The 54,710-nt window shown below is 65.3% G+C and carries 59 protein-coding genes, 1 other RNA gene, 1 pseudogene and 1 riboswitch (2 of these 62 cut by a window edge); of the genes and pseudogenes, 17 read left to right on the forward strand and 44 right to left on the reverse strand.

Annotated elements, in window-relative coordinates; genetic code table 11:
* From VI08_RS10400 to VI08_RS10450, 11 genes are all read right to left on the reverse strand, one after another.
* Nucleotides 1–1,873 carry the 5' end (the start) of a filamentous haemagglutinin family protein gene (locus VI08_RS10400; protein ID WP_045829512.1) on the reverse strand. The gene continues 10,952 nt to the left of window position 1, outside the view, so the window shows 1,873 of its 12,825 coding nt (coding positions 1–1,873); its start codon is at nt 1,871–1,873; its stop codon lies beyond the left edge, outside the window.
* Nucleotides 1,870–2,259, reverse strand: coding sequence for a hypothetical protein (locus tag VI08_RS10405; RefSeq protein ID WP_157006622.1), 390 nt, complete (start codon nt 2,257–2,259; stop codon nt 1,870–1,872). The genes VI08_RS10400 and VI08_RS10405 overlap by 4 nt, the downstream gene beginning before the upstream one ends.
* Before the next feature lie 86 nt (nt 2,260–2,345).
* Nucleotides 2,346–2,975, reverse strand: a complete 630-nt coding sequence (locus VI08_RS10410; protein WP_052697825.1) for a hypothetical protein — start codon at nt 2,973–2,975, stop codon at nt 2,346–2,348.
* Nucleotides 2,976–2,984: 9 nt separating this feature from the next.
* Nucleotides 2,985–4,691, reverse strand: a complete 1,707-nt coding sequence (locus VI08_RS10415; RefSeq protein ID WP_045829514.1) for a putative porin — start codon at nt 4,689–4,691, stop codon at nt 2,985–2,987.
* Nucleotides 4,692–4,735: 44 nt separating this feature from the next.
* Nucleotides 4,736–5,416 (reverse strand): TonB C-terminal domain-containing protein, encoded by a 681-nt coding sequence (locus tag VI08_RS10420; RefSeq protein WP_045829515.1) that lies wholly within the window; start codon nt 5,414–5,416, stop codon nt 4,736–4,738.
* Nucleotides 5,417–5,419: 3 nt separating this feature from the next.
* Nucleotides 5,420–5,827 carry an ExbD/TolR family protein gene (locus tag VI08_RS10425; protein ID WP_045829516.1) on the reverse strand — a complete coding sequence of 136 codons (408 nt, stop codon included), beginning with the start codon at nt 5,825–5,827 and terminating at the stop codon, nt 5,420–5,422.
* Nucleotides 5,828–5,837: 10 nt separating this feature from the next.
* Nucleotides 5,838–7,619 (reverse strand): DUF2341 domain-containing protein, encoded by a 1,782-nt coding sequence (locus VI08_RS10430; RefSeq protein ID WP_045829517.1) that lies wholly within the window; start codon nt 7,617–7,619, stop codon nt 5,838–5,840.
* Nucleotides 7,620–7,632: 13 nt separating this feature from the next.
* Entirely contained in the window at nt 7,633–9,216 is a 1,584-nt protein-coding gene (locus VI08_RS10435) for a ShlB/FhaC/HecB family hemolysin secretion/activation protein (protein ID WP_045829518.1), read from the reverse strand.
* 112 nt (nt 9,217–9,328) lie between these two features.
* Nucleotides 9,329–10,297, reverse strand: coding sequence for a FecR family protein (locus tag VI08_RS10440; protein ID WP_045829519.1), 969 nt, complete (start codon nt 10,295–10,297; stop codon nt 9,329–9,331).
* Between the two features lie 5 nt (nt 10,298–10,302).
* Nucleotides 10,303–10,845: an RNA polymerase sigma factor gene (locus VI08_RS10445; RefSeq protein WP_232309518.1), complete on the reverse strand. Its 543-nt coding sequence runs from the start codon at nt 10,843–10,845 to the stop codon at nt 10,303–10,305.
* On the reverse strand, nt 10,842–11,510 hold the full coding sequence (locus VI08_RS10450) for an STN domain-containing protein (RefSeq protein ID WP_052697826.1): 669 nt from the start codon (nt 11,508–11,510) through the stop codon (nt 10,842–10,844). The genes VI08_RS10445 and VI08_RS10450 overlap by 4 nt, the downstream gene beginning before the upstream one ends.
* Before the next feature lie 204 nt (nt 11,511–11,714).
* On the opposite strand from VI08_RS10450, the gene VI08_RS10455 reads away from it, so the two are divergent.
* The gene (locus VI08_RS10455; protein WP_052697827.1) at nt 11,715–12,041 is read left to right on the forward strand and encodes a hypothetical protein; all 327 of its coding nucleotides are present in this window, start codon (nt 11,715–11,717) and stop codon (nt 12,039–12,041) included.
* Nucleotides 12,042–12,045: 4 nt separating this feature from the next.
* On the opposite strand, the gene gspD is transcribed toward VI08_RS10455, so the two are convergent.
* A complete protein-coding gene (gspD, locus tag VI08_RS10460; protein WP_045829520.1) occupies nt 12,046–14,397 on the reverse strand; it encodes a type II secretion system secretin GspD in 2,352 nt (783 codons plus the stop codon).
* Between the two features lie 118 nt (nt 14,398–14,515).
* Nucleotides 14,516–15,931, reverse strand: a complete 1,416-nt coding sequence (gene gndA, locus VI08_RS10465; protein ID WP_045829521.1) for an NADP-dependent phosphogluconate dehydrogenase — start codon at nt 15,929–15,931, stop codon at nt 14,516–14,518.
* Between the two features lie 205 nt (nt 15,932–16,136).
* Here gndA and VI08_RS10470 point away from each other — a divergent pair, with 205 nt between their 5' ends.
* The 4 genes from VI08_RS10470 to ykgO all read left to right on the forward strand — a co-directional run bounded on the left by VI08_RS10470 (nt 16,137) and on the right by ykgO (nt 18,968).
* Nucleotides 16,137–16,856 carry a CoA transferase subunit A gene (locus tag VI08_RS10470; RefSeq protein WP_045829522.1) on the forward strand — a complete coding sequence of 240 codons (720 nt, stop codon included), beginning with the start codon at nt 16,137–16,139 and terminating at the stop codon, nt 16,854–16,856.
* Between the two features lie 11 nt (nt 16,857–16,867).
* The gene (locus tag VI08_RS10475; protein ID WP_045829523.1) at nt 16,868–17,503 is read left to right on the forward strand and encodes a CoA transferase subunit B; all 636 of its coding nucleotides are present in this window, start codon (nt 16,868–16,870) and stop codon (nt 17,501–17,503) included.
* A gap of 335 nt (nt 17,504–17,838) precedes the next feature.
* Complete coding sequence (locus tag VI08_RS10480; protein ID WP_045829524.1) at nt 17,839–18,753, forward strand: LysR substrate-binding domain-containing protein; 915 nt, start codon at nt 17,839–17,841, stop codon at nt 18,751–18,753.
* Nucleotides 18,754–18,842: 89 nt separating this feature from the next.
* A complete protein-coding gene (ykgO, locus tag VI08_RS21315; protein WP_029213509.1) occupies nt 18,843–18,968 on the forward strand; it encodes a type B 50S ribosomal protein L36 in 126 nt (41 codons plus the stop codon).
* A gap of 97 nt (nt 18,969–19,065) precedes the next feature.
* On the opposite strand, the gene VI08_RS10485 is transcribed toward ykgO, so the two are convergent.
* The gene (locus VI08_RS10485; protein WP_045829525.1) at nt 19,066–20,856 is read right to left on the reverse strand and encodes a GGDEF domain-containing protein; all 1,791 of its coding nucleotides are present in this window, start codon (nt 20,854–20,856) and stop codon (nt 19,066–19,068) included.
* A gap of 5 nt (nt 20,857–20,861) precedes the next feature.
* The gene (locus tag VI08_RS10490; RefSeq protein WP_157006625.1) at nt 20,862–21,182 is read right to left on the reverse strand and encodes a hypothetical protein; all 321 of its coding nucleotides are present in this window, start codon (nt 21,180–21,182) and stop codon (nt 20,862–20,864) included.
* A 168-nt stretch (nt 21,183–21,350) separates the two neighbouring features.
* Here VI08_RS10490 and VI08_RS10495 point away from each other — a divergent pair, with 168 nt between their 5' ends.
* The 3 genes from VI08_RS10495 to VI08_RS10505 are packed head-to-tail and all read left to right on the forward strand — an operon-like array spanning nt 21,351 to nt 23,136.
* A complete protein-coding gene (locus tag VI08_RS10495; protein ID WP_045829527.1) occupies nt 21,351–21,833 on the forward strand; it encodes a carboxymuconolactone decarboxylase family protein in 483 nt (160 codons plus the stop codon).
* Between the two features lie 5 nt (nt 21,834–21,838).
* Nucleotides 21,839–22,255, forward strand: a complete 417-nt coding sequence (locus VI08_RS10500) for a cupin domain-containing protein (protein ID WP_045829614.1) — start codon at nt 21,839–21,841, stop codon at nt 22,253–22,255.
* Nucleotides 22,252–23,136, forward strand: coding sequence for an RNA polymerase sigma-70 factor (locus VI08_RS10505; protein WP_045829528.1), 885 nt, complete (start codon nt 22,252–22,254; stop codon nt 23,134–23,136). The genes VI08_RS10500 and VI08_RS10505 overlap by 4 nt, the downstream gene beginning before the upstream one ends.
* Before the next feature lie 154 nt (nt 23,137–23,290).
* Here VI08_RS10505 and greA read toward each other — a convergent pair whose 3' ends face one another.
* From greA to carA, 3 genes are read right to left on the reverse strand one after another with little or no spacing between them, the layout of a single operon-like run.
* Nucleotides 23,291–23,773, reverse strand: coding sequence for a transcription elongation factor GreA (gene greA, locus VI08_RS10510; RefSeq protein ID WP_045829529.1), 483 nt, complete (start codon nt 23,771–23,773; stop codon nt 23,291–23,293).
* Nucleotides 23,770–26,997 (reverse strand): carbamoyl-phosphate synthase large subunit, encoded by a 3,228-nt coding sequence (carB, locus tag VI08_RS10515; protein ID WP_045829530.1) that lies wholly within the window; start codon nt 26,995–26,997, stop codon nt 23,770–23,772. The genes greA and carB overlap by 4 nt, the downstream gene beginning before the upstream one ends.
* A 50-nt stretch (nt 26,998–27,047) precedes the next feature.
* Complete coding sequence (gene carA / locus VI08_RS10520; protein ID WP_045829531.1) at nt 27,048–28,187, reverse strand: glutamine-hydrolyzing carbamoyl-phosphate synthase small subunit; 1,140 nt, start codon at nt 28,185–28,187, stop codon at nt 27,048–27,050.
* 218 nt (nt 28,188–28,405) lie between these two features.
* Between carA and VI08_RS10525 the strand changes: the two genes are divergently transcribed.
* Complete coding sequence (locus tag VI08_RS10525) at nt 28,406–29,089, forward strand: 2OG-Fe(II) oxygenase (RefSeq protein WP_045829532.1); 684 nt, start codon at nt 28,406–28,408, stop codon at nt 29,087–29,089.
* A 102-nt stretch (nt 29,090–29,191) separates the two neighbouring features.
* On the opposite strand, the gene VI08_RS10530 is transcribed toward VI08_RS10525, so the two are convergent.
* The 6 genes from VI08_RS10530 to hrcA all read right to left on the reverse strand — a co-directional run bounded on the left by VI08_RS10530 (nt 29,192) and on the right by hrcA (nt 36,395).
* Nucleotides 29,192–30,202: a sodium:calcium antiporter gene (locus VI08_RS10530; protein WP_045829533.1), complete on the reverse strand. Its 1,011-nt coding sequence runs from the start codon at nt 30,200–30,202 to the stop codon at nt 29,192–29,194.
* A 29-nt stretch (nt 30,203–30,231) separates the two neighbouring features.
* Nucleotides 30,232–30,429: riboswitch (yybP-ykoY riboswitch) on the reverse strand.
* A gap of 116 nt (nt 30,430–30,545) precedes the next feature.
* Nucleotides 30,546–31,334, reverse strand: a complete 789-nt coding sequence (gene dapB, locus VI08_RS10535; protein ID WP_045829534.1) for a 4-hydroxy-tetrahydrodipicolinate reductase — start codon at nt 31,332–31,334, stop codon at nt 30,546–30,548.
* A 149-nt stretch (nt 31,335–31,483) separates the two neighbouring features.
* Nucleotides 31,484–32,614: a molecular chaperone DnaJ gene (gene dnaJ, locus VI08_RS10540; protein ID WP_045829535.1), complete on the reverse strand. Its 1,131-nt coding sequence runs from the start codon at nt 32,612–32,614 to the stop codon at nt 31,484–31,486.
* Nucleotides 32,615–32,705: 91 nt separating this feature from the next.
* Complete coding sequence (dnaK, locus tag VI08_RS10545) at nt 32,706–34,631, reverse strand: molecular chaperone DnaK (RefSeq protein ID WP_045829536.1); 1,926 nt, start codon at nt 34,629–34,631, stop codon at nt 32,706–32,708.
* 96 nt (nt 34,632–34,727) lie between these two features.
* A complete protein-coding gene (gene grpE / locus VI08_RS10550; protein WP_045829537.1) occupies nt 34,728–35,255 on the reverse strand; it encodes a nucleotide exchange factor GrpE in 528 nt (175 codons plus the stop codon).
* An 81-nt stretch (nt 35,256–35,336) separates the two neighbouring features.
* Nucleotides 35,337–36,395: a heat-inducible transcriptional repressor HrcA gene (hrcA, locus tag VI08_RS10555; RefSeq protein ID WP_045829538.1), complete on the reverse strand. Its 1,059-nt coding sequence runs from the start codon at nt 36,393–36,395 to the stop codon at nt 35,337–35,339.
* 128 nt (nt 36,396–36,523) lie between these two features.
* Between hrcA and recN the strand changes: the two genes are divergently transcribed.
* Nucleotides 36,524–38,194: a DNA repair protein RecN gene (gene recN, locus VI08_RS10560; protein ID WP_045829539.1), complete on the forward strand. Its 1,671-nt coding sequence runs from the start codon at nt 36,524–36,526 to the stop codon at nt 38,192–38,194.
* A 104-nt stretch (nt 38,195–38,298) separates the two neighbouring features.
* Here the strand turns inward: recN and VI08_RS10565 are convergent, their stop codons facing one another.
* A complete protein-coding gene (locus VI08_RS10565) occupies nt 38,299–38,928 on the reverse strand; it encodes a response regulator transcription factor (protein ID WP_045829540.1) in 630 nt (209 codons plus the stop codon).
* Nucleotides 38,929–39,019: 91 nt separating this feature from the next.
* Here VI08_RS10565 and VI08_RS10570 point away from each other — a divergent pair, with 91 nt between their 5' ends.
* The gene (locus tag VI08_RS10570) at nt 39,020–40,639 is read left to right on the forward strand and encodes an MASE1 domain-containing sensor histidine kinase (RefSeq protein ID WP_045829541.1); all 1,620 of its coding nucleotides are present in this window, start codon (nt 39,020–39,022) and stop codon (nt 40,637–40,639) included.
* Between the two features lie 300 nt (nt 40,640–40,939).
* Here the strand turns inward: VI08_RS10570 and fur are convergent, their stop codons facing one another.
* On the reverse strand, nt 40,940–41,356 hold the full coding sequence (gene fur / locus VI08_RS10575) for a ferric iron uptake transcriptional regulator (RefSeq protein ID WP_045829542.1): 417 nt from the start codon (nt 41,354–41,356) through the stop codon (nt 40,940–40,942).
* A 75-nt stretch (nt 41,357–41,431) separates the two neighbouring features.
* Here fur and VI08_RS10580 point away from each other — a divergent pair, with 75 nt between their 5' ends.
* Nucleotides 41,432–41,905, forward strand: a complete 474-nt coding sequence (locus tag VI08_RS10580) for an outer membrane protein assembly factor BamE (RefSeq protein ID WP_045829543.1) — start codon at nt 41,432–41,434, stop codon at nt 41,903–41,905.
* Between the two features lie 51 nt (nt 41,906–41,956).
* Here the strand turns inward: VI08_RS10580 and VI08_RS10585 are convergent, their stop codons facing one another.
* Together VI08_RS10585 and VI08_RS10590 are read right to left on the reverse strand one after the other, a co-directional pair.
* The gene (locus VI08_RS10585; RefSeq protein ID WP_045829544.1) at nt 41,957–42,229 is read right to left on the reverse strand and encodes an RnfH family protein; all 273 of its coding nucleotides are present in this window, start codon (nt 42,227–42,229) and stop codon (nt 41,957–41,959) included.
* The gene (locus VI08_RS10590; protein ID WP_045829545.1) at nt 42,222–42,650 is read right to left on the reverse strand and encodes a type II toxin-antitoxin system RatA family toxin; all 429 of its coding nucleotides are present in this window, start codon (nt 42,648–42,650) and stop codon (nt 42,222–42,224) included. Before VI08_RS10590 ends, VI08_RS10585 begins: the two co-directional genes overlap by 8 nt.
* A 44-nt stretch (nt 42,651–42,694) precedes the next feature.
* On the opposite strand from VI08_RS10590, the gene smpB reads away from it, so the two are divergent.
* Nucleotides 42,695–43,195, forward strand: coding sequence for an SsrA-binding protein SmpB (gene smpB, locus VI08_RS10595; RefSeq protein ID WP_045829546.1), 501 nt, complete (start codon nt 42,695–42,697; stop codon nt 43,193–43,195).
* Nucleotides 43,196–43,268: 73 nt separating this feature from the next.
* Nucleotides 43,269–43,661, forward strand: a transfer-messenger RNA (tmRNA) gene (ssrA, locus tag VI08_RS21320).
* 82 nt (nt 43,662–43,743) lie between these two features.
* On the opposite strand, the gene VI08_RS22050 is transcribed toward ssrA, so the two are convergent.
* The 14 genes and pseudogenes from VI08_RS22050 to VI08_RS10650 form a co-directional block, all read right to left on the reverse strand.
* The gene (locus tag VI08_RS22050) at nt 43,744–44,130 is read right to left on the reverse strand and encodes a hypothetical protein (protein WP_045829547.1); all 387 of its coding nucleotides are present in this window, start codon (nt 44,128–44,130) and stop codon (nt 43,744–43,746) included.
* Between the two features lie 432 nt (nt 44,131–44,562).
* A complete protein-coding gene (locus VI08_RS22205) occupies nt 44,563–45,000 on the reverse strand; it encodes a hypothetical protein (RefSeq protein WP_232309520.1) in 438 nt (145 codons plus the stop codon).
* Entirely contained in the window at nt 45,000–45,371 is a 372-nt protein-coding gene (locus VI08_RS22210) for an RHS repeat domain-containing protein (protein ID WP_232309521.1), read from the reverse strand. Before VI08_RS22210 ends, VI08_RS22205 begins: the two co-directional genes overlap by 1 nt.
* A complete protein-coding gene (locus VI08_RS10605) occupies nt 45,263–46,303 on the reverse strand; it encodes a hypothetical protein (RefSeq protein WP_045829548.1) in 1,041 nt (346 codons plus the stop codon). Before VI08_RS10605 ends, VI08_RS22210 begins: the two co-directional genes overlap by 109 nt.
* A 244-nt stretch (nt 46,304–46,547) precedes the next feature.
* The gene (locus VI08_RS10610) at nt 46,548–47,096 is read right to left on the reverse strand and encodes a hypothetical protein (protein WP_045829549.1); all 549 of its coding nucleotides are present in this window, start codon (nt 47,094–47,096) and stop codon (nt 46,548–46,550) included.
* A 188-nt stretch (nt 47,097–47,284) separates the two neighbouring features.
* Nucleotides 47,285–47,563, reverse strand: a complete 279-nt coding sequence (locus VI08_RS21760) for a hypothetical protein (RefSeq protein ID WP_157006628.1) — start codon at nt 47,561–47,563, stop codon at nt 47,285–47,287.
* Nucleotides 47,560–48,741 carry a hypothetical protein gene (locus tag VI08_RS20845; RefSeq protein WP_052697828.1) on the reverse strand — a complete coding sequence of 394 codons (1,182 nt, stop codon included), beginning with the start codon at nt 48,739–48,741 and terminating at the stop codon, nt 47,560–47,562. Before VI08_RS20845 ends, VI08_RS21760 begins: the two co-directional genes overlap by 4 nt.
* Before the next feature lie 25 nt (nt 48,742–48,766).
* A complete protein-coding gene (locus tag VI08_RS10620; RefSeq protein WP_045829550.1) occupies nt 48,767–49,111 on the reverse strand; it encodes a hypothetical protein in 345 nt (114 codons plus the stop codon).
* 215 nt (nt 49,112–49,326) lie between these two features.
* The gene (locus VI08_RS10625) at nt 49,327–50,742 is read right to left on the reverse strand and encodes an HlyD family type I secretion periplasmic adaptor subunit (RefSeq protein WP_232309522.1); all 1,416 of its coding nucleotides are present in this window, start codon (nt 50,740–50,742) and stop codon (nt 49,327–49,329) included.
* A gap of 8 nt (nt 50,743–50,750) precedes the next feature.
* Nucleotides 50,751–51,023, reverse strand: a pseudogene (locus VI08_RS10630) (type I secretion system permease/ATPase); the annotation flags it as partial.
* 145 nt (nt 51,024–51,168) lie between these two features.
* A complete protein-coding gene (locus tag VI08_RS10635; RefSeq protein ID WP_232309523.1) occupies nt 51,169–51,531 on the reverse strand; it encodes a DUF4288 domain-containing protein in 363 nt (120 codons plus the stop codon).
* A 23-nt stretch (nt 51,532–51,554) separates the two neighbouring features.
* The gene (locus VI08_RS10640) at nt 51,555–51,758 is read right to left on the reverse strand and encodes a hypothetical protein (protein WP_045829554.1); all 204 of its coding nucleotides are present in this window, start codon (nt 51,756–51,758) and stop codon (nt 51,555–51,557) included.
* Nucleotides 51,759–51,997: 239 nt separating this feature from the next.
* Nucleotides 51,998–52,360: a DUF4288 domain-containing protein gene (locus VI08_RS10645; protein ID WP_232309524.1), complete on the reverse strand. Its 363-nt coding sequence runs from the start codon at nt 52,358–52,360 to the stop codon at nt 51,998–52,000.
* Nucleotides 52,361–52,374: 14 nt separating this feature from the next.
* On the reverse strand, nt 52,375–52,740 hold the full coding sequence (locus VI08_RS10650) for a DUF4288 domain-containing protein (protein WP_045829556.1): 366 nt from the start codon (nt 52,738–52,740) through the stop codon (nt 52,375–52,377).
* A gap of 129 nt (nt 52,741–52,869) precedes the next feature.
* Here VI08_RS10650 and VI08_RS10655 point away from each other — a divergent pair, with 129 nt between their 5' ends.
* From VI08_RS10655 to VI08_RS21330, 3 genes are read left to right on the forward strand one after another with little or no spacing between them, the layout of a single operon-like run.
* A complete protein-coding gene (locus VI08_RS10655) occupies nt 52,870–53,280 on the forward strand; it encodes a hypothetical protein (RefSeq protein WP_045829557.1) in 411 nt (136 codons plus the stop codon).
* 60 nt (nt 53,281–53,340) lie between these two features.
* The gene (locus tag VI08_RS10660; RefSeq protein ID WP_198148916.1) at nt 53,341–53,598 is read left to right on the forward strand and encodes a hypothetical protein; all 258 of its coding nucleotides are present in this window, start codon (nt 53,341–53,343) and stop codon (nt 53,596–53,598) included.
* 23 nt (nt 53,599–53,621) lie between these two features.
* Nucleotides 53,622–53,798 carry a DUF2256 domain-containing protein gene (locus VI08_RS21330; RefSeq protein WP_084621437.1) on the forward strand — a complete coding sequence of 59 codons (177 nt, stop codon included), beginning with the start codon at nt 53,622–53,624 and terminating at the stop codon, nt 53,796–53,798.
* On the opposite strand, the gene VI08_RS10665 is transcribed toward VI08_RS21330, so the two are convergent.
* Together VI08_RS10665 and VI08_RS10670 are read right to left on the reverse strand one after the other, a co-directional pair.
* A complete protein-coding gene (locus VI08_RS10665) occupies nt 53,785–54,048 on the reverse strand; it encodes a hypothetical protein (RefSeq protein ID WP_045829558.1) in 264 nt (87 codons plus the stop codon). The genes VI08_RS21330 and VI08_RS10665 overlap by 14 nt on opposite strands.
* Before the next feature lie 108 nt (nt 54,049–54,156).
* A protein-coding gene (locus VI08_RS10670; RefSeq protein ID WP_198148917.1) for a YajG family lipoprotein crosses the window boundary here: on the reverse strand, nt 54,157–54,710 show its 3' portion. It continues 82 nt past the right edge of the window; the window shows 554 of its 636 coding nt (coding positions 83–636); the start codon falls outside the window, past its right edge; it ends in the stop codon at nt 54,157–54,159.

Here is a 54,710-nt window from a genome sequence, read left to right on the forward strand (position 1 = left end):
CGCCCAGCAGGTTCGGCGTATTGATCCAGCCCGACTGATACGCCAGATAGCCGCCATCCAGCCCGATGTGCGAGCCGGTGCGCGTGACTACCTCGTAGCCATCGAGTGTCACCGAGCCGCCGCCTGTCAGCATCTGGCTGATATCGCGGGGCATGTTCTCGACATAACCCTTCGCGTTGAGGATGGGGCTGCCAATCCAGTCCAGGCCGTCGGCACGCGTGCCTGATACCGTGCTGTCGATCAGCACGTTTTTCTGGCGATAAAGGAAGCCGTTGCGCAACAGCGGCGCATCGGCCAGCTCGTTCTGGCCGATGCGCGGGATGCTCACCAGCAGGGCCGACATGGGCAGCTCGACATTGGCAAGGCCAGAAACGTCGATCGTGGCGCCCGCGTCGACGTATATCCTGCCCAGGCCAAACGACGGGGACGCCGCCTGGATGGCAGCTACGGTGACCTTGCCGCCCGGGACCTCGACAAGGGCCCCGTTATCGAGCGTCACGTTGAGGCCCGACAAGGCGACCTTGCCCGGCACGAACACCTTGTCGGCGTCCGCCGTCGATGACGTGGTGGCGCCGTCCTTCTCAGGCAGTACCGCCGTCACCGAGCCCTTGCCCAGTTCCAGCGGCCCCGGGAAGCCCGCGCCATCGGCTTGCAGCGCGATGCTGCCCGGGCGCGAGATGCTGGTGGAAGCGACGACCACGCCATCCTGGTTGACGCGCGGGCCAGCGACAGTGATGGTGCCGCGGCGGGCCTGGATGAGGCCGGTGTTGTCGATGCCCTGGTCGGCGGGCACCTGCTCGCCGTAACTGTAGCCGACGAGGTTGAGCTGCCCATCGTTCGAAGCCGTATTGAACACCGGCGCGGAACCCAGGAACACCTGGCCGTCGTCGGCGACGATCGCACCGTGGTTGGCGATTCGCGGTGCGGCCAGGAGGATGAAGCCGTCGCTGCCGCCGGTTAGCGAAGCGCCCTTCTCCACCACGATGTCGCCGCTGCCCTGCGCGGACGTGTTGGCGAGCAACACGGGTTGGCTGATGCGCGCGCTGTCGGACAAGCCCGATGTCAGGAACGTGTTGTTACTCGTCTTCAGGTCGTCGGAAAACAGATTCATCGAACTGGCCAGCAGCGAACGCGTGTTCACTTGCGCGCCCTGCCCGAACACCACGCCGTTGCGGTTGAGCACGTAAACCGTGCCCTCGGCCTTCATGGCGCCGAGGATCTGGCTTGGCTTCGCCGTGGGGTCGTTGACGCGGTTCAGCGCGATCCAGTCGTTGCCGCCGCCGCTGAGGTTGCCTCCCGCCTGGTTGAAGTACAGCGTGGTGTCGCGGCCCACGTTAAAGCTATCCCAGGTGAGGATCGCCTTCTTCGCGGTCTGCTTCACTTCCACTGTGTGCTTGCCGGCCGCCACCGTATCGGTGGGCTTGAGCGCGTTCTGCCATTGCGTGGGGTCGGCGGCAATGCCGGCGGACGGCTTCAGCGCGCCCTCGCCCAGGCCGTTGGGCACCGTGGAGACAAGCTGCACGGCAGCCGCCTGCGCCTCCTTCTGCTGCTGCATCTGCGCGGCCAGCGCGGCGGCGGCGTTGTTGAGGTTGGTGATCGACTGCTGCACGCGTTGTTGCTGCAACGCCGTGCCGGGCGTGTAGCTCACGACGTTGTTGCCGCCACCGGGTGCTTGCGCCGGCGCCGTGGCCGCCTGCTGCTGCTTTGCCGCGAACCAGGCCTGGCTGAACGCCGGTGGCGTCGCCGCGTGCGCCGCCCCGCCGCCGAACAAGGCGACGGCGATCAGCTGGCACATGGCGCGGCGGCGTAGCGTGGGCCGCGGCGCCACGGCGGCGTTGCGGCGCGGGGTGGCAGGCAGGCGGCGAATGATCATGGCAAACCTCGTGTGAAGTCGCTGGTCATGGAGGCGACTTCGTCATGGATCTCGGGCAGGTGGGCGAGCTCGACGAGCTCGACCACGCTGAGTTCGCGCAATACGGCACGGATGGCCGGGCGGCGACCGTCCAGCAACCATCCGTTGAGCACGGCGGCGATGGCACGCATCACCGTCAATGCGTGGTCGTCCGCCGCCGGCTTGCGGTGCCGCAGGGCATCGTCCACGGCGTAGCGGACGCGGTAGCCCAGGAAAGCCGACGATTCATGCAGCAGCTGCTCCAGCGCGGCGCGGGGCACGCGTTCGAGCAAGGCGTCGGCCACCTTGGCCTGGCGTGCCGTATACAGCTGGCGCAGCATCTCCGCCAGGGCATGCAAACTGCTCATGCGTGCCTCTCGAAAGGAACGTCCCTGTCCGGGGCGGTGTCCTGTGTCATCCATGGCGACCCACCGCGGGCCTGTCAGGTCCCAGCTCATGGACTGGCCGAAGCCTGGCCAGCGCGTGGATCGAAGCGCTGCTCGTACAACCTGTCGCCGAACGATTGCGCGGCGTTCTCCAGCTTCGCGCGCGATTTCGCGGCGAAAGGCTGGCGCGAGGCGAGCACGTCGCCCACGCCCAGGTTCTCGTAGGCCGCGATCACTTCCTGGCCCACGCGGTACATCTGCACGTTGCGCGCGGTGCAGGCATCGACTTGCCCGTTGGCGGCGTCGAGCGCCTTGGCCAGGCGCGCGCGTTCGGTTTCGGCGGTGCGCAGCGCGACGGCGGAGGCGTCCGCATCGGCCTTGCCCTTTTGCGCGGCGGCTTCCGCGGCCTCGCGCCGCTGCGTTTCGGCCGCGAGCGCGCGGCTCGCTTCCGGCGACACCGCGCTGCCCTTCTTCGCCTGGGCGCGCGCGGCTTCGGCATCGGCCTTCGCGGCATCACGCTCTTTCTCGAGCTGGGCCTTCTCCGCCGCCCACGCGGCCTGCTGGGCCTGCAGGTCGGCAAGCTGCGTGCGCGTGTCGCGCAACTGGTCGCGGATGCGGCTTTCCAGGCTGGGTTGCTGCTGTGCGAACACCACGGGCGTGGTGGCAAGCAGGGCGAGCGCGACGAGCGAGCGTTTCATATCGCCTCCTTAGAACCGTGCGTTCATTTCAAGCTGGAAGACGTCGATGGACAGCGGCGGCCCGAACACTTCCTTCGCGTTGAAGTAGCGCAGGCTGAGCCACGAATACCTCGATATGCCGTAGCTGCCGCCGAGGATGAAGCCCTTTGCGTTGGTGCCACCGAGGTGGAAATCCGGGTCGTTCAGGCCGTCGAGCGTCGCATCGGGCTGCAGGTACTTGTAGGCGAGGCTCACGTTCCAGTCGCCGGCCGCGTGAGGATCCGGATTACCCAGCGTGGCGCGGAACATCCAGCCCACCGGGCCGCTCTTGTACGTCGCTTCGCTGAAATCGCCCGCGCCGAAATTGTTCACCAGGCGGTTCACGCCCACGTCGCTGCGGAAGGCATCCTTGCGGTGGTAGGCCAGGTTGCGGATGTAGTCGCCTTCCAGGCGCAGCGGCGTATCCGCCACGTTCATGTCCAGGCGCGTGGTGGCGTTGGCCACGTGGTAGTCGTACACCAGGCCCACGAACTGCGGCTGCGCGTAGCTGCTGGGCGAGGCCGGGTCGGGGATGATGTCGCGCAGCAGGAACAGCGAGTTGCCCTTCTGCATGAACGTCGGGCGCGTGGCGTCCGTGCTGCAGTAGGTCACGCCCAGGTAGACGGGGCACGGGTCGGATAGCTGGCCCTGCATGTGGTCGAAGCGGTAGTACGCCAGCGCGAACTTCCACTCCGCGTCGTCGGCGAACTTCCACGACACACCCAGCTGCGCGCCAGTCATCCACTTATCGCGGCTGGCGCTCTTGGTCCCCGCCTGCGAGGGGAAATCATCGGGCTGGTACTCGATCGGGAACATGCCCACCGTGGCGAAGGTGTTCACGTCGTCGCTGGCCGGCACGTCGAGGCGGCCGGCGATGCCGTCGAAGTTCAGGTCGTCGGCGTAGACGAGGTTGGTGCTGAGGAAGGGGTTGGGCATGCGGCCGCCCGTCACCTTCACCCACTCGGCCGGGCGCCACGCGATCCATGCCTCGTCCAGCCACAGGTTCTTCTTCGACAGGCCGCCGCCCAGGTTCTGGGTGGTGCTCACCGGGTTGTTGTCGTTGCCGCTGCCCAGGCGGATGCCGGCCGTGACGCCATCGCCGAGGTTGATGTTGACGCCCAGGCGCGCGCGGATACGCAGCGAATTGGTGCGGTTCTCACGTGTGTTGAGCTGTGGCGGGGGCGTGGCCCCGTTCAGGTCATAGGGCCCCGTGCGGTTCAGCGTGGCGAAATCGACCAGCTGCGTCGCGTTGCCCTTGTCGTAGTAGTGGAACTCGTCACGGACGCGCATGTCGCCCACCCACTCGATGCGATCGAGCCACTCGGGCAGCTTGCCGGGCTCGGCCCAGCGCTCCTGCTTCGCCTGCGCCACCACTTCCTGGCGCAGCTCGTCCTTGATCTGGTTGCGTACCACCTCGGGCACGTACGTGACGCGTACCTGGCCTGGCGCCGCAGGCACGGCGTTGGCCGTGCCGGCCGTCTTCTGCGCAGCGGCGGCATCGGCGTTTGCCTGCGCGATGAGCCCGTCGGCGTCGGCCTGGGTCAGCACGCCGCGCTTCACCAGCAGGCGCACGAGGTTGATGGTGGCGTTCTCCGACGGCGCGGACTGCGCATGCGCGCTCCCGGCGCAGATCGCCAGGCCGATGGCGGCGGCCAGCAGGGCGCGCGCGGGGCGGTGGCGGGCCTTTCCGATGGTCATGCGGGGTCTCCGGGAAACAAGGGCGAGTAAGGCATGTGCGGTGTTCATGCGGGGCGCTTCCCGCGGATGGACACGCGAAGGGGGAAATGCGTGGACGACGGCGGCGCGACGTCGATGCGCGGCATGGCGCGCAGCGCCTCCACCAGTGCGTCGTCGGTCTGCTTGTTGCCGCTGGATTGCGCGAGCTCGGCACGCACCAGGCGGCCGTCGGGATCCAGCCATACGTTGGCCTGCACCTCGAACGCGAGGCGGTTGACCTTGTCGTCGCGCTGGATGGCCTGCTGGATGGCGTAGCCCAGGTACTGGTCGTAGCTGCCGGTGCCCGTGCCGTTGCCACCGCCGGAACCGACCATGCCGCCACCGGCCCCCGCGCCGATGTTGAAGCTGTCGCTGCCGGCCTGGGCGTCGGTGTTCATCGTCACCTGCTTCGCCACGTCAGGGCTGGGCTTGGGCGCGTCCACGGGCTTCTGTGGCTGGTCCTGTGGCTTTTCTTCCACCGGCTTCACTTCTTCCACCTTCTTGGGCTCGGGCGGCTTTTCCTTCGGCGGCGGCGGGGGCGGCGGCAGCGGCGTGATCGTCGCCACGCGCGGCGCCTCGCGGCGCACGCCCACGGTGCTGGACGCGAAATGCCACACCAGGGCCACCACGGCGAGGAGCACGGCCGCACCCACGAGCGGGCCAAGCCAGCGGCGGTGTGGTCGGCGGCGGGGTTCGTACGTAGCCACGCGTCAGCCCTTCGGTGCCTTGCCGGTGACGAGGCCCACCTGCGGCAGGTCCACGCGGCGCAGCAGGTCAAGGATGTCCATCACCTTCTGGTACTGCACCGTGGAATCCCCCTTCACCACCACGGGGAAATCGGGGTTCAGCGCCTTCAGCGAGCGCAGGCGCTGCTCGAGTTCGGGCAGCGTCACCGGGTAGGCGTCGAGGAACACCTGGCCCGTCTCCGAGACGGTGATGGCCTTGGTCTGCGGCTTGGCCATGCTCACCGCGGCCGAGGCCTTGGGCAGGTTCACCTTGATGCCCTGCACCGAGGCGGTGGTCATGATGATGAAGATGACGAGCAGCACGTACGCCAGGTCGAGCATCGGCGTGATGTTGATGTCGTCGTACGGCTTGTCGTCGTCCTGCGCGCGCATGGCGGCGGCCTCAGGCGGCGACAGCGGCGGGGGCCGCGACGCGTTGCTGCTCCGCCAGGCGCGTCACGAACTCATCGACGAACACCTGCATGTTCGCGGTGACATTCTTGTTGCGGATGAGCAGGTAGTTGTAGCCGAACAGCGCGGGGATGGCGACGAACAGGCCCGCCACCGTCGCCAGCAGCGCGGCGGCGATACCCGGCGCGATGGCGTTGACGTTTACGTCGCCCGCCGCGGCGATGGCGGCGAAGGTGATCATGACGCCGACCACGGTGCCGAGCAGGCCAAGGAAGGGGCCGCCGGAGATCGCGATGGTGAGCATCACCATCGATTTGGCCAGGCGCTGGTTCTCGCGCACCATCGTGGAATCCATCGTGGCGCGGATGGCTTCGATCGATTCCGGCGCGATGTGGTCGTGGCCGTCCTCGTCGCGGCGGCTCCACACCTCCGCGGCACCCACCTTGTACAGGCGGTACAGCGAGGAATGCTCCAGCCGCGCGGCGGCGGGGTCGCGCGAGAGCGCGAGGATGTTGCGGCCCTGGTGGCGGAACGCATCGAGGAAATCCTCGTTGGCGCCGCTCACGCGGTTCACGTAAGCGGCGCGCTGCCACATCACCACCCACGAGATGGCGGCCATGATGAGCAGGATGCCGATGACCACCCACGCATCCATCGTCACCGATTTGACGATGATGCCGAAGTAACCGAAGCCGACGCCGGCCTGCTTCTCGTCGGTGCCGTAAGCCACCAGCTTCGATTCCGCGCCCTGCGCCTGTGCATCGACGGCGATGAGCGCCGCGGGGCGGGCGATGCGCGAGAGGCGCACTTCATCCATGAGGCCCGCGAAACCCGCCGCGGCGGTCGCGGCATCAGTGTCGTCGCCGAGTGACGCTTCGGTGTTCATCGCCGGCAGGGCCGCTGCCAGCGTGGCGTAGGGCTTGCCATCGACATAGAGCTGCACGTTGCCATCGGCGGCGGTCACCGCCAGGTGCGCCCAGGTGGCGGCCTTCAGCGGCTCGCCGGGCGTGCTGGCCGGAGCGGCATCGCCCTCGCCCACCTGCACGAACGGCTTGCCATCCTGCAGGCCAATGGTGAGCGCCTGCGTGCCCTGGTGGCGCGCATACAGCGCCACCCGCCCCGGCTGCACGGCATCGGGCTTCACCCAGGCGCTGAAAGTGAACGTACCGGCCTGCGCCACCGCCGTGGAAACGCTGCCCGGCAGCTTCAGGCCATGCGTGCCATCGAACTTCGCGGCCTTGCCGATCACGCCATCCACCGTCCCGACGCTGCCGGCGGCGTTGTTGGCGTACGCCGTGGCGTCGCGCGGCGCGGAACCCGAGGCGTCTTCGAAGTGGTACACGGCGGCGTAATCCGCATCGAACGTCGCGCCACCCTTGTCGGCACCCTGCGCCTTGGGGTTGCCGTAGTACATCCACACCTGCTGCTGCGCATCGGCACCCAGCTGCGGCACGTCGACCCACACCAGCGCCACGCCCAGCACAGGGTCGAAGCTTTCCACCTGGTAGTTCAGTGGCGTCTTGTCGTCAGCGGCGACGAAGCGGATATCGTTACCCTGTTCGTTCACGCCGTCGAAGGTGAAGTTGCCCGAGTGCAGGCGGATCAACATCGGCACACGGCCCACCGCGGTGGTGATGTTGCCGCCCTTGGCCGTCGTATCGATGGTGATGGCCTTGCGGTAGGAGAAATCCTGGTTCCACCACGACGCGTCGGCGGCTTGGGCCACTGGCGCGAGGCCGAGAAGCATGGAGGCGAGGATCAGCAATCGTTTCACGGTGGTACCCCTTTCAGAGCTCGGCCTTGAGTGAGAAGTGGATGCGTGTGTCGTGGGCCTTCGTGGCCTGCCCGTTGTTGAACGGGTAGGCGATCTCGAAGGCACCGGTGGCGATGTTGAAGATCTGGAAGCGCGTACCCACGCCGACGCTGGAGAGGTCGTAGCTCTTCACCGTGCGGCTGCCGGCATCGGGGTTCTGCTGGTCGATGAGTTGTGGCAGCGCGTTCATCAGGCGCAGGTGCGCCCCGTCGGCAAACACGAGGAAACGCCAGTCGTCCACCCAGCCGCCGATGTGCGAGCCGATGGAAGGCGTGCGGAACTCCAGCGAGCCGATGGCACCGTGGTCGGCGGTCTCTTCCGCTTCGAGGTAACCGCGCACGGTGCTCTCGCCGCCCGCGGCGAACTGCTCGCTCGAGACCAGCGACGAGGTGGATACCTGCAGGGCCAGGCGGCCGACGAGGCTCCACCCGCCGTCGAACGTGCGCGTGTGGCCGCCCTCGGCCTTCACGTAGAAAAAGTTCTGCCGCGCCTTGTAGCGCTGGTTGTCGAACTCGGCGGCACTGCTGCCGCCGGCGCGGAAACCCATCACGCCGCCAAGCGACACCGTGCTGAGCGACTTCTCCGCCGCGCGCTGGCCCTGGTACGTGACGCTGACGGGGATATAGGTGATCGGCGCCTTCGAGGTTTCCTCGCCCAGTACCAGGTTCTGGTCGAAGTGCTTGCGCGTGACGCCCATGGAGACCGACTGCGAGTACTCGCCATGCGCCGGCAGGTTGCGCACGAAGGTGAAGCCGAATGCGTTGCCCTTGCCCAGCACCGTGGTGCCGCCCACGGCGTTGGCGTTGCTGTTCGATTTGTAGCCCGACGCCAGCATGCTCCAGTCGCCACCCATCGGTACGAGATACGAGCCGGCCCACACTTCCGAACTGTGCCGGTCCTGCGGCGCGACGATGTAGGTGATTGACGCGGCGTGGCCGGCCTGGAACAGGTTGTCGTCGCGCACGCTGGCCACGGTGCGCAGCTCGGGCGTGTTCACGCTGTGGTCGTTGTTGACTTCCAGGCTCGCCGTGAGCGGCTTGTTGTCGTTCACCTTCAGCGTCACGTCCATGGTGTTGGGCAACTTGCCGGGCGTGAGCACCGGTACCACCTGGGCGCCCGCACTCCGGTTCACGTCGGTGAGCTGCTTCTGCGCGTTGGTGAAGTTCGGCACGCCGCCCTCGGCCAGGGCCGGCACGCCCTCGCGGATATCCTTCGGCGAGCGGTAGGTGGCGCCTTCCACGCGCACCCGGCCGATGGTGTTCTCGGTCACCTGCAGGCGGATCACGCCGTCCTTCACCTGCTGCGGCGGGATATCGACCACCACCGACTGAAACCCATGCGCCTGGTAGGCCTTCTGCAGCGCGTCGCGGGCGCCGGCCACGTCATCCATCGACTTGCCGGGGCCAAGGAAGGGGTACACCGCGGTTTCAATGTCGAGCGCCTGCAGCGTCGTGTTGCCATCGACGACGTACTCGTTCACGTCGAAGGCCTTGGGCGCGTCCTGCGCGGCGGCGTGCGCGGAAAGCCCCAGCGCGATGGCGGCAGCCAGACGCTTCATGCGTTCACCCGGTTCGCTCGTGTAGCCACGCGTACTGTCCCCTGTGCTCCGTTTGTCCCTTAGACGCGTGGCGCGTCGGCGCACTGAACCGGTGTCACGAAAAATTCATGCGCTAGCTCAAAAGCACCCAGCCCCCCGGCAGTTGCGTGGCGTGGGCGCCATAGGCGTCCTGGATCAGCGTGGCCACCTCGCCCATCTGGTCGAGGGTGAAACGGGCGTGCACGCGGCGCGCGGCGAGCGCGCTGTCGGTGATGACGATGCGGCCCGGGCGGTAGCGGTTGATGTCCGCGACGACGTCGCCGAGGGGCTCGTTGTCGTAGATGAGTACGCGGTGACGCCAGGCCAGCGCGGAATCGACGTTGACGGCGGTCGCGTCGCCCATGCCGGTGGCGTCGAACGCCACCTGCTGCGCCGGTTTCACCACGGTGTTGGTGCCGGCGCGGTTGATCACGGCCTGGCCGTCGAGGCAGGTCACGGTGGCCGCGTCGTCCGCGCAGCGCACGGCGAACGCGGCGCCGGGGCCGGAGAACAGGCGGCCGTCGGCCACTTCCACCACGAAGGCATCGGCATGGCCGGCATCGATGCGCACCACGGCCTCGCCACTGCGCAGGTGCATGCCCGTCGGCGCGCCGACCTGCCCACGCAGCGCGATGTCGGTGTCGGTGTTCATCTCCACGGTGACGCCAGGTGCGACGGCGACCGAGCGCTGTTCGCCCACGCGGGTGCGCAGCATGCGCCCGCCCGGCGTGGCAGCCGGGGTGAACAGGCCCGCGCGGCCCAGCAGCACCACGGCCACGGAAGCCGCCAATGCGCCGCCCACGAATGCCCGCCGTGTCATCCGCACGCCGTGGCGGCCGTGGGGGCGTTCGCGGGTGGCACGGGCGTGTTCGCGCAACGCGGCCGCCGAGCCCAGGGCATCCCACAGGGCGCGGACGCGCGCGAAAGCCTCGGCGTTTTCCTCACTTTCGGTGCACCAGCGCCGGAACGCCTCGCCATCCTCGCGGGTGGCGTGGCCCGAGGTGAGGTGCAACAACCAGGCACGGGCCTGGTCGTCGGTATTCTGGATGTCGATAGTCTCCATACCGCTCAAGACGTTTCCCGCGCCCCCGGACCGAACCGCTGGAATGCGCGACGGCCCGTTTTCGTGGCACAGGTCTCAAGTGCCTTCTTCAGTTCCTTGCCCACCATTCGCACCGAGATGCCGTGGCGGGAGGCGATATCGGCCTGCGGCAGCTCCTCGACGCGGGCGGCCAGCAGGATCTCGCGCTGGCGACGGGGCAAGGCGTCGAGCGCGGCGCTGAGCGCCACGATGTCCTGCTGCGACGCCAGCACGGTGGAGGGGTCGACCACCGTATCCACCGAGTGAAGCAGGTCGTCCACTTCTTCACCCGTGAGCAGGCGGCCTTGCGCGCGGTGGTGGTCCGCGGCCATGTTCAGCGCCATGCGGAACAGGTAGCCCGTGGGGTGCGCCGCATGGCCCGTGGGCATGGCCAGCTTCTCCACGCGCAGGTAGGTTTCCTGCATCACGTCGTCGGCGAGGTCGTCCGAGCGAAGCCGGCGGCGCAGGCGTCGACGGAAGTCCTCGTAGTTATCGAGGAACAACCCCATGAGGGTGGTATCGCCGCTCACGCGGGGGCCCTGCCGCCGCAGGCCGGCCGCGACGAGGGCGCCAGCAACACCGTGAACGGGCTGCCCGCCGCGAGGCGGGAAGCCACCTGGGCGCGACGCACCGCGGCCACCACGTGGCTGTCGCGCTCGTCGTCGCCCGACGGCGCCAGCGCCACGGCGTCCGCGATATGCCCGGTGCCATCGACCCACACCTGCATGGCAAGGCGGAACGTACCGGGCCGCGTGTCGGCCCGCACGCACAGCACCTTCTCGATCGCACGCTGCAGTTCCACCGCGTCGTTCTCCGCAACGGCCTGGGTCGACGGCGAGGTCCCGCCACCTTCCGGGGCGGTCGCCGGGATGGCGTTGACGGTGAAGGCGTTCATCGAACTGAAATGCGCGGTGAGGCCGCTGCGCACCAGGAGGATGCGCAGCGCATCGCGCGGGTCGGCATCGCCATGCAAGCCGGGCGAACCCCTGCCCGCCACGACGGCATCGTCGAACAGCACCGCGATGCCCGTGGTTTCGCTGTACGCGCGGAGCGCACTAGCGAGCGGCTGCGCGTCGATGTCGAAACGCGTCGATCCATGCGAAATCCCTTGCGTGGCGGCCCCTGCCCATGACGCGAACGGCGCCGTGCCAAGGCACAGCGCACAGGCCAGCTGCGCGAGGACGCGGCATGTCACGGTCACTCCTCGCGGTTGCCCATGCGTCACGGTTAACAGCCGCCAAGGTAGGGGTGGCGAATGACACATCTGCGCCGGTTCGGTGACAGCACCGGTGACAAGGCCATGACAGGCGTGACGTGCTTCCCAATGCGTTGGCACACGTGGTATCCAACGCGCCGATGCCTCCGGAGAAGGCTTATGCGTATTCGGCAATTTTGTCCTATGGCTGTCGGCTTGGCGGCCCTGGCCGCGCACGCGCAAGCCGTGGTTGACCTGCCGGGGGTGCGGGCCCACGCATCGCCCTCGTGCGTGCAGCCGGCGGGCGCCGCCAGCGCGGCGCTTTCGTACGGCTGCCTGAACGAGAAGCTGAAGGTGGCAAAGCCGCTGCCCTCGCCCCTTGACGACAACGACGTGCGCCACGAGCCCAGCAACCGGCTGGGGCTGTACAACGCGGCGGCCCTGGGGCACCGCATGGGGACGAACCTCGGCCGCGGCGTAGAACCCGCGAGGCCACCGGGGGCGACGTACCCCTCGCTACCGCAACACTAGCGGGTTACTTAAGCGGTACCGTCACGATGGGCTCGTTCTTGTCGATCCGCGCCGTTCCCGGCGCGGTCACCGGCCGGAACGGCCGCAGCGACTCGAACTTCTGCTGGTACTCGTCCGTCACGTCCTTGGCTTCCTGCGTATTGCTGATGACCTTGGGCGTGATCAGCACGATCAGCTCGGTGCGGTTGCGACCACGGTTGGTGGAGCCGAACAGGCGGCCGAAGATGGGGATGCGGTTGAGCCCGGGGATACCGGTGTCGGTGGTGTTGTCCTGCTGCTTGATGAGGCCGCCGAGCAGCACCGTCTGCCCGCTCTGCACGGCCACCTGCGTGGCCACCTCGCGCTGCTGGATCGGGAAGTTCTGCGTCGTCGTATCCTTCTGGCCCGGCGCGCTCACCACCTGGTTGATGTTCATGTACACCAGGCCGCCCGGGTTGACGCGCGGGCGCACGTTGAGGATGACGCCTGTGTCCTTGTATTCCACCTGGCCGATCTGGTTGTCGGTGTTGGAATTGGTGTTGATGTAGGTCTGCTGGATGGGGATCTGGTCGCCCACCGAGATGTGGGCCTTCTGGTTGTTCAGCACGACCAGCGACGGGGCGGAGAGCGTCTTCGTATTACCGTTGGTCTCCATGGCGCGCAGGGCCACCGAGAGGTTGTTGTTCACGAACGAATAGAAGAACGTATCGCTGCCCTGGTGGAAGCTGTTGCCGCCATCGCCAAGGGCCCACTTCTGGTTGTTGCCCGGCTGGCCAATGGAGCCATCGGTGCCACCCACCAGGCCCTCGAGGTACCACTGCACGCCGAACTGGAATTCGCCAGTGAGGTTCACTTCGAGGATGCGGGTTTCGATCTGCACCTGCAGCGGCACCACGTCGAGGCGCTTGATGGCCTGCTCGATCTCGGCCCATTGCGACGGGCGGGCGCGCACCATCAGCTGGTTGTTGTTGTCGACCGAGGTGATGCGCACGCCATCGTCGGTGGTGATGCCACCGCGGTGCTGGCGCTGGCCGGACGAATCGTCGCCGAGGCCGTCGCCGCTGGTGCCATTCGAGTAGCCGCTACCGAACGAGCTGCCCGAGCTGCCAGTCATGCCATTCGAGCCGAAGCCCGTGCTGCCGGTGCCGTTGTTGCTCGTGTTGAGGAGGCTGCTGCCCGACGACGAGCTGTTGCCGAACGCACCGGTGGTGCTGCCGAGGCCGGAGCCACCGCGGTTGCCGAGGTCGCTGTCGCCACCACCCAGCGTGCCGGAGGAAAGGCCCGGGCCCACGCGGCCGCCGCGGTCGCCACCGCCACCGTTGGAGCCACCACCGTAGATGTCGGAAAGGTAATCGGCCAGGTCGGCGGCCTGCACGTTGCGCACGTCGTAGACGAACAGCTGCGGCTCGTTGCCGCCGCCACGGTCGATGCGGTCGATCCACCCCCTCACCTCTTCCAGGTACTGCGCCTGGGGGCTGATGACCACGAGCGAGTTGGTGCGCTCGATGGGGATGAAGCGGAGCATGCCCGCCATGGGCGTGTTGCCCTTGTCACCGAAGATGGCGTCGAGCTTGGGTGTCAGGTCCTTCACTTCCGCGCGCTGCAGGCTGAACACGCCCACCGACATGCCGCGCAACCAGTCGACGTCGAACGTCTTCACCGTGCGCGAGTAATTGTCGAGCTCGCTGGCCGTGCCGGCCATGACGATGACGTTGCGGGTGGGGTCGGCCAACAGGGTGGCATCCGGGCGCGCGAACGGCTTGATCAGCTTCTGCATCTCGGTGGCCGAGATGTAGTGCAGCGGAAACAGGCGCGCCTGCAGGCCACCGGCCGGCGCGGTGGCGCCGATGCTCGGGATGACGTTGCCCGGCACGGCATCCTTCGAGGGCATGACCACGTAGCGGCCATTGGTGCGGACCAGGGCGTTGCCTGTCCACGAGAGCAGGGTCTCGAGGATCGGCAGGGCCTGTTCGGCGGTGACCGGCTGCGACGTGGAGAAGGAGACATTGCCCTGCACGCCGGGCACGATCGAGTAATTCTCGTGAAGCAGGTCGCCCAAGATGGCTTTCACCACCGACTCGACCGGCTGGTTCTCGAAATTGAAGGTGACGGTGCCCTGGCCCTGGGCCACCGGCTTGGGCTTGGCCAGGCCCACGGGCTGGACGAACTGGCCGGTGCCCGAGGTGATCTGGGCCGGGGCGACCGCAGCATCTTGCGGCCCCACGGCGGCAACCGGCGGCGCGACCGGGGCGGCCTTCTCGGTGCCGGCCAGGGCCTCGCGCTGCATCGCGCCATCGTCCTTGGGTTGCGGGAGCGTCGAGCATCCGGCAAGCGCTACCGCCAGCGCCGTAACGCTGATCACGGGCTTTTTGAACATGGAACAACGTACTCCCTCGTTGGACATGGGCCGACCGACTCCCCTCAGGCGGCCAGCCATTAGAGCCCAACTCTATAGGGAGGTTCCCTTCAAACGCTAGCGTGTTTCCTTAACAACGCTAATCGCCCGCCCATTCGACGTGGAAACTGCCCTCCCCATCCACGCGCTCGAACGTGTGGGCGCCGAAGAAATCACGCTGGGCCTGGATGAGATTCGCGGGCAGCACGTCGGCGCGGTAGCTATCGTAATAAGCGATGGCCGCCGAGAACCCCAGCACCGGCACGCCCACCCGCACGGCCTCGGCCACCACCTCGCGCAGGGCGCCCTGGTACTTCTGCACGATGTCGCGGAAATACGGGTCGAGCAGCAGGTTCTTCAGCTTCGGATCGTGCTGGTAGGCATCCGTGATCTTCTGCAGGAAACGGGCCCGGATGATGCAGCCGGCGCGGAAGATCTTTGCGATCTCGCCGTAGTGCAGGTCCCAGTGGTTTTCCTCCGAGGCGGCCCGCAACTGGGCGAAGCCCTGGGCGTAGGAGATGAGCTTGCTCATGTAGAGCGCTTTGCTCACGGCATCGATGAAGGCCTTGCGGTCGCCGCTGAATGTCTTCGCCTCCGGCCCCTTCAGCTGCTTGCTGGCCTCGACGCGTTCGTCCTTCATCGAGGAAAGCACGCGGGCGAAGACCGATTCGGTGATGAGGGTGAGCGGCACGCCCAGGTCGAGGGCGCTCTGGCTGGTCCATTTGCCCGTGCCCTTTTGCGCGGCACGGTCGAGGATCATGTCGACCAGCATCTTCCCGCTCTTATCATCCTTGCGGCGGAAGATCCGTGCCGTGATCTCGATCAGGAAACTGTCGAGCTCGCCCTTGTTCCATTCAGCGTACGTATCGGCGAGCTCCTCATTGCTCAGGCCCGCCACGTGCTTGAGCACCGCGTAGCTTTCGGCAATGAGCTGCATGTCGCCGTATTCGATGCCGTTGTGCACCATCTTGACGTAATGGCCCGCGCCATCGGGGCCGATATAGGTGACGCAGGGTTCGCCATCGGGCGCCTTGGCCGCGATCTCGGTGAGGATGGGCGCCACGAGGTCGTAGGCGTCCTTGGGGCCGCCCGGCATGATCGAGGGCCCCTTCAGGGCACCCTCCTCGCCGCCGGAGACGCCGGTGCCAATGAAATGCAGGCCATCCTTCGCCAGTTCCTCGCCACGGCGCACCGTATCCTTGTAGAACGTATTACCGCCGTCGATGACGATATCGCCCTTGTCGAGCAAGGGGCGCAGTTCCTCGATCACCGCATCGGTGCCCTTGCCCGCCTGCACCATCAGCAGGATACGGCGCGGCTTCTCCAGCGAATCGACGAACTCCTGCAGCGAATAGGTGGGCACGAGCTTCTTGCCTTTGCTCTCGTCCATCACCTCGTCGGTGCGCGACTTGGTGCGGTTGTAGATCGATACCGCGTGGCCGCGGCTTTCGATGTTCCAGGCCAGGTTGCGGCCCATCACGGCCATGCCGATCACGCCAATCTTCTGCTTGCCCACGGTGGTCTCCGGTAAAGCCAACGGAAAGAATCAGGATAGGGAGCGTGGTGCCGCCGGCGCTTGGCGAAATACGCGCGCGATTCGCCGCAATGCAGCATCACTTGCTGCAAGGATGCATGCGCGGACAGCGACGGAACGTGATGGCCGTCGGCTATCATGGCGGGCGAACCGGCGGCGGGCCCGCCCATGAAGGAAACACGCAAGCATGAACCAGGTGACGTCGCACAAGCGCGACAAGCGCGTGGCCACCGCCCAGGAGGCGCTGGCCGGTCTCGTGGCCGATAACCAGATCATCGCGGTGGGTGGCTTTGGCCTGTGCGGCATCCCCGAGCTGCTCATCGAAGCGCTGCGCGATTCAGGCGTGAAGGGCCTCACCGCCGTCTCCAACAACGCGGGCATCGACGGCGTGGGCCTCGGCCTGCTGCTGGCCACGCGGCAGATCCGCAAGATGGTCTCGTCGTACGTGGGCGAGAACAAGGAATTCGAGCGCCAGTACCTGGCCGGCGAGCTGGAGGTGGAGTTCACCCCGCAGGGCACGCTGGCCGAGAAGCTGCGCGCCGGTGGCGCGGGCATCCCCGCCTTCTTCACCCGCACCGGCTACGGCACGCAGGTGGCCGAGGGCAAGGAAACCCGCGACTTCGATGGCCAGATGTACGTCATGGAGCGCTCCATCGTCGCCGACGTGGCGCTGGTGAAGGCGTGGAAGGCCGACCCTTCCGGCAACCTCGTGTTCCGCAAGACCGCCCGCAACTTCAACCCCATGGTGGCCACCGCCGGCAAAGTCTGCGTCGCCGAGGTGGAGATCATGGTGGAGGTAGGCGAACTGGACCCCGACCAGGTCCACACGCCGGGCATCTATGTCGACCGCATCGTGCACAACCCCGCGCCCAGCAAGCGCATCGAACAGCGCACCGTGCGCGCCTGAGGAGAACAACCATGGCCTGGACCCGTGAACAGATGGCGCAGCGCGCCGCCAGGGAACTTTCCGACGGCGATTACGTGAACCTCGGCATCGGCCTGCCCACGCTGGTGGCCAACCACCTGCCCGACGGTGTCGACGTGTGGCTGCAATCCGAGAACGGCCTGCTCGGCATCGGCCCCTTCCCCACCGAGGACGAAGTGGACGCCGACCTCATCAACGCCGGCAAGCAGACCGTCACCGCCCGCCCGGGCGCGGCCTACTTTTCCAGCGCCGATTCGTTCGCGATGATCCGCGGCGGCCACATCGATATCTCGATCCTTGGCGCCATGCAGGTCACCTGCGAAGGCGACATCGCCAACTGGATGGTGCCCGGCAAGATGGTGAAGGGCATGGGCGGCGCGATGGACCTGGTGGCCGGCGTGAAGCGCGTCGTGGTCGTCATGGAGCACACCGCGAAAGATGGCGGGCACAAGATCCTCACCGAATGCACCCTGCCCCTCACGGGCAAGGGCGTCGTCGACCGCATCATCACCGACCTGGCCGTGTTCGATGTCACGCCGGGCGGGCTGGAGCTGGTCGAGCTGGCGCCGGGGGTGGATGTGGAGGCGCTGCGGGCGGCGACCGGGTGTGAGTTCACCTCGAAGGCGTGATCGCGAAAGGCGTCGCCCACAGGGTGGGCTCCTACAACAGCTCGACGCCGTTGTAGGAGCCCACCCCTGTGGGCGATGCTCTTAGCGAAACCCCACAAAGAAAAAGGCCCCGGTCTCACGACCAGGGCCTTAAAAAAGAAAGTCGCTCCGTAGAGGGCGCCTCAGCGTGGGCCTCGGGGGGGAGGTAGGCCAAAACGCCGGGTTTAGCGCCGTACGGAGCGAGGGGCACTACCGACCCAGGGGGAGGGGTTGGTGGTAGGCCGAGACGAATCATAGATTTCCTAGGAAATGTTCGCCAATATATCTTTCAGCGACCACTTATACGAAAACCAACTATGTTCGACTTACGCCAATTGCGTTACTTCGTGGAAGTGGCCGAGACGCTGAGCTTCACCCAGGCCGCCCAGCGGCTGCACATTTCCCAGCCGCCGCTTTCCCAGCAAATACAGGCGCTTGAGGCCGATCTCGGCGTTCGCCTGCTCGACCGCAACCGCCGCCGCGTGGCCTTGACCGAACCCGGCCGCATCTTCCTCGCCGAGGCCAAGGCCATCCTCGCCCGCGCCGAGAGCGCCCGCACCGTGGTTACCGAAGCGGCCGCGGGCTTCACGGGGCAGCTCGGGCTGGCCTATGCCACCTCGGTGTCGTTCCATCCGGCGCTGCCGGAAACCCTGCTCCGCTTCTCGCACGCCGCGCCCGGCGTCAGCCTGCACCTCATGGAGATGCCCACGGGCGCCCAGTACGACGCCATCCTCAGCGGCCAGATCGACGTGGGCCTGCTCCGTTCGCCGCCCGAGGGCGTGGCCAACGCCCGCCAGCTGACCATGGAAGTGATCGACGAGGAGCCGCTCATCCTCGCCCTGCCCACCGGCCATCGCCTGGCGAAGCAGGAGAAGGTCGCCATGGCCGACCTGGCCAACGAGCGCTTCGTGGCCCCGCCGCGCACGGCGGCGGCCACCCTCATCGACCGCCTGAACCTCCTCGCCGCCAAGGCCAAGTTCCGGCCCAACATCCGCCAGGAAGCCCAGCAGATCCCTTCGCTGCTGCCCCTGGTGGCTGCGGGCCTGGGCGTGGCGCTGGTGCCGGCTTCGCTGCAGGCCGTGCACCTGGACAAGGTGGCCTTCGCCCGCATCGACGACCCCGAGGCCTTCTGGTTGCTCGCGGTGGCCTGGCGCGTGGACAATACCTCGCCCGTGCTCGAGAGCTTCCTGCGCACCGTGCGCGAGGCCCGCGCCAAGCTCGGCCTGGGCTGAAACGCGAATTGATTCCGGTGCTTGCGTTAGGCGGGCGGGATGGTTACAATCCCGTTTTTCCCGTATCTCATTTGTATCAGGAGCCTCCCGTGAAGGTGCTTTCTTCTTTGAAGTCCGCGAAGTCGCGTCACCGTGACTGCAAAGTCGTCCGCCGCCGCGGCAAGGTGTTCGTGATCTGCAAGTCGAACCCGCGTTTCAAGGCCCGTCAGCGCTAATTTAGCCGCGACTGGGTTTTGCTCAAAAGGCCGCGCAAGCGGCCTTTTTTGTTGCCTGCCCCTCACTGGGAACAACCTGGCTCCCACAATAAAAAAATCAGGTCGCCGCTACCGGGTAGGGTGAATCGGGGATATCGCCGCTATCGCCCATGAACACGCAGTTGCGGCCTGATCGCTTGGCGCGGTACAGGGCCCCGTCGGCCACGACGAGCAGCCGGTGCAACTCGAAACCGCATTGCAGCGTGGAGGCCACGCCGAAGCTGGCCGTGACGACCAGTTCGGGGCGCGAGGGCGTGGCCGAGGTGGCCGAGATCGACAGCCGCAGCTGCTCCGCACGCGCTCTCGCCTGCGCCGGGCTGCAATCAGGCAGCAGCACGGCGAATTCCTCGCCCCCCAGGCGGCCGAACACGTCGCATGCGTGCAGCGCGCGGCGGCACACGTCCACGGCGCGCTTCAACACCTCGTCGCCCACCGCATGGCCCCAGGTGTCGTTGACGTTCTTGAAGTGGTCGAGGTCGAAAAGAATGACGCAGGCGCCGCGATCCGAGCGCGCGCCGTACGCGAGCACGCGCTCGGATTGCTCGACGAAGTGCTCGCGGTTGCAGATGCCGGTGAGCCCATCACGGCGCGCCATGCGCATGAAGCGCAATTGCGAGCGGCGCAGGCGCAGTACGATGGCGACGATGCCGACCAGGCTGAGGCCCAGCACGAAGATCCATAGCCGCCCGGTTTCCACTTCTTTCCGGTCAAGCGCATTGGAGAGCCGCAGGATCTCGTTCTGCTTGTTGAGCGTATCCACCTCCGACTTGCGTGCCAGCACCTGCTGGTCGACAAGCTGGAACGCGAGGCTGCGTGCGCTGATGTCATCCAGGTAGGCCTTGTCGGCCGCCATGTATTTTTCGTGGTAATCGAGAGCGGCCTGCGCATCGCCCAGCCGTTGCTCCACCTCGAACAACACCTTGTAACCCATGCGGCGCGGATCGGTGAATTCGTCGCGGACCGAGCCGGCCACGGCGGAAAGCGCGAAGCGCCGGGCGTTGGCAAGGTCGTCCTGCGCCAGGTAGGCGCTGGCCAGCGTGGCGTCGAACTCGGCCAGCAAGGTGGCGTAGTTGATGTTGCGCAGGTTGTCGCGATGCGGCGCGAGCACGTCGATGGCCTGCCGCGGCTGCTTGTGCGCGAGGTAGAACGCGCCGATGTCAGCCCGGATCGTCTCGCCGAACACGGTATCGCCCGTGGCCTCGCAGGTGGCCAGCGCCTTCAGGTAAATGGGATCGATGGTGGTGAGGCGGTTGGCCTCGCGGCGGGCGCGCAGCAGGTGCTGCATGCCCTTGCATTCGGTCTCGCCCTCGGGCGCGTTGGTGACCATTTCCTTCGCGTAGGCTTCGGCCGCGTCGAACTGGCCGGCACTGCTCAGCAACTGCGACGCCTCGCCCAGCGCGGCGAAACGCGCGCGCGGGTCGCGCACCGACGGCAGCAGCTCCTGCATCTGGTTAAGGCGGCGGAAGGCGTCCTCGTAACGGTGCGCCACGCCAAGCAGGTTGATGAGGGTGGCCAGCGCGCGGACGCGCAGGACGTTGTCGGGCGAGGCATCGGCCACGCTCTCGAGCAGGCCGCGCCCCTTCTCGTAATCCCCCACCCACGTGGCCCGCCAGCCTTCGAGGAAGCCCAGGTGCGAGGCGGCCAGGTCGTCCATCGAGCCACGCTGCTGCTCCAGCTCCTGCAGCATCCGCGTGAACGTGTCGAAATCGGAGTGCTTGATCTGGTCGGCTTTATCCAGGGCGGCGCTGATGCGTGCCGGCGTCGTCGCCGACGCGGCATGCACGATGCCCACCACGCCGGCGAGCGGCATGGCGAGCAGGAACAGTGCGTGGCGGGCCCAGCGTTGCATCGTTGTCAGGGATCCATCCTTTTCGCGGGTGGCCGCGGCGTCTTCCGGTCCGGCATGCCATTGCCGCCACCGTCGTCGTCGCCCTCACCCTCGTCATCCCCCTCGTCGGGGTCCTTCTTCTCGCGCTCGGGGCCGTCGGGCATCTGGGACGCGATGAACCGGGCGCCCCCGAGCAGGCAACGCAGCGCGTCGCCGTCGTCGCCCAACAGGGCCTGGCGCAGCGCAGCGTCCTCAATGCCCATCGCCGCCAGCAGGGCCTCGCGCGCAGCCGGTGACCCGTGCCGCAACGCGGAGTCCTGCCCGACGCGGGCCAGGAAGTCCGTCACGTTCCCCATAGCCTCCCCTCCGAGGCCAAGTCGTGGGCGGGATCATAACCCCAGCGGCCCGGGCGCAGTAGTAGGCCACGCGGCCGGGCCCAAAGGGACGAGACCCGTGTCACAGGGGGTGGGGCTACGCCGTCTATGAGGTGTACCCCACCAATGAGGCTTTTCCCAATGAGCACCCGTCTCGACTACACCCAGCAGTCCCCGGAGATCACCCGCAAGCTCGTCGAGCTGTCGATGACCCAGCGCAAGGCCAGCACCATCGAGGCCGGCCTTAAGCGCCTCGTGGACCTGCGCGCCTCGCAGATGAATGGCTGCGGCTTCTGCGTCGACATGCATGTGAAGGAGGCCCTGGCGGGCGGCGAGAAGCAGCTGCGCCTGCACCACGTGGCCATCTGGCGCGAATCCGACCAGTTCTCGCCCCGCGAGCGCGCGGCCTTCGCCTACGCCGAGGCCTTGACGGCCATGAAGCCGGAGGGCGTGAGCGACGCCCTGTACGCGACGGTCAGCGAGCAGTTCAGCGAGAAGGAGCTCTCCGACCTCACGTTCGTGGTGACCACCATCAACGCCTGGAACCGACTCAACGTGGCCTTCCATACCCTGCCCGGCTCGATGGATAAAGCCTACGGCCTCGACAAGGTCGCGGTGGGTTGAGCGCCATGAAGACCCTCCTCGCCTCCGCCACCCTCGCCCTCCTCGCCGCCACCGGCCCCGCCCTCGCCCATGGCGATACCTTGGCCGCCACCCCGGCGCCCAAGGTCACCCCCGTCACGCAAAAGGACCTGCCCGACTACCCCGGCAAGGAAATCACCGTCATCACCGTCGATTACCCACCCGGCCTGGTCGAGCACGCGCACCGCCACGACGCGCACGCCATCGTCTACGTCCTCGAAGGCGAGATCATCGAGGGCGTGAAAGGCCAGCCCGAGCACCACCTGAAAGCCGGCGATTCGTTCTACGAGGGCCCCACCGACATCCACACGGTGGGCCGGAACGCCAGCACCACCAAGCCGGCGAGGTTCCTTGTGTTTATCCTGAAGGACAAGAAGAACCCGATCGTGATGCCGGCCCCATGACCACCGCCACCGCCACCTTCACCGCGCTGCGCCCCCGCCTGCACGGCATCGCCTACCGGATGCTCGGCTCGGTGCCCGAGGCCGAGGACGTGGTGCAGGACGTGTGGTTGCGGTGGCATGGCACCGACGCGGCGGGCGTCGACAACCCCGAGGCATGGCTGGTGGCCGCCACCACCCGCCGCGCCATCGACCAGCTACGCGCCGCCCGCACACGGCGCGAGCACTACATCGGCATCTGGCTCCCCGAACCCGTGCTCACCGACGACAGCGCCACCCCCGAAGACCTGCAGGAACTGGCCAGCGACGTCTCCGTGGCCTTCCTCGCGGTGCTCGAGCGCCTGGCGCCCGAGGCGCGGGCGGCCTTCCTCCTGCGCGAGGTGTTCGACGAGGATTACCCCGAGATCGCCCGCGTGCTCGGCAAAAGCGAAGCCGCCTGCCGGCAGCTCGTGCACCGCGCCAGGGACCACCTGCGCGACAAGCGGCCGCGTTTCGCCGTCGACCGCGAGGAACACGCGGCGCTGGTGACCCGCTTCGCCAGCGCGGTGGCCAGCGGCGACTTCAGCGCCATGCGCGGCATCCTGGCGCCCGATGCGGTGTTGATGGGCGATGGCGGTGGCAAGGTACCCAGCTTTGGCCGGCCGGTGGAAGGTGGCGAGCGGATAGCGCAGCTGCTCTACGCGCCGTCGCTGCGGCCGGCGCGGCAGATGCGGGTGGAGGTGGCGAGCGTGAATGGCGAACTGGCGTTGCTGCAGTCGTTCGCGGGGCAGCTGGTGTCAGTCCTGACCTTTACGATCGCGGATGGGCGGATCGCGACGATCCATGCGCAGAGGAACCCCGATAAGTTGGTGCGATTCGTGGCGCACGAGGGTGGGTTTCGATAAGCCTCGTGTAGGAGCCAGCTCGCTGGCGACAGCTTCCGCCCAGACGCATCAGGCCCTGTGGCTCTTTCGCGAAAGCTGTCGCCAGCGAGCTGGCTCCTACATGAAAAAGCCCGGCGCTTAGGCCGGGCCTTCCCCCCCCCCAAAACAGCTGGGGCTAGCTATAGCGGACGCCGGTGATTTCGTAGTTCTTGATGCCGTTCGGCGCCTTGAATTCGAACTCGTCGCCCTCGCTCTTGCCGATGAGTGCACGCGCGATCGGCGAGCTCACCGCGATCAGGTTCTTCTTGATGTCGGCCTCGAGGTCACCCACGATCTGGTAGGTCACCTCCGTATCGGCATCGAGGTCGATCAGGTCGACGATGGCGCCGAACACGATGCGCTTGCCCACCGCCAGGCGCTCGGTATCGATGATCTCCGAGTTCGACAACGCGGCTTCCAGCTCGTTGATGCGGCCTTCGTTGAAGCCATGCATCTCGCGCGCGGCGTGGTACTCCGCGTTTTCCTTCAGGTCGCCATGGGCGCGCGCTTCGGCCACGGCCGCCACGATCTCCGGCCGCTTGACGCGCTTCAGGTATTCCAGCTCGTCACGCAGGCGGTCGGCGCCCTGCTGGGTCAACGGGGGACGCGTGCTGCTCATGCTTTCAGCTCCTTGTGCAGTTCCTGCAGGCTGTGGACTTCGGGCTCCGCGTGGAAATCCAGCGAGTGCACGAGGGCACGCGCGCCTGCGACGGTCGTGGAATAGGTAACGCGCTGCTGCAGCGCTTCGCGGCGGATCGAGAACGAATCTGAGATGGCCTGCTTGCCTTCCGTCGTGTTGACGATGTAGACCACCTCGCCGTTCTTGATCAGGTCGACGATGTGCGGGCGGCCTTCGAGCACCTTGTTGATGCGCTCGCAGGCCACGCCGTTGTCGGCCAGGAACTTCGCCGTACCCGCCGTGGCGACCACGGTGTAGCCGCGCTGGGCCACTTCCTGCGCGATGGGCAGCAGGCGATCCTTGTCGGAATCACGCACCGACATGAACACCTTGCCCTTCGGCGGCGCCTTGATGCCTGCGGCCTCGTGGCCACGCGCAAAAGCGGCGCCGAATGTGCGGCCCACGCCCATCACTTCGCCCGTGGACTTCATCTCGGGCCCGAGGATGGGATCCACGTTCTGGAACTTCAGGAACGGGAAGATCGCTTCCTTCACCGCGTAGTACGACGGGATGATTTCCTTCGTCGCGCCCTGCTTCACCAGCGAGCTGCCGGCCATGGCGCGCGCGGCGATCTTGGCCAGCGACATGCCCGTGGCCTTGCACACGAACGGCACGGTGCGCGAGGCACGCGGGTTCACTTCCAGGATGAACACATCATCACCCTGGATCGCGAACTGGGTGTTCATCAGGCCGACGACCTTCAGCTCCTGCGCCATCAGCTTCACCTGGCGGCGCATTTCATCCTGCACCTCCTGGCTCAGCGAGTAAGGCGGCAGCGAGCACGAGGAATCGCCCGAGTGGACACCGGCTTCCTCGATGTGCTCCATGATGCCGCCGATGAGCACGTTGCCGTCGGCGTCAGCCACGATATCCACGTCCACCTCGACGGCGTGGTCAAGGAAGCGATCCAGCAGCACCGGCGATTCGTTCGACACCTGCACCGCCTCGCGCATGTAGCGCGTGAGGTCGGCGTCGGCGTAGACGATTTCCATGGCGCGGCCACCGAGCACGTAGCTCGGGCGCACCACCAGCGGGTAGCCAATCTCGCGGGCCAGGGCCAGCGCTTCATCGGCGTTGCGCGCCGTGCGGTTCGGCGGCTGTTTCAGGTTGAGCTTCTGGATCATCTTCTGGAAGCGCTCGCGGTCTTCCGCGAGATCGATCGAATCGGCGCTGGTGCCAATCACCGGCACGCCCGCGGCTTCCAGCGCACGCGCAAGCTTCAGCGGGGTCTGGCCGCCGTACTGCACGATGACGCCCTTCGGCTTCTCGAGGTCGACGATCTCCAGCACGTCTTCCAGCGTCAGCGGCTCGAAGTACAGGCGGTCGGAGGTGTCGTAATCCGTCGAAACGGTTTCCGGGTTGCAGTTGACCATGATGGTTTCGAAACCATCCTCGCGCAGGGCGAGCGCCGCGTGCACGCAGCAGTAGTCGAACTCGATACCCTGGCCAATGCGGTTCGGGCCGCCACCCAGGACGATGATCTTGTCCTTGTTGGTGGGGTTGGCCTCGCACTCTTCCTCGTACGTGCTGTACATGTACGCGGTGGTGGTGGCGAACTCGGCGGCGCAGCTGTCGACGCGCTTATACACAGGGCGCACGCCCAGCGTGCGGCGCACGTGGCGCACGGCGGCCTCGTCGGTGCCCACGAGCTCGGCCAGGCGTGCGTCGGCGAAGCCCATGCGCTTGAGTTCGCGCATGCGCGGCTCGTCCAGCGCGGTGAGGCCCTGGCGCTGCACTTCGCCCTCGGTCATCACGATGTCTTCGAACGCGGCGAGGAACCACGGGTCGATGCGGGTCAGGTCGTGCACTTCTTCCAGCGAGAGGCCGGCACGGAAGGCGTCTGCCACGTGGAAGACACGATCGGGACGCGGCTCGCGCAGTTCGCGCTTCAGCGTCTGGAAGCCTTCCTCGCTGCCGATGTCGAGGCCGGTGGGGTTGAGGCCGGTCTTGCCGATCTCCAGGCCACGCAGGGCCTTCTGCATCGATTCGTGGAAGGTGCGGCCCATGGCCATCACCTCGCCCACTGACTTCATCTGGGTGGTGAGGCGCGCGTCGGCGGCCGGGAACTTCTCGAACGCGAAACGCGGGATCTTGGTGACGACGTAATCGATGCTCGGCTCGAACGAGGCCGGGGTGAGGCCGCCGGTGATGTCGTTCTTCAGTTCATCGAGCGTGTAGCCGACGGCGAGCTTGGCGGCCACCTTGGCGATGGGGAAGCCCGTGGCCTTCGAAGCCAGCGCGGACGAACGCGACACGCGCGGGTTCATTTCGATGACCACCACGCGGCCGTCTTCGGCGTTGATACCGAACTGCACGTTGGAGCCGCCGGTGTCGACGCCGATCTTGCGCAGCACCGCGATGGACGCGTTGCGCAGGCGCTGGTATTCCTTGTCGGTGAGCGTCTGGGCCGGCGCCACCGTGATGGAGTCGCCCGTGTGCACGCCCATCGGGTCGAAGTTCTCGATCGAGCACACGATGATGCAGTTATCCGCCTTGTCGCGGACCACTTCCATCTCGAACTCCTTCCAGCCCAGCACCGACTCTTCCACCAGCACTTCGTGCGTGGGCGAGAGCTCGAGGCCGCGGCCGACGATCTCGACGAATTCTTCCTTGTTGTAGGCGATGCCGCCGCCCGAGCCGCCGAGCGTGAAGCTGGGGCGGATGATGGTCGGGAAGCCGACGGTCTGCTGGATCTCGAGCGCCTGCTCCATGGAGCGGGCCACGGCGGCCTTGGGGCACTCCAGGCCGATATCGGCCATGGCCTTGCGGAACAGGTCGCGGTCCTCGGCCATGCGGATGGCATCGCGCGAGGCGCCGATGAGTTCGACGCCATAGCGCTCGAGCACGCCGTTGTCGGCGAGGTCGAGGGCGCAGTTGAGGCCGGTCTGGCCGCCCATCGTCGGCAGCACCGCGTCGGGGCGCTCCTTGGCGATGATGCGCTCGACGGTCTGCCAGTTGATCGGCTCGATGTACACGGCATCGGCCGTGTCCGGGTCGGTCATGATCGTGGCCGGGTTCGAATTGACCAGCACCACGCGGTAGCCCTCTTCCTTCAGGGCCTTGCAGGCCTGGGCGCCGGAGTAGTCGAACTCACAGGCCTGGCCGATGACGATCGGGCCGGCGCCGATGATGAGGATGGTCTTTAGGTCGGTGCGCTTTGGCATGGTTTCTCTCGCGAATCGAAGGCGGATGGAAGGTGTGGGCGCGCGGCGTGTTACGCCTGCTTCGCCTTGTGCGCTTCCATCGCGGCAATGAACGTATCGAACAGGTAGCCGACGTCTTCCGGGCCGGGGCTCGCTTCCGGGTGGCCCTGGAAGCAGAACGCCGGCTGGTCGGTGAGGGCGAAGCCCTGCAGCGAGCCGTCGAACAGCGAGGTGTGGGTGACGCGGACGTTGGCCGGCAGCGTCTTCGGATCGACCGCGAAACCGTGGTTCTGCGAGCTGATGAGCACGCGGCCGGTGTCGTGGTCCTTCACCGGGTGGTTGGCGCCGTGGTGGCCGAACTTCATCTTGAGCGTCTTCGCGCCGATGGCCAGCGCCATGATCTGGTGGCCCAGGCAGATGCCGAACACCGGGATCTTCGTGGCGAGGATCTGCTTCGTCGCCTCAATGGCGTAATCGCAGGCGGCCGGGTCGCCGGGGCCGTTGGCGAGGAAGATGCCGTCGGCGCCCATGGCGAGCACCTCGGCGGCGGGGGTTTCGGCCGGCACCACGGTGATGTCGACCCCGCGGCCCGCGAGCAGGCGCAGGATGTTCTGCTTCACGCCGAAATCGTAGGCCACCACGCGGAACTTCTTCGGTGCGTTGACGAAGGCCTGCCGGTCGAGGTCGTAGACGCCCTCGCCCCACTGGTAGGTGGCCTTGGTGCTGACCACCTTGGCCAGGTCCATGCCGTTGAGGCCCGGGAAACCCTTGGCCCTGGCCACGGGGGCGTCGGCGTCGATGGCGTCGCCGGCCACGATGCAGCCGTTGAGCGCGCCCTTTTCGCGCAGGATGCGCGTGAGGCGGCGGGTATCGATGCCGGCGATGGCGACCACGTTGTGGCGCTCGAGGTACTGCGGCAGGGGCTCCTGGCTGCGCCAGTTGCTGGCCAGGCGGGGCACGTCGCGGACGATGAGGCCGGCGGCATGCACGCGGGGCGCCTCGACGTCGACGTCGTTGGTGCCGGTGTTGCCGATGTGCGGGTACGTGAGGGTGACGATCTGCTGGTTGTATGACGGGTCGGTCAGGATCTCCTGGTAACCGGTCATGGCGGTGTTGAACACCACTTCACCAACGGTCTCGCCGCGGGCACCGACCGCGTGGCCGTGAAAAACGCTGCCGTCTTCGAGAGCAAGCAGAGCAGGAGTACGCATGGGATGGCCGCCTTCGGGTGCAGCAAAGCCCGCAAGCCAGCTTTCTAGCGGCTCGTGGGCCTTGGGGATGGGAACGTTTGGGCGGGTAAGAATGATAGGCGCAGAGGGGCCTTTTGTCCACGCCCGGCGGATGAACGAAACGGTAGAATTACGTGCCAGTTGGCGTTTCTGGCACGATACAATCGCACTTAGTGGTAACTGACCGAGAACCGCCCGCCATGCTGCTCGACCCTGCCCGCCTGGATCGTCCCGATACCGACATCCGGCACGAGCCGTTCTCGTTCATGATCGCCCACGGCCAGCTGCCCGACGAGGCCCGGCCCGACCTCGACCGCGATTTCCCCCAGTACTCCAGCGCAGGGTTCTTCCCCTACGACGCTGCCGATTGCGGCCCCTCGGTGAACGACCTGGTCCGCCAGATGACCTCGCGGGCCTTCTCGGCCGCCATCGGCCGCCACCTGGGCATCGAGGGCCTGGAGAGCTACCCCACCCTGGTCACCCTGTGCCGGCACCTCAACCGCCGCCACGGCACCATCCACACCGACAGCAAGTCGAAGGTGGCCACGGCCCTCATCTACCTGAACCCGATGTGGCCCGATACCAGCGACGGCTGCCTGCGCTTCCTGGCCTCCATCGACAACATCGACGACACGGTGGCGCCCGAGCTGAAGCCGCTCTATGGCGAGTTCGCCGTGTTCCGCCGCGCCGAGAACTCCTTCCACGGCCACCTGCCCTACGAGGGCGAGCGCCGCGTCATCCAGGTAGCCTGGCTCACCTCGGAAGAAGAAAAGGCCCGCAAGACCAAGCGCGGCAAGTTCAGCCGCGCATTCAAGAAGATCTTCGGCAAGCTCGACCGCAAGGTCGGCGCCGACCGCGACCGCAACGCCTCGCACCGCGACTAGTCGCTAGCGGCGGTCGCTTTGTGTAGGAGCCCACGCCGTGGGCGACAGCTTTTCGCGAAGAGCTGTCGCCCACAGGGGTGGGCTCCTACCACAGCCTGCCGGTCAGGCCCCGCGGAAATACCAAGCGACAAAGAGTGCAAACACACCATAGAGCCCGCCGATCGGCATCAGCCAGCGGGCTTCCACCGCCCCACGGCGGAACATGGCCCATAGAGCCACCACGGCCACGGCGGTGATCACGCCGGCCACGATCAGCGGCGTATCGAACAGCCACGGCGTGGCGAACAGCGCCAGCGAGCTCGGGATCGTGGCCTGGATCATCATGGCGCCGGAAATGTTGGCCAGCGCCAGCCGCTCCTTGCCCTGGCGCACCCAGATCAGGGCGTTGACCGTTTCCGGCAACTCCGTGGCCACCGGGCTCAGCACAAGTGCCACGAGGTGCGGCGAGAGGTGGAAGAACTCGCCAAACGCCTCCAGCTGCCAAACGAAGACGCGCGACGCGATGGCGATGACGACCAGCGCCAGGCCGGTCTGCAGCAGCACCCACTTCATGGCCGGGTCGGCATCGCGGGGGCGGAACGACAGGGGCTCCAGCTCGTCCTCGTCCTCAGGCGCCGAGCTGTCGTCGCGCATCTCGCGCCACACATACATGCCATAGGCCAGCAGGAACAACACGCCCAGCCAGGGCTTCCACGCGAACGCGATGAGGCCGAGGCCCACCTTCACCACGAAGATGGCGAGGAACCACGACTGGTCGCGGGCGAGGCGCTGGTGGTCGACGCGGATGCGGGTATCCCCGCGCTTCAGGCGCTTACGGCCGAGATATAAGGCAAAACCTACGACGGCGTAAGCGATGGTGGCCAGCACCAGGGGGCCACCGAGGGCGGCACCGACGCCAATATCCCTGGCTTCCGGCGTCTTGCCGAACATGACGGCAACGAAGGTGACGGCGCTTTCCGGGAGGGCCGTGCCGAAGGCGGCGAGCACCGTGCCCGTGGCAGTGGCACCGAGGTTGAGCTTGCGCCCGAACCATTCGACGCCGTTGACGAAGTATTCGCAGGTGAAATAGATGGCCCCGGCCGAGACCAGGAACAGGAAGGTTGTCAGCAGCATGGAAACACTTTGGCCGGGCGAGCGCGCGAAAAACCGATGGCACAACGACACCGCTCGCCCGGCCCCGGGTGAGCATGTCGATGGCCAAAGGTCTCGCCGGGCCGGCAGCGTGCTCTCCACACGCTACTGCCGTTCGCGCCATGGGGCCGTGGCCGCCAAGTCTGTTGACGCGAACTCCTCAGGGGGAACGAGGATGGCTACTCCCCAATGACATCGCCGCAGATAGTAACACGGTTCCCGTAGGAGCCCACCCTGTGGGCGAAATCTTCTCGCGGAGAGCCGCGGGGTTCGTGGTCTTTCGCGAAACGATGTCGCCCACGGGGTGGGCTCCTACGCGAGTGGGTCAAGCGGCGATAACGTCTTCAATGGTCCACGTGCCGGGCGCGCGGCCGGCGATCCATGCGGCGGACTGCAGCGCGCCGCGGGCGAAGATGCTGCGATCGGTGGCGCGGTGGCCGAGCTCGACGCGCTCGCCCTGCCCCATCACCAGCGCCTGGTGCTCGCCCACGATATCGCCGCCGCGGACGACGGCGAAACCGATGGTGCCGGCCTGGCGGGCGCCGGGGCGGCCCTCGCGGGCATAGACGGCCAGGTCGTCGAGCTTCGCGCCGCGCCCGGCGGCCGCAGCGTGGCCCAGCGCCAGCGCGGTGCCCGAGGGCGCGTCTTCCTTGCGGCCGTGGTGGGCTTCCACGATGTCGATATCCCAGTCCGGCAGCGCGGCGGCGGCTTCGCGCAGCAGGCGCGTGAGCACGGCCACGCCCAGGCTGAAGTTGGCGGCACGCAGCACGGCGATGCGCTCGGCGGCGTGGGCCAGGCGCTGCTCCATCGCGGCGTCGAGGCCCGTGGTACCCGTGACGAGCGCGGCGCCCGTGGCTTCGCAGACATCGAGCGCCGCGCCCAGCCCCTCGGGGCCGCTGAAGTCGATGACGACATCGATGCCGGTGGTGGCGTCCCATGTGCTGAACCGCAACGCCGAGACGTCACCATACGCAGCCTTGCCAAGCCGCGCGGATTGCGGCGACACCACCGCGCGCACGAGTTCGAAACGCGCGTCATCCCGCACGAGGTTCAGCAAGGCAAGGCCCATGCGGCCGGATGCGCCACTGATGGCGAGGCGGATGGGACGGGTCATGGGGTGTGCCTCGGAAGATCAGGAAACACGCATCCTAATGTAGGAGCCCACCCTGTGGGCGACAGGTTTTCGCGGGAGGGCAACAGGGGCTGTTGTGTTGTCGCGAAAAGATGTCGCCCACGGAGTGGGCTCCTACAGGGGGCATGGCGTTACGAGGTGACCTTGGACCAGAAGTCTTTCACGCCGTCGATGAAGCTGTGGCTGCGGGGCGTGTGCTTGGCGGCTTCTTCACCCACGAAGGTGGCTTCTAGCTGGGTGAGCAGCTCGCGCTGTTCCTTGGTGAGGCGGACCGGGGTCTCCACCACCACGGTGCAGATGAGATCGCCCGTGCGGCCACCACGCACCGACTTGACGCCGCGGCCGCGCAGGCGGAACTGCTGGCCGGTTTGCGTTTCGGGCGGGACGTTGACCGGCACCTCGCCTTCGAGCGTGCTGACCATCAGCTCGGTGCCAAGCGCGGCCTGCGCGAAGCGGATGGGCATCTCGCAGTACAGGTCGACGCCATCGCGCTGGAAGATGGCGTGCTCGCGCACGCGCACCTCGACGTACAGGTCGCCCGCCGGCGAGCCCGCCGGGCCAGCCTCGCCCTGCCCCGTGAGGCGGATGCGGTCGCCGTTGTCCACGCCGGCCGGGATGCGGACCGAGAGCGTGCGTTCTTCTTCCAGGCGGCCTTCGCCGCGGCATTTCTTGCAGGGCTTGTCGATCTTCTGGCCCGAGCCATGGCACGTGGGGCAGGCCTGCTGGATGGAGAAGATGCCGTTCTGCATGCGCACGCGGCCGTGGCCGGCGCAGGTGGTGCACGTGGAGACCTTGCCGTCTTCCGAGCCCGTGCCATTGCAGTGCTGGCAGTTGACCTGCGTGGGCACCTCGATCTTCTTCTCGATGCCGAACACGGCCTCTTCGAGGTCGAGCTCCATGATGTAGCGCAGGTCGGCGCCACGGCGGGCGCGCTGGCGACCGCCACCGCCGCCGCCAAAAATGTCGCCAAAAATATCGCCGAAGATGTCGCCGACGTCGCCGAAGCCGGCGCCACCGCCACGACCGAAGCCACCGCCCTCGAACGCGGCATGGCCGTACTGATCGTACGCCGCGCGTTTCTGGCCGTCGGAGAGGATGTCGTACGCCTCCTTGGCTTCCTTGAATTTCTCGATCGCCGCCGGGTCGTCCGGGTTGCGGTCGGGGTGGTACTTCATCGCGACGCGACGAAATGTCTGCTTCAGGTCACCGTCGGTGACCGTGCGTTCCACGCCAAGGATCTCGTAGTAGTCGCGCTTGCTCATGGTGCGTGTTGCATTCCCTTTGACGGACAAACGCGCCGGGGCTTGCACCCCGGCGCGATCCTGGTCACAGATGAAGCTGAGGCGTCACGCCTTACTTCTTATCGTCTTTGACTTCGGTGAACTCGGCATCGACCACGTCATCCGGCTGGGCCGAACCGCCGCCCGGGGCCGACTGCTGGGCCGTATCGGAAGCGCCACCCGACTGGGCCGCCGCGTACAGCGACTGGGCCACCTGCTCGAGGTTGGCGATCTTCGACTCGATGGCCGACTTGTCGTCGCTGTCCTTGGCCTTTTCCAGGTCCGAGACGGCGCCGTCGATGCTGGCGAGCTGCTCGGCCGGGATCTTGCCGCCGTGCTCCTTCAGCTGCGAGCGCGTCTGGTGGACGAGCTGGTCGGCCTTGTTGCGCACCTGGACGAGGTCGTGGAACTTCTTGTCCTCTTCGCGGTTGGCTTCGGCATCGGCCACCATGCGCTGGATCTCTTCGTCGGAGAGGCCCGAGCCCGCCTTGATTTCGATCTTCTGCTCCTTGCCGGTGTCCTTGTCCTTGGCCGACACGTGCAGGATGCCGTTGGCGTCGATATCGAAGGTGACTTCGATCTGCGGCGTGCCGCGCGGTGCCGAACGGATGCCCGAGAGATCGAACTTGCCCAGCGACTTGTTGGCGTTGGCGCGCTCGCGCTCGCCCTGCAGGACGTGCACGGTCACGGCCGTCTGGTTGTCGTCGGCGGTGGAGAACACCTGCGACGCCTTGGTCGGCACCGTGGTGTTCTTCTCGATAAGCTTGGTCATGACGCCACCCATCGTTTCGATACCCAGCGACAGCGGGGTGACGTCGAGCAGCAGCACGTCCTTGACCGAGCCGCCCAGCACGCCACCCTGGATGGCGGCGCCGACGGCGACGGCTTCATCGGGGTTGACGTCCTTGCGGGCTTCCTTACCGAAGAAATCCTTGACCGCTTCCTGCACCTTGGGCATGCGGGTCTGGCCACCGACGAGGATCACCTCGTTGATATCCGACACGCGCAGGCCGGCGTCGTTGAGCGCGGTGCGGCACGGTTCGATCGTGCCCTTCACCAGGTCTTCGACCAGCGACTCGAGCTTGGCGCGGGTGAGCTTGATGTTGAGGTGCTTCGGGCCGGAGGCGTCGGCGGTGACGTACGGCAGGTTCACGTCGGTCTGGTGGGCCGACGAGAGTTCGATCTTGGCGCGCTCGGCGGCGTCCTTCAGGCGCTGCAGGGCGAGCTGGTCCTGGCGCAGGTCGATGCCCTGCTCCTTCTTGAACTCTTCGACGAGGTAATCGATGACGCGGTTATCGAAGTCTTCGCCGCCGAGGAAGGTGTTGCCGTTGGTGGCCAGCACCTCGAACTGCTTCTCGCCGTCGACGTTGGCGATCTCGATGATCGAGACGTCGAACGTGCCGCCGCCAAGATCGTACACGGCGATCTTGCGATCGGCCGACGATGCCTTGTCGAGGCCATAGGCCAGGGCGGCCGCGGTGGGCTCGTTGATGATGCGCTTGACGTCGAGGCCGGCGATCTTGCCGGCATCCTTGGTGGCCTGGCGCTGGCTGTCGTTGAAGTACGCCGGCACGGTGATGACCGCTTCGGTGACCGTCTCGCCGAGGAAGTCTTCGGCGGTCTTCTTCATCTTCATCAGCACCTTCGAGCTGATCTCCTGCGGCGCCATCTTCTTGCCGTCGGAGGTCTGCACCCAGGCATCGCCGTTATCGTGCGCGATGATGGCGTACGGGACGAGCTTGATGTCCTTCTGCACTTCGGCGTCGGTGAACTTGCGGCCGATGAGGCGCTTCACCGCGTAGAAGGTGTTCTTGGCATTGGTGACGGCCTGGCGCTTGGCCGGCGCACCGACGAGCACTTCGTTGTCCTTGGTGAACGCGACAATGGACGGCGTGGTGCGGTCGCCCTCGGCGTTCTCGATGACACGCGCCGTCGTGCCCTCCATGACGGCAACGCAGCTATTGGTGGTACCGAGGTCGATGCCGATGATCTTGGCCATAAAACATGCTCCGAATTTCAATGCGGCCCCCGCGGCCGCGACTGTTTGTAAAGTGGGGCCTTGGCCCCTTGGTTCAATGCGTTGTGTGGCTGGGGTTCAGTCTTTGACGACCGCGACCAGCGCCGGGCGCAGCAGGCGGTCGTTGAGGACGAAACCCTTCTGCACCACGGCCACCACGGTGCCCGGCGCGTGCTCGGTCGAATCGACCGCGCTGATAGCCTGGTGGTGTTCCGGGTTGAACGGCTGGTGCAGCGGATCGACCAGCACCAGGCCGTTCGACGAGGTCACCTTCTCGAGCTGCTTCAGCGTCAGCTCGAGGCCCTCGCGCAGGGCCTTGGCGTCAGCGGTTTCGTTGGCGAGGCCCAGGGCCACGCTGTCGTACACCGGGAGCAGGTCGCCCAGCAGCTTCTCGTTGGCGAAGCGGCGGGCCTGGTCGAGGTCGCGCTGCAGGCGGCGGCGCTGGTTTTCGATCTCCGCCCGCTCGCGCAGCACGGTCTCGCGTGCCTGGGCCAGCTCGGCATCGAGGGCGGCCACTTTGGCGGCCAGGGCGTCGAGTTCAGCGTGGGCGCCCTCGGCGCCGCTGTCCTTCGCCGGATCCGTCGCGTGGGGATCGTTGTTCTGCATGGTTACTCCAAATGTCATCCAACGGCCCCCGGTGGGGGCCGCACATTCGCGGGAAATACTAAACCCGCCTCCCTCGGCGGTTTATGAGGTCGCCGCGGCGCGATTCAAGGCGTCGCTGAGCAATCCAGCCGTGGCTTGTACCACGGGAATGACCCGCTCATATGCCATACGCGTCGGTCCAATAACTCCGATCGCGCCCAGCATGCGCCCTGGGGTGCCGTAGGTGGCGGTGACGATGCTGCAGCCGTCGAGGGCCGAGAAGCCCGATTCCTCGCCGATGAACAGCCGCACGCCCGGGGCCTTCACGCAGTTTTCCATCAGCTGCAGCAGCTCGCGCTTCTGCTGGAAGGCGTCGAAAAGGTCGCGCAGGCGGTCGATGTCGGCCAGCTCGGAATAGCCCATCAGGTTGGTCTGGCCCGAGACCAGCACGTCGTCGGCGTCGTGGTCGCCGAACGAGGCCGTGGCCAGCTCCACCGCGCTGGCCAGCAGGCGGTTCAGCTCGCCCCCGGCCTCGCGCAGCTCCGCGGCCAGGTGGGCGCGGATATCGGCCAGGCGGAACCCGGCGAAATGGGTGTTGAGGTAGTTGGCGGCCTGCTCCAGCTCGCTGCCGTCGATGGGGCGCGATAGCTGTACTACCCGGTTCTGTACCTGGTTATCGGAGAACACCAGGATCACCAGCACGCGGGCATCGGGCAGGCTGACGAAATCGATGTGGCGCAGGGGGAAATCGCCCTGGCGCGGCACGGTGACCACGCCCGCGAAGTGGGTCATGGCCGAAAGCAGGTTCGAGACATTGCCCAGCAAATCGCGCGTGGTGGTCTGGTGCGGCGGCAGGCTGCCCTGCAGGCGCGCCATGTCGTCACGCGGCAAGGGCTTGAGTTCAAGCAGGCTATCCACGAAAAGGCGCAAGCCACGCGGCGTGGGGATGCGCCCGGCCGAGGTATGCGGCGAGGCCACCAGGCCGGCTTCTTCGAGGTCGGCCATGATGTTGCGGATGGTGGCCGGGCTCACTTCCAGGCCGGAGGACTTCGCCAGGGTGCGTGAGCCGACGGGCTCGCCATCGGAGAGATATTGGGAAATGAGGGTACGCAGCAGCCGGCGCGCGCGAGCATCGATGTCTTTGCTAAAGAACGGGTTCATGCGCGTGTGGGCTGGCGGTCGGGTGGCTGGCCCTATCAATAAGGTCTGCGCGCGCCGCTTGCAAGTCTCGCTTCCTGCGACGCGGCACCGGCTACAATCGGCGCGATTCCATCCGCTGCCCGGTGCCCATGCTCACGTCGCTCTACGTCCGCCAGTTCGCCGTCGTCGAAGAAGCCGAAGTGGCCTTCGGCCCCGGGCTCACCGTGGTCAGCGGCGAAACCGGCGCGGGCAAGTCCCTGCTGGTCGACGCGCTCATGCTGCTGGCCGGCGCGCGCGCCGATAGCGGCATGGTGCGCGCCGGCAGCGACCGCGCCGAGCTCGCCGCCGAGTTCAGCCTGGCCGGCCTGCCCGATGCCCTCGGCTGGCTCAGGCAGGAGGAACTGGACGATGGCGATACCTGCCACCTGCGCCGCGTCATCCGCGCCGAGGGCAGTTCCAAGGGCTGGATCAACGGCCGCCCCGCCAGCCTGGCGCAGATGTCGGCGCTGGCCGCGCTCATCGTCGAAATCCATGGCCAGCACGAGCACCAGGCGCTGCTCTCGCGCCAGCACCAGATGGCGCTGCTCGATGCGTTCGCCGGCAACGACGAGGCACAGGCGCGCGTCCGCGACCTCGCCCGGGCATGGAAGGAGGCCGTGGCGAAAATCCGCACGCTCAGCGGCGGCGACGACCGCGAACACCAGATCGAACTGCTCACCCATGAACTGGAAGAACTCGACCGCTGGGCCCTCGCTCCCGCCGCGCTCGAGGATCTCGAAGCCCAGCACCGCCGCCTTGCCAACGCCGGCCGCCTCGCCGAGGGCGCCAACGGCGTCGTCGAGCTGCTCGACGGCGAAAGCGAATTCGCCATCGGCCGCGCCCTGCTGCGCGCCCATGCCGAGCTCTCCCGCCTGGCCGAGCTCGACGCCACCCTGGCCCCCACACTGGAGCTGCTCGACAGCGCCCAGATCCAGGTGGGCGAAGCCGTCGACGGCCTGGGCCGCTACGCGCAGGATGTGGAACTCGACCCGGAACGCCTGGCCGAGGTGGATACCCACCTCACCCACCTGCACGACCTCTCCCGCCGCTATCGCCTCCCCATCGAGGAACTGACGGGCAAGGCGGAAGAACTGCGCGAGCGCCTGGGCGAACTCGAAGGCGCCGGCGACGCGCTGGAGCGCCTGGGCAAGGAGCGCGACCGCCTGCGCAAGGACTACGACACGGCCGCGGCCGCGCTATCGAAGGCCCGCGCCGATGCCGCCGCCCGCCTCGGCGCCTCGGTGGCCGCCCTCATGGGCGAGCTCGGCATGGCCGGTGGCCGCCTTGAGGTGGCGCTGGAACCGGCCGAAGGCGACGACCCCGACCCACAGGGCCGCGAGCGCTGCGAGCTGCTGGTCAGCGCCAACCCCGGCCAGCCGCCCCGCGCGCTGCGCAAGGTGGCCTCGGGCGGCGAGCTCGCCCGCATCAGCCTGGCCATCGAAGTGGCCACGCTGGGCAACGACAACATCGGCTGCATGATCTTCGACGAAGTGGATACCGGCATCGGCGGCGCCGTGGCCGAGGTGGTCGGCCAGAAGCTGCGCGCCCTGGGTGAGCGCGTGCAGGTGCTGTGCGTCACCCACCTGCCCCAGGTGGCGGCACAAGGCCACAACCACCTGCAGGTGGCGAAGGAAAGCGACGGCGAATCCACCCGCACGCGCATCCGCGCGCTGGACGCCCATGGCCGCCGCGAGGAAGTGTCGCGGATGCTGGGCGGCGTGGAGATCACGAAGGAAACCCGGGCACACGCCAGGAAGATGCTGGACAAGGCGCAGGGCTGAGAGCATCGCCCACAGGGGTGGGCTCCTACACGAGCGCGGTTAGGCGCCGGCATGCTCCGTGGCTGTCGTAGGAGCCCACACCTGTGGGCGAAAGCCTTTAGCGACTAACTCCGGATCAACCCCCGCTCCTGCGCCATCCGGTACAGATCAAGCTCCGACCCCGCATTGAGCTTGTTCATCACCGCGGCGCGGTGGATGTAGATCGTCTTCTGCCCGATGCCCAGCTCCGCCGCCACCTGCTTCGGTGCCCGCCCCGCGGCGAGCAACAGGAACACCTCGCGCTCGCGGGCGGTCAGGCGGCTGAATGGGTCGAGATCCTGCGTGGAGCGGCTGGAGCGGCGCTCGCGCAGGTCGGAACTGAGGTACTGGTCGCCCGCCAGCACGGCGCGCACCGCCGCCACCAGCTCTTCCGGCGCCACCCCCTTGGTCACGTAGCCGCGCGCGCCACGGCGCATGGCCTCGGAAACGTAGGGTTCGCCGTCGTGCATGCTCAGCACCACGATCTTCATGGCCGGTTCGATGCTGCCGAGGTGCTCGATGAGCGGCAGGCCACTACCATCGGGGAGGGAGAGATCCACCGCCACCAGGTCGGGCCGGTGCTGGGTGACCGCATCGACGGCCTCGTCGGCGTTACGCGCTTCCGCGACGACATCCAGGTCGGGCTCCAGCTGGATCAGCCGCTTGAAACCTTCACGGACAATGGCGTGGTCATCTACAAGGACGATTCTTGGCATAGGGCGAATGTAGCAGTACCAGCGCGTATGTGCGTACCCGTGGCCCACGCGCGGCAGGACGCCGCGCGCGCCGTGTAACATCAGCGCTTATATGCGAGTCCGCGCCCTCATCCGCTTCGCCGGCCCCCTTATCGCCATCGCCTACGCCATCGCGTGGGTGATGCTGTGGCCGACCGAGCAGCCCTACTGGGTGCTCCCCTTCGGCCTGCGCTTCGGCGCCTTGCTGCTCACCCGCACCCGTGACTGGTTCTGGATCCTCGGCGCCGAAATCGCCGCCAGCGCCCTGTGCGAGTGGCGTAGCGGCCTGCCCATCGGCGGGGCTGGCTTCGTGCTGGGCGATACCCCCGAGCCCCTGATGGTGGCCGCCAGCCTGTGGCTGCTGCGCCGCGCCCACCTGCACGCCAGCCTGAACACGCCCGAGGACGTGGCCCGCCTGCTGCTGTCGGCCATGGTCACCGCCACCGTGGCCACGGCCGGCAACGCGGCCATGATGGCCTCGCTGCACCCGGCGGCCCCGGTGGAGATGCTGGGCACCACCTTCGGCAGCGACCTGCTCGGCAATTACCTCGGCGTACTGCTGGTCGTCCCTGTGATGGTGCTGGCCTTCCGCGAGCGCCCCACCCAGACCGCCCTGGCCGAGCTCCTGCTCGACGGCCTGCTGGTGATGCTGCCCTCGCTGGCCATCCTCATCACCCTGGCCGAGTACTCACCCCAGCCGCAGTTCGCCCGCGTGCTTTCGCTGGCGCCGGTGCTGTTCTTCGCGTTCCGGCACGGCTGGCGCGGCGCCGGCCTGGCCATGCTCATCACCAGCGTAGGCCTGAATGTCACCGAGGACATGATCGGCCGCGGCGCGCCCACCGCCGCCGCCCACCTGTTCCTGGCCGTGGCCGGCACCGGCACCCTCATGCTGGGCGCCGCCACCGACGCCCTCCGCCGCTCCAGCGAGCGCGTGGCCCAGCAGAACACCCACCTGGCCGCCGCCAACCAGCGCCTCGACCAGCTGGCCCGCCAGCTGCGCGACGCCGCCCGCGGCAACCTGCAGGCCGAGGAGAGCCTGCGCCGGCACATGGCCTCGGAGCTCCACGACGAGCTGGGCCAGAACCTCACGGCCATCCAGACCCACCTGAAACTGGCCCAGAACCGGCTCGGCAATGCCGGCCTGGACGATATCGGCAGCGCCATCAACGGCATCGCCGGCCACATGCGCCGGGCCCTGCACAAGATGCTGGATAGCCTGCGCCCCTCGGTGCTCGACGAGTTCGGCCTCATCCGCGCCCTGGACGAAGGCCCCATCCGCGACATGCTGACGGCCGCCGGCATCCACTACGTCACCGACCTGCGCGGCGAGCCGCGGCTGCTGGACGACGACACGCTCACCGCCATCTACCGCGTGGTGCAGGAAAGCGCCACCAACGTGGTCCGCCATTCCGGCGCCCGGGAAATGCGCCTGCGCCTGCGCATCGGCCTGCGCGACGCCGGCCCCGTGGCCGTCCTCGATATCCGTGACGATGGCCACGGCCTGCCCGCCACGCCCCGCCCCGCCCGCACCGACGGCGGCGGCCGCGGCCTGCAGGGCATGAGCGACCGCATCACCGCCCTGGGCGGGGTTTTCCGCATCGTCCCGGAGCCCATCGGGCTGCACCTGCGCGTGCTGCTACGCAGCACAAGTATCGGAACGAACATAGGAAATTTTCCAATAGCCGGTTCGTGAACGCTTCGTTACGATCCTTCCATCGATGTGGGGGAGCCGCCGTCGAGAGACGGCGAGCCCGAGTTGATCGTGGGGACGATCAACTCGAAGAGGCGACAGGATGTCAGCCTCGCCGGCGCCAGGTGGTGTACGGGATTTGCGAGCAACTCGCGGTCCACGAGCCACCAGGTATTCCGGATCAGCCGTCGGTGGACAGGAGTCCGCCGGCGGCGTTTTTATTTGGGGCGAAGGGAAACCGGCCCCGAAGGCACGACAAAAAAAGGCCCCTTGCGGGGCCTTTTTTCTTTTCCCGCCAGTGGATTAGCGGGCTTTCTTCTTCGGGCGCACATAAAGGACCAGGCTGTGGTCCTCGATGACGTAGCCATGCCGCTCGGCGATCTCGTGCTGGAGGCGCTCGATCTCCTCGCTGATGAACTCGATGACCTTGCCGCTGTCAACGTCGATCATGTGGTCATGATGCTTGCCGCGGTCGAGCTCGTAGACGGCCTGGCCGCCCTCGAAGTTGTGCTTCATCACGATGCCGGCCGCCTCGAACTGGGTCAGCACGCGATACACCGTGGCAAGCCCGATGTCCTCCTGGTGCGCGAGCAGGCGCTTGTAGATGTCTTCGGCCGTGAGGTGGCGTTCATCCGCCTCCTCGAAGACCTGCAGGATCCGCATGCGCGGATGGGTGACTTTTAGGCCCGCTTTGCGGAGCTCTTGGGTTTCCTGGTCCACTTCAGACCTCTTCTCGCGGTGCCGTCAGGCGCTTAGTGTATCATCGCTGGCTTCACGATCTGGACGCTTCAACGCATGCAAAAGCAGCTCATCCGCACGCTCGGTCTGGCCCTCCTGGCTACCGCTGTCGCAGGCTGTGGCCTGGTCTATACCCCCGACGTGCAGCAGGGCAACCTGCTCGACAAGAAGAATGTCGACCAGCTGCAGCCCGGCATGACGAAGCGCCAGGTGCTGGTCCTCCTGGGCACCCCCTCGGTCATCTCGCCGTTCAACAACGACCGCTGGGACTACGTCTCCACGTACTCGCACCGTGGCAAGCCCATGACCACGCGCACCCTCACCCTCAGCTTCAACAACGATACGCTGGTGAAGACCGAGGGCGATTTCTTCGCCCAGGACGCCCAGAAGCTGCTTGAGGACTCGAAGAAGTACAAGAACAACCCCATCGACGACGCCAAGGGCGACAAGAACACCAGCGCCGACGACAAGAAGGACGACAGCGTCATCTTCGGCGGTGGCGCCAACAACGGCGGCGACAACAAGAAGTAAGGCACCTGGCTTTTGTAGGAGCGCGCTTGCGCGCGATAAGGGCGGCAAAGACTACCGCGCCGCCCTCCTCCTCCGAGCCTCCATGGGATCCAGCGTAAGGGCCCGGTAGATCTCAACCCGGTCCCCCGCCTCGAGCACCCGCCCAGCCTCCACCTTCTTCCCAAACACCCCCAGCCGCTCCCGGTTGGGCTCCACCCCACCCGGCAACCCCGGCAAGGCCAGCTGCACGGCCTCCCAAGCCGTGGTGCCCACCGGCACCGCCAGCGCCACCACCGCCTGCCCCTCCGGGCCGGCGTAAGCCACTTCCACGGCAAGCTCAGCCATACTGGCGGCGCGCCTCGTCGCAGAAATCGTCCACCATCTTGTTCGCGAGCTGCTGGAAACCCATCTTCAGTACCGTGCCGCCCAGGCCCGCGTAGTCGAAATCCAGCGCCAGGGCAATCTTGCAGCCCACGTCACCCAGGGCCTGGAAGGTGAAGACGCCATCGAGCGAGCGGAACGGCCCCTCCACGAACTTCATGGTGAGGCTATGCGGGCGGTCGGTGGTGTTGCGAGTGGTGAAGTTCTGCTTCATGCCGGCGAATTTCAGGTCAAGCCGGGCCACCAGCACGTCGTCGCCCTTCTCGATGATGGTGGCCGCATCACACCACCCGAAGCGCTTTGGGTATGCTTCAACGTCATTGACCAGGTCGAACATCTGCGCGGGCGTGAACGGCACGATCGCACTGCGGCGGATTTCAATCACTGGATAGACCTCGTCTCAAACCGATACAAGCGATTTTAGCGGACATGGCAAAAGCGAAGGCAAAGGACACCGAAAAGGAAGGGCGCGGCACCATCGCGCTCAACAAGCGCGCGCGCCACGAATACCACATCGACCAGCGGTTCGAGTGCGGCATGGCCCTGCAAGGCTGGGAGCTCAAGTCGCTCCGCGCCGGCCGCATCAACTTCGGCGAGGGCTGCTACGCCATCATCGAGCACGGCGAGGTGTTCCTCGTCGGCGCCCAGATCCCGCCGCTCATCAGCGCCAGCACCCACGTGGTGGCCAACGACCGCCGCACCCGCAAGCTGCTGCTCCACCGCGAGGAGATCGACCGGCTCGTCGGCGCCGTGGAGCGCAAGGGCTACACCCTCGTCCCCACCGCCATGTACTGGAAGAACAACAAGGTGAAGTGCGAGATCGGCCTGGCCAAGGGCAAGCAGGACCACGACAAGCGCGCCGCCGACAAGGAACGCGAGTGGGCCGTGGACAAGCAGCGGGTGATGCGCAGCCACAACCGCCTGGGGTGAGGGCCATTGTTCCGGCCCCACCCACCCACATATACTGTGTAACGCCGTAGAAACACGGACTACAGCTTTCCCCGGGGGTGTTTTGGTTTCGACGGGGGTAGTGCGATCTACTGGTGCATGCCGAGGGGGTAGCTTTCCTCGTTAAACCAGCTGCAAAAAACATAGTTGCCAATGACAACTACTACGGTGACAACTCGGTGGCTCTCGCCGCCTAAGCTGTCCGGCCCCTAAAAAAGGCCAAACCCCCGAACCGGTCTTGTGCTCATGCTCGCCGGTGTAGGGTCACTATCATGAGACCGCCGAAAGCTCCTCCACCTGTGGGGCTGACGCCAGATCAACCAGGTATGTCCACCGGTGCGCTTAGCACGCCGTGCTGTCGGTGGACGAGACTTAACGGTGGGCTAAGCATGTAGAACTGGGGATTAAACGCCTTCGGACGCGGGTTCGACTCCCGCCACCTCCACCAATCAAGCAGCGGGTCAACGAGGAATCGTTGGCCCGTTTTGCTTTTTGGGTGCCAGGAGAGCTCGGCCGCAGGCGTCCTTGTCTCAATAAGTTGGGATCATCGGCAAGCGCGGAGGGCATCGAGGAGCTCCCACGCGGTGAACGGCAAAACACTCTGAGCAACGGACATAACCCGTGACCGTTTCGCCCCTGAAGCGGATCGCCACGGAGGTGAACCGAAAGTACCAGTCTTGATTCTCTTTTGCCCAGTCGCTGACGATCTGAAAATGCGCCCGCGCGTCATCCGCCAGCACATCGAGAAAGTCCACCACCAAGACGTCCTCTTGCACCGACCACGTCAACTCAGGATTCTTAAACCAAACCTTAAGGTCCCCTCGGATCTGGTCAATTGCGTCGCGCGCAGGCACCCGGACAAGCACGGGTGCGCCGCCCGTCAGCGGTTTGCCGAGGGCGCGCCCCTGCCAGCCCACTTGGTGACGATGCGTTGTGTGTCATCGCGACCACCTCTGCATTCGCCGCCCAAGTGCCGCGTGCAAACTCATGCATGCATCACGACCCAAATTCTAGGAACGACGCGCCTGTACTTTGAGACCCACGAATAGCGCCGCGAACAATGCCGCGACCGATAGCCCGAAGGCCACGACGCTCAACCAGTCTCCGCTCGCGAGCGCCCCAGGTGAATTTGGCTCTAAGCCTCCGAAAACACGAAACGCGAGAAGCACACTCATTAGTCCGAAGAAAAGAAGGCACACTTTCCAAAAATAGGATCGACCGCGGATCACAAAACCCAAAGCGGACACCCCCCAATGGCAACAACTGTAGAAATTCTTCCGGCCAACAATAGATTGACAGCCTCGACTGTCATGGCCAAGGCAAAGACAACATACGCAAACGTAGTATTTTTAATCACAACCGCACTTTCCGTTCGTGAACTTTAATGAACCACCTTTTAAGAGGCCAATCGAGTCCAGTACTGCTTGGTAACCGGCGCCGATTTCTTGCCACGATGCAGGAGAATCCTTTGGTTGGGTTCCGAAAGCATACTTAGCCATTGAATCTAAAGGCGTACTGACGAGTATGGAGGCCTGTGCAATTCCGGGCGATCGGCTGGCCCAATCTAAGGCGAACATATAGTGCTCAGCGTCCCGCGTATCTTCAAGCGACTGGCTCCAAGTTCCCGTCTTTTGATACTCGGCATTCATTTGCGTATAGACACGGTTCGCCGTCAGGGCCGCGTCCTCGAGCGTATCGGCTTGCATGATGTATGACGCGGCTTTCTGGATGTAGCCTGGGTATCCCGAAAAATCGGTGGTCTCTTTTCCATGAATGCAAATCGTCATTAAGCCAAGTGGATCGAATCGAGATATTGGGTTTTGCCCCGCGTAAACGTAGGTATTCGCCCCCCCGCCAGCCCAGAAGGATCGCTTTCTATGTACCGTCCAAGGTCAGCTTTATAGTCACGAAAGACGTTACTCCATGTCCCGGACTCGTCGTCGAAGTATTGGCCGGGAAACCCGAGATTCAGCTTGATCCCCTCCGTAACAATTTTCCGGTCAAAGGCGAAATTGGTTGCCGACCAGACAATGCTCTTGCTCGAATTAGTCACCGACTCGGGGCGGCCGAGTCGGCATAGTGATAGGTCCAGGTGCGCGTAGCTCCGGACGCATCGGTAATGGTGATGTGATCGATCCAATCCGTCTCCGGGCGCCATGTGAAAACCACCTTGCGGAGATCGCTGGCGTCAATGCTCATCAGACGCCGACCTTGGTAGTGATACTGGATGAAGTTGCCGAAACGATCCTCGACCTTCGTGGCAACGGCATCTGCAGACGCGATGCGCGCCGTGATGTGCCTACCCGACGGTGGGTTGGGCAGCGTCGCGCTCGGAGACGAGTAATAGGTGAGCTGGTTCAGGTGGTAGCGCAGCCCCGTCGGAGAGACTGCGATGAAGGCGTCGCCGGGTTCGCCTGATGCCGTGGCGCTTTCGCACCCGATCATCCAGTGTGCGGGCGTCATTGCCACAAACGGCACTGCCGCTCCGTTGGCATCCGCCATGGTGGGCACAGGCGTGTTCGCCCCAATCGAGAGCACCGACTGTCCGCCACCCTCTTCTGTCACCAACGAATAGCCGTGCCACCAGTCGAGGCTGTCGAACAGAGGCCCGTTCGCCCCTGGCAGCAGCGGCGCATGTGTCATATTGGCGCAGCGCAAGTCGGGGTTCTGCCCATTCGCCTGCCATTGGCCACCAAAGCTGGCATACGCCCCCGACACCTCGGCACCCACCAGGCTGCTCAACCGCGGCACGTCGAGCTGCCAGTCGGCGAACGCACCGTCCTCGGGAAAATCCAAACTGGTGCGCCATCCTGGGCTGAAGGTGCGCGCAACCACGATGTCGGGGCCTGAGCCCTTCAGAGTGACATCAACTTGGCGAAACGACAGTTCGCCCGTATAGAGATCAACGGACTCACCGAAGGCGTTCTGCCCAAGCGGAATGATGTCGTCCGACATCTTGATGCGGCGATGAAACTGTTCTTCCGGCGTGGCTTCGTCGGAATTGGCATGGACCAAGCCAATAAAGGTCACACATACGATCATCACCACCGCAGCGATGCCGCGGCGCGTTGCGTAAGCGAGATGGCTCACAGCCTATTCCTTCAGCCGAAAGCGCGATGCGTTGCGCCGCTTCTTGAATCAACAACGGGAAATCAGGATTCCCTATTGCACCCTGGATGGCAAAATTCGCTGCGAGACGCGAACCACGACGCGCGCTCTTTCGATCAAAATCTGCGAGATCCCGCATGCGGGTGCGGACTAGACCCCTTCGGCCCTAGCACACAAAATCTCAGAAGCTTGTGACCACCCCGAAACACACTTGGCTCAACTCAAATCAGCAGATTAGATCCGACACACTCCGCCCGAGCGCCGAGACCTCAGGCTTATCCAAGACGAGCAGATGCTTTTCGTCATCGAGCCGAACGAAACGTTCTTCGTTCAAACCAGTGATGCTCCGCAAAACTTGTTTTTGCTGAGCGTTCAAGACATTCATCGGATAGATGCCCCGGATCTTGTCGCGATTGTAGGCGCGAATATCTCGGTCCTTACGCGAGCGCTCGAAAAAAAATCGTCCGAGTTCCTTTGCTTTCATCTTTTCGTAATGCGTATCGACTTCACCAAAAGTGATGCCAAGCGCGTAGTACAGCGACTTCGCTCCGAGGTCGGCGTCAAAGGCGATGGTGTATCCAATGCCATTCACCTCATGCAAATCACAAATGATGCGATCCATCACGCCTGGCCGTGCCTCTTGGTTAAGCACAGCAATAATCAGTACCCCTGAATCTCGCGCATCGTCGTAGCTGTAAAAAAGGCCACCGAGCCCGTGGGAAGGCAGGTAGTTGTCGGTTGTTTCGAGCCCCCGGATGACCGAAAGATCTTCCATCTTGAAGAAATCCCGAACGACAGTCTTTCACTTCCCGTGCATCCCCACTGCGACGGAAAGTTGCACGATCCCCAACCGAGTCAGGATCACTTTAATCATCGCAAGGATGTCGCGCGTGTCAGCTTCCTTTGGCCAGTCGTAGGTGACCAAGTATCGAGCTTTCACCACGCCTTTCTCATGCGATGTTGTCATGGGATTTCAAAGATGTTTTCGACAGTCACCGGCTCAACTTGCGTCGGTACTTCCGGCACCGGCTCGCCGGGACGCCCTGGAGAAAACCTCGGCTGCGTCGTAACACTCGGCGCCGATGGCGCGCCTTGTTCAGGAAGCGGATCAGCTTCAACGACCCGATCGACGCCAGGCCGTCCCAACTGCTCCCTTGCCGAGGTAAGTTTATCTTGCATCTGCTGCGCAGTCTGCCCCTGCGACACGACTTCTGTCATATCGATGCTGTCATCCTTGTTCACGACGGTGACGTCGGGACGGATATTGGGCGCGTTTTTGTCGCCCGTGACGGTCCGTAGGCTTTGATGTTGAAGAGGATTTGACCCTGGCCATCCTCGTCGGTGATGTAGTCATCCACCGCCTGCGCGGTCATGTCCGCGGTGGTAAACACATACGTGTCATACCCCTTCCCGCCGACCAGCGTGTCGCTGCCCGCCCCACCATCGAGCAAGTCGTCGCCGTCTCCACCCTTGAGCTTGTCGAAACCCGCGCCGCCGTGGAGGGTGTCGTTCCCCGCTCCACCGCTCAGGAAGTCTGCCTTGTCGCCGCCATAGATGATGTCGTTGCCATCGCCGCCCACGGCGTCATTTTTGACATCCGCCTTGCCCGCCCATTTGTCATCACCCGACGTGCCAAAGAAAAGCTGGTCGCCGACGTGCGGAAGATAGACGGAGTTACCATTCTTGAGCGCCCTTTGAATCACCTGGGCAGCATCAGCCTCGTCCTCGCCACCGAAAATTTCGAGGAAGTCATTGACGCCATTCTTGATTACATCCCCTGTTGCCATCAATGCGACGCCGGCCGCGATGAGCGCGAGCGTCGTCACGACTGGCCCACCAGCGAGTGAAACCACGAGGATCGCCGTCGCCTCGGCCAGGATGTTGCCGAGAAAGAATGATGCAGCCAGGCCCGCAATGGCGGTCGCATCACCCTTCAGCCAGTCCTCGACGCCTTCCCAGCCTTGTGCTGCCTTGTCAAGGAAGTCGGGGACTTTGAAGGACGTCGACCACGCTGGACCAGCTCCTTCGCCAAAGTATGTGGACAAGACCGATTTCTCGGAGAATATCGACAATGAAGACGCCGTATTCTTGATGAGTTCAGTCAACGCATCCTTGCTCTCGACGGCAGACTTTGCGAGCAACTTCTTTTCATCGAAGCCTTTGGCCCATGTGTCACACAAGGCCGCCCATTCACTATCACCCGTTCCACGGAATCGGTCAGCGAACAAATGCGACAGCTCAGCACATTGCTCGTAGAGCGAAGCCTGGGATGCAGCGAATTGAGCATCGGTGAGGCTCCCCGCCTTCGCCTTCGCCTGCAAATCTGCGAACGACCGAGTGAAGTACTCGGTCAATGCAGTGGACAACTCCGTTATCTGGAACCCGATACGGCTCTCGCCAAAATATGGGAAGCTCACCATCAACTCCTTTGATTAAGATGAAAAATCAGCTCTTCTTGAGAGCTTTCCAGGCAGCTACTGCAGCCAGAGCAGCGAGAACGCATGTCGCCGCAGAGAGCACGCCAAGTGCACCCCAGAAAAGCAAGGGATGCTCGTCGCGGTGGAACGTCACGCTGCCGCTTCTGCTGCCGTATTCCACAACACCCCGTTCGATCACGTGAATGACCCCTCCGACGGCGCCACCGACATAGGCACCCAGCGCCGTGGCGGCAAGAGCCCACGCAAGCCGTGCCGCACCGTTTCTCGCCCCGTCTGTGAGCGCCTTGTTGAACAAGGCAATCAAGATGCTGGCGCTTGCCGAAGCGGCGATGACATAACCTATTGCGATCATTCAACGACCTCCCCACCGCTGGAAAAGAAGCCCTTCCCGGCCGCAACATCCTGTGCTGGAAGCCGGTCAGCTTTCGCCCTTACCCATTCTTTTGCAAACGATTGCTGTAAGCAGTAGAGGGCCATGGCAGTGCTTGTGCACGCTGCTCCGGTGATCAAAAATCCCCGCATTTGCATACCCGACCCTGTCGTTTCAGTATTGGCGACCGTACATCTTCAGCGCTCCTGCATCGCCTCATGCGTGGCCTGTTTGAGTGGCGACAGGAGATAGTCAATGACCCTGCGCTTGTCGGTCTTGATCTCCACCGACAGGGACATGCCTGGCGACAGGTGGACTGGTACGCCATCGACCACAAGGGTGTTCGTCGGCAGGATGACGCGGGCGAGGTAGACCAATCCGAGCTTTTCGTCCTGGATGGCATCGTGTGACACACTCCCGACGCGTCCTTCGAGGTGGCCGTAACGCGTGTAGGGAAAGGTGTCGACCTTGACGGCGGCCGCCTGCCCTGCCCGAATGAATCCGATGTCCCGGTTGAGGACCGTGACTTCGACCTCGAGCGATTCGTTGTCAGGCACGACCGAGAGCAGCGGCTGTGCGGGCGTGACCACGCCGCCAATCGTGTGGACGGCGAGCTGCTGGACCGTGCCGTCGACAGGCGAGCGCAGGGCCATTTGCGCATTGTGCTGTGTCGTCTTTTCAACCTCGGGCCCATACTGGGCGACTTGTTCCTGCGCCTGGCGCAGTTCGTCGAGTGTTTGCCGGCGGAGTTCCGTGGTTGACAGCGCCAGTTCCTCACGGGCGCCCACAATGGCCGAGCGCAGCTCCTGGGCACGGCTTCGCTGGGCTGCCAAGTCTCGCTCCGCGTTGATGCGCTCCTGCTTTCGCACAAGGTATTCCTGGCGAGGGACATACTTCTTGTCGAGCAGCGCCTCGTAGTCAGCCACCCGGGTTTGCGATATGGCGAGAACCTGCTCGAGCGGCGCTATCGCAGACTCGACCGTGCGAAGCTCGGCCGTCTTTTGCTGGACCATCGCCTCGAGGCCCTGCTTTCGCGCAAGGAAAGCCGCCCACTGGCTGGAGGCAAGGTCCCGCATGGCGTCGAAGCGGGTGGCGGGATACGTCCCGTCGTTGGTCAGGACCGCGAGCATGCCGCCGTCGATTGCCTTGGCCATCGCGCCGCTGCGCAGTGCGTTGAGGCGGGCGCTGAGCAGGGCATCGCGTGCCTTGTCGACCTCCGCGCTCGTGGCCGTTTTGTCGAGTTCAACGAGAATCTCGCCTTTCCGGACATGCTGACCATCGCCGACCATGATGCGACGGACCACCGCTGTCTCCGGCGGCTGGACCACCCGCGTGCGTCCGGTGGTGACGGTCTTGCCAGCGCCGACGGCGACAACGTCGAGCTTCCCAAGACACGCCCAGGCCACTGCTACGGCGAACAACGCCATGATGATGCGCATGCTCCACCGGGGCACCGGGGAGACAGGCGCATCCATCAGTTCGAGGTGTGCCGGCAGGAACGCAAGCTCGTCAGCGGTCCTCGATGCAGGCACCATGGCGTGACGTTCGGCCCACGCTGCCTTTGAGATGTCCCGGTACCGGGCGAGCACCGCACCGATGGCATCGATTCTCATGCCCATGGTCAGCCCTGCTGGAGTCGGTGGAGCTGACGGAAATGGCCGTCTTCCAGCGCGAGGAGTTCGGCGGGCGCACCGGACTCGACGATGCGCCCCTTGTCGACAACGATAATCCTGTTCGCCTGGCGCACAGTGGATAGACGGTGGGCGATGATGATGACGGTTCGATCGCGGCAGATGGCGCGCATGTTGTCCATGACCGCTCTTTCCGACTCGTAGTCGAGCGCGCTGGTTGCTTCGTCAAAGATGAGGATCCGGGGGTCGAGGACGTGTGCCTTCATGGTTTTGTCCTCAGTGTTGCTGCGCTGCCGGCAATGTGGAGAAATTGACGTCGACGGCGCAACCACGCGAATGTAGACCTTGATCGGCCGGTCATATGGCGTTCGGATCCTTATGGACGAGCACGCTGATCGCAAGACCGCATCAATCAGCGTCGTAGAACACGTCCACCCCGTCACCGTTCGCGAGCTTTCGGAGGGCATCCTCGTCATCGACCTCAAACGTCGAATAGGTGACTTCCATACCACTGGAAGGATCACCAAACCCGGTTTCCGGCGTTTGAAGAACGGTGATGATTCGTCGAACGCCAGCGAAAAGATATTTCGCTGGTTTGTCGTCCACGGTGAGCGTTCCATCCTCGTTGAGGTCCTCTCGCTTTCGGCCGATCTCCTCAGCCTTGAGCAGGGCTTCGTCCCCATTTTCAGCATTTATTAGATGGACATTCTCGTGCACAAGAATCGACTCTTGATCCTCGCACTGGTAGTAGAAGATCAGATGCGCACACATCCACATGGCTAGCTCCTGTCATTTCATGCATGGCCATCGCGCCTTCTCCGGCGCCGTCGCTGTTCCGCCATCCGCTTTAGATCTGGCGTAAAAAATGAATGGAAGACCAGGCCTGATCCAACGAGCAACGGAAAAACGCCCAGGAACTGGAGTCCCCGGGCGTAGCCAATCAAGACCATCGTCAGGCCGTAGCTGATGACGCCGAGCACAATGATGACGGGGAACATGACCAAGATGAGCCTTACCCACAATCGCATCATTGGAGAGGCTATTTTCCGCATATACATGGATTCCCTGCCCGAATTGCTGATTCAAGCCAAGCTTTAACGCCGGGGCCCCTCAACTCGGCGGCCACGGCCAGCGATTCGGTCGCCTGGCGAAATGCAAAAGCGACCGGACAACATGAACACGTCGCAGAACGGGTATCGAGACAAATGAGCGCCACTATGCCGCCCCAACTGATTCATCACTCCGCTTCATAGAAGACATCAACACCTTCCCCGTCCGCTAGTCTCCGAAGAGCTTCCTCATCGTCAACCTCGAACTGCGAATAAGTCACTTCCATGCCACTTGTCAGATCCGCGTCGCCTTTTCCTGGCGCCGGGACAACGGTAATGATTTTTCGCACGCCCGCGAAAAGATATTGCGCCGGCTTGTCGTCGATGGTGAGCGTTCCGTCCTCATTTAGAATTTCCCCCTCGCGCCCAAGTTCCAACGCCTTCCTGTTCGCATCCTCAGCGCTATCCGCTTCGATCAGATGGACATTTTCATGGACAAGGATCGAGTCCTGCTCGGCGCATTTGTAATAAAAAATGAGATGCGCGCACATCCACATAACGCCCCCTACTCTCGATAAAGCACGTCGACGAAGTCGCCATGCGCTAGCTGCATGACCTCCGACAGGTTATCGACCTCGAACTGTGAATAGGTCACCTCGACGCCGCTGACGATCTTTTCCACCGCCGTGTCCGGCGTCGTCTCCACCGAAATGACCTTGCGGACCCCAGCGAACCGGTATTGCGCCGGCTGCTCATTGAGGAAGAGCGTGCCGTTCTCGTTCAGATCCTCTCCCTCCTTCCCGATACGAACGGCCTGCTCGTTGGCCGCGTCATCATCCACCGCATCGATCAGGTGGACATTTTCATGCACGAGAACGGAATCCTGCGACTCGACCACGAAATAGAAAATGAGGTGTGCCGAATACCACATGCGTTTGCTCCATCGGGCATCCGGGGCATCTTTACACAGTCCCGGCCACCAGGTCGTTGACCACACCGCTTGCAGCGCGCACGCTAGCACCGCTTCTCAGGGTCAGGGGATCACTGGAGGAAGGCATACATGTTCAAGAAGCCAGCCGCTTGTCTGGCGTTACTGCTGGGCATCACATCGATGGCCGCGCACGCCGCCGATACGTTCAAAGTCGACCTTTCCGTATCGCGCCAAGGGGTCATCGTGGACCAACCCAGCATCCAGGTCGCAGCGGGCCGCGACGCGGACCTGACCATCACCCCGCCGGGTGCCCCGGGCGACAAGGCCATCCGGCTGATGGTGTCCGTATCCGCCGCCGAGGCAGGCACCGTCGGCCTCCACATGCTGGTGTTCGACCGGGTAAACGGGGAGTGGACCCTGCGGGCCGAGCCCAGCGTAAAGGCCAAGCTTGGCAGCAACGTGCAGCTGACCATCGGAACGAAGGGGCTGGCGCGCGCCGCTTCGCCCATCGACCTGAAAGTGACGGTGGCGGCCGGGTAACCGGCACGGTTCGCCGGTGGGACAATTTGCCCCGGCCCGGGGCGGGCGGCTTTAGGTAGCATGGCTTACCTCGGCGAAGCCACCAAAACCATGCTGGACTGGATCCCCATCGTCTTCATCACCTTCAAGGTGCTCGTGTTCGGCACGGGCATGTTCTTCGCCATCCGGTGGCACTACGAACAGGGCAAGAAGGGGCGCCAGGCGGAGCGGCGCGCGGTGCTGCGCAAGGTCGGCACGGTAGCCGTCATCTTCGTCATCGCCCTGGTGGGCCTTCTGTTCGCGACGTTCACCGTGAGCCAGAAGCTGGGCCTGACCTGACCACAAACCGGCCGCGCGCCAGGATGAAAAAGCCCTTCCTCCCCCAGAAAATCTGCGCCAGCTGCGGCCGCCCTTTCTCCTGGCGCCGCAAATGGGCACGCGACTGGGAGCAGGTTCGCTATTGCTCCGAGCGCTGCCGGCGCACGAAGGGCAAGCAGGGGGACAAAGCGCCCCCGGATACGCCACTCACCCCGCGATAGGCGAGCCCACGGCAGCAGCGGCGAGGCCGTGTGGAACCAGGCCGCCAAGCGCCTGCTTTGGCAGGGTCGCCGCGGTCGCCTTCGCTACATCGAGTGCGCAGCTCATCGCTTCCGAATAGGCCGCGAAGCGGCGCGCGATGAGGCGGCGGTGCACGACGGTGCCATCCGGCTCGGTGATGACATACGAGGCCGAGTAGCCCCTGCCGGGTACGAGCTGGACGTCGACGTCGATGGTGTAGAAGGAGTCCATGGCAGCTTTCACGATGAGACAGACTCATCGTGCACCACGGGGTGTGAGGCGGGAGTGCACATTTTCGGTGGAGGCTCGCGGGCCGTTCCGCCCGCGAGCCAGGCACCATCAGCTTCCGTTCACCAGGAAGTGATCGAGCGCGGTATCGCTGAACACCTTTTGGAGTAGCTCAGACAAGGCCGTATTCATCCACGCGGCGTTCGTATCCGCCGTGGGAACGACCACGACGCGCTGCTTGTCACTCACGCGATAGAGCTGCTCGTAGTTGCTTGAGCCGCTGTGGCCCACGGTCTTCAACGCACCGGCAATCTCAACGCCACCCGTCCAGAAGCCCGTGGAGGTCGAATACGTCAGGTCGCGTAGCTCGAACGCGAGCTGGCGATCCGCCGATGCGCCGCCGGTAACCACCTTGTAGCCCCGGTCTTCGAGGCCCTTGCGGATTTTCTCCTGGATCAACTGCGCCATATCCTGGCTCGTCGTGATCTCCGCGGCCGCGCCATAGGCGGTGCCCCGGTGCCCCAACGACGTGTTCGGACGTTCGTCGACCACCTTGAGTGCCACGGTCACCCCCGCCCCAACCGAGGATTTTGGCACCACGACATTCGGATTGAGCGTCACGACCTGCTTGTTGAACGCACATCCGCTCAGGAAAAGAACCATCA

The organism is Luteibacter yeojuensis (assembly GCF_000964085.1).
Taxonomy (GTDB): domain Bacteria; phylum Pseudomonadota; class Gammaproteobacteria; order Xanthomonadales; family Rhodanobacteraceae; genus Luteibacter; species Luteibacter yeojuensis_A.

What these genes read in the sequence shown, in the direction of transcription:
- carB (WP_045829530.1), bottom strand. Translation starts at nt 26,997, where the DNA reads ATGCCAAAGCGCACCGACCTAAAGACCATCCTCATCATCGGCGCCGGC.
- VI08_RS10455 (WP_052697827.1), top strand. Translation starts at nt 11,715, where the DNA reads ATGGCTGTCGGCTTGGCGGCCCTGGCCGCGCACGCGCAAGCCGTGGTT.
- VI08_RS10475 (WP_045829523.1), top strand. Translation starts at nt 16,868, where the DNA reads ATGGCCTGGACCCGTGAACAGATGGCGCAGCGCGCCGCCAGGGAACTT.
- smpB (WP_045829546.1), top strand. Translation starts at nt 42,695, where the DNA reads ATGGCAAAAGCGAAGGCAAAGGACACCGAAAAGGAAGGGCGCGGCACC.
- dnaK (WP_045829536.1), bottom strand. Translation starts at nt 34,631, where the DNA reads ATGGCCAAGATCATCGGCATCGACCTCGGTACCACCAATAGCTGCGTT.
- VI08_RS10410 (WP_052697825.1), bottom strand. Translation starts at nt 2,975, where the DNA reads ATGAAACGCTCGCTCGTCGCGCTCGCCCTGCTTGCCACCACGCCCGTG.
- VI08_RS10500 (WP_045829614.1), top strand. Translation starts at nt 21,839, where the DNA reads ATGAAGACCCTCCTCGCCTCCGCCACCCTCGCCCTCCTCGCCGCCACC.
- carA (WP_045829531.1), bottom strand. Translation starts at nt 28,187, where the DNA reads ATGCGTACTCCTGCTCTGCTTGCTCTCGAAGACGGCAGCGTTTTTCAC.
- grpE (WP_045829537.1), bottom strand. Translation starts at nt 35,255, where the DNA reads ATGCAGAACAACGATCCCCACGCGACGGATCCGGCGAAGGACAGCGGC.
- VI08_RS10505 (WP_045829528.1), top strand. Translation starts at nt 22,252, where the DNA reads ATGACCACCGCCACCGCCACCTTCACCGCGCTGCGCCCCCGCCTGCAC.
- VI08_RS22205 (WP_232309520.1), bottom strand. Translation starts at nt 45,000, where the DNA reads ATGACGATTTGCATTCATGGAAAAGAGACCACCGATTTTTCGGGATAC.
- VI08_RS10480 (WP_045829524.1), top strand. Translation starts at nt 17,839, where the DNA reads ATGTTCGACTTACGCCAATTGCGTTACTTCGTGGAAGTGGCCGAGACG.
- VI08_RS10655 (WP_045829557.1), top strand. Translation starts at nt 52,870, where the DNA reads ATGTTCAAGAAGCCAGCCGCTTGTCTGGCGTTACTGCTGGGCATCACA.
- VI08_RS10470 (WP_045829522.1), top strand. Translation starts at nt 16,137, where the DNA reads ATGAACCAGGTGACGTCGCACAAGCGCGACAAGCGCGTGGCCACCGCC.
- VI08_RS10585 (WP_045829544.1), bottom strand. Translation starts at nt 42,229, where the DNA reads ATGGCTGAGCTTGCCGTGGAAGTGGCTTACGCCGGCCCGGAGGGGCAG.
- VI08_RS10405 (WP_157006622.1), bottom strand. Translation starts at nt 2,259, where the DNA reads ATGAGCAGTTTGCATGCCCTGGCGGAGATGCTGCGCCAGCTGTATACG.
- VI08_RS10645 (WP_232309524.1), bottom strand. Translation starts at nt 52,360, where the DNA reads ATGTGCGCGCATCTCATTTTTTATTACAAATGCGCCGAGCAGGACTCG.
- VI08_RS10440 (WP_045829519.1), bottom strand. Translation starts at nt 10,297, where the DNA reads ATGGAGACTATCGACATCCAGAATACCGACGACCAGGCCCGTGCCTGG.
- VI08_RS22210 (WP_232309521.1), bottom strand. Translation starts at nt 45,371, where the DNA reads ATGGCGCCCGGAGACGGATTGGATCGATCACATCACCATTACCGATGC.
- VI08_RS10610 (WP_045829549.1), bottom strand. Translation starts at nt 47,096, where the DNA reads ATGGAAGATCTTTCGGTCATCCGGGGGCTCGAAACAACCGACAACTAC.
- recN (WP_045829539.1), top strand. Translation starts at nt 36,524, where the DNA reads ATGCTCACGTCGCTCTACGTCCGCCAGTTCGCCGTCGTCGAAGAAGCC.
- VI08_RS10570 (WP_045829541.1), top strand. Translation starts at nt 39,020, where the DNA reads ATGCGAGTCCGCGCCCTCATCCGCTTCGCCGGCCCCCTTATCGCCATC.
- VI08_RS10565 (WP_045829540.1), bottom strand. Translation starts at nt 38,928, where the DNA reads ATGCCAAGAATCGTCCTTGTAGATGACCACGCCATTGTCCGTGAAGGT.
- VI08_RS20845 (WP_052697828.1), bottom strand. Translation starts at nt 48,741, where the DNA reads ATGGTGAGCTTCCCATATTTTGGCGAGAGCCGTATCGGGTTCCAGATA.
- VI08_RS10660 (WP_198148916.1), top strand. Translation starts at nt 53,341, where the DNA reads ATGGCTTACCTCGGCGAAGCCACCAAAACCATGCTGGACTGGATCCCC.
- hrcA (WP_045829538.1), bottom strand. Translation starts at nt 36,395, where the DNA reads ATGAACCCGTTCTTTAGCAAAGACATCGATGCTCGCGCGCGCCGGCTG.
- VI08_RS10530 (WP_045829533.1), bottom strand. Translation starts at nt 30,202, where the DNA reads ATGCTGCTGACAACCTTCCTGTTCCTGGTCTCGGCCGGGGCCATCTAT.
- gspD (WP_045829520.1), bottom strand. Translation starts at nt 14,397, where the DNA reads ATGTTCAAAAAGCCCGTGATCAGCGTTACGGCGCTGGCGGTAGCGCTT.
- VI08_RS10580 (WP_045829543.1), top strand. Translation starts at nt 41,432, where the DNA reads ATGCAAAAGCAGCTCATCCGCACGCTCGGTCTGGCCCTCCTGGCTACC.
- VI08_RS10620 (WP_045829550.1), bottom strand. Translation starts at nt 49,111, where the DNA reads ATGATCGCAATAGGTTATGTCATCGCCGCTTCGGCAAGCGCCAGCATC.
- VI08_RS10625 (WP_232309522.1), bottom strand. Translation starts at nt 50,742, where the DNA reads ATGAGAATCGATGCCATCGGTGCGGTGCTCGCCCGGTACCGGGACATC.
- VI08_RS10640 (WP_045829554.1), bottom strand. Translation starts at nt 51,758, where the DNA reads ATGTTCCCCGTCATCATTGTGCTCGGCGTCATCAGCTACGGCCTGACG.
- VI08_RS21330 (WP_084621437.1), top strand. Translation starts at nt 53,622, where the DNA reads ATGAAAAAGCCCTTCCTCCCCCAGAAAATCTGCGCCAGCTGCGGCCGC.
- VI08_RS10665 (WP_045829558.1), bottom strand. Translation starts at nt 54,048, where the DNA reads ATGGACTCCTTCTACACCATCGACGTCGACGTCCAGCTCGTACCCGGC.
- VI08_RS10495 (WP_045829527.1), top strand. Translation starts at nt 21,351, where the DNA reads ATGAGCACCCGTCTCGACTACACCCAGCAGTCCCCGGAGATCACCCGC.
- VI08_RS10635 (WP_232309523.1), bottom strand. Translation starts at nt 51,531, where the DNA reads ATGTGTGCGCATCTGATCTTCTACTACCAGTGCGAGGATCAAGAGTCG.
- VI08_RS10650 (WP_045829556.1), bottom strand. Translation starts at nt 52,740, where the DNA reads ATGTGGTATTCGGCACACCTCATTTTCTATTTCGTGGTCGAGTCGCAG.
- VI08_RS10485 (WP_045829525.1), bottom strand. Translation starts at nt 20,856, where the DNA reads ATGCAACGCTGGGCCCGCCACGCACTGTTCCTGCTCGCCATGCCGCTC.
- dnaJ (WP_045829535.1), bottom strand. Translation starts at nt 32,614, where the DNA reads ATGAGCAAGCGCGACTACTACGAGATCCTTGGCGTGGAACGCACGGTC.
- dapB (WP_045829534.1), bottom strand. Translation starts at nt 31,334, where the DNA reads ATGACCCGTCCCATCCGCCTCGCCATCAGTGGCGCATCCGGCCGCATG.
- VI08_RS10525 (WP_045829532.1), top strand. Translation starts at nt 28,406, where the DNA reads ATGCTGCTCGACCCTGCCCGCCTGGATCGTCCCGATACCGACATCCGG.
- VI08_RS10425 (WP_045829516.1), bottom strand. Translation starts at nt 5,827, where the DNA reads ATGCGCGCGCAGGACGACGACAAGCCGTACGACGACATCAACATCACG.
- VI08_RS10435 (WP_045829518.1), bottom strand. Translation starts at nt 9,216, where the DNA reads ATGAAGCGTCTGGCTGCCGCCATCGCGCTGGGGCTTTCCGCGCACGCC.
- VI08_RS10415 (WP_045829514.1), bottom strand. Translation starts at nt 4,691, where the DNA reads ATGACCATCGGAAAGGCCCGCCACCGCCCCGCGCGCGCCCTGCTGGCC.
- greA (WP_045829529.1), bottom strand. Translation starts at nt 23,773, where the DNA reads ATGAGCAGCACGCGTCCCCCGTTGACCCAGCAGGGCGCCGACCGCCTG.